60 protein-coding genes and 2 tRNA genes (2 of these 62 cut by a window edge) are annotated in these 55,556 nt (G+C 63.7%); 21 read left to right on the forward strand and 41 right to left on the reverse strand.

Features of this window, described 5'->3' with window-relative positions; translation table 11 throughout:
- Positions 1–645, forward strand: the 3' portion of a protein-coding gene (ypfJ, locus tag G557_RS0104215) for a KPN_02809 family neutral zinc metallopeptidase (RefSeq protein WP_028245064.1). The gene continues 246 nt to the left of window position 1, outside the view; the window shows 645 of its 891 coding nt (coding positions 247–891); its start codon lies off the left edge, out of view; it ends in the stop codon at positions 643–645.
- 16 nt (positions 646–661) lie between these two features.
- Here the strand turns inward: ypfJ and mutM are convergent, their stop codons facing one another.
- The 8 genes from mutM to G557_RS0104255 all read right to left on the reverse strand — a co-directional run bounded on the left by mutM (position 662) and on the right by G557_RS0104255 (position 9,486).
- Positions 662–1,567, reverse strand: coding sequence for a bifunctional DNA-formamidopyrimidine glycosylase/DNA-(apurinic or apyrimidinic site) lyase (gene mutM / locus G557_RS0104220; RefSeq protein WP_028245065.1), 906 nt, complete (start codon positions 1,565–1,567; stop codon positions 662–664).
- Positions 1,560–2,399, reverse strand: a complete 840-nt coding sequence (rnc, locus tag G557_RS11670; RefSeq protein ID WP_084626993.1) for a ribonuclease III — start codon at positions 2,397–2,399, stop codon at positions 1,560–1,562. Before rnc ends, mutM begins: the two co-directional genes overlap by 8 nt.
- A 29-nt stretch (positions 2,400–2,428) precedes the next feature.
- Positions 2,429–2,632 (reverse strand): 50S ribosomal protein L32, encoded by a 204-nt coding sequence (rpmF, locus tag G557_RS0104230; RefSeq protein ID WP_028245066.1) that lies wholly within the window; start codon positions 2,630–2,632, stop codon positions 2,429–2,431.
- Positions 2,633–2,638: 6 nt separating this feature from the next.
- The gene (locus tag G557_RS0104235; protein ID WP_028245067.1) at positions 2,639–3,199 is read right to left on the reverse strand and encodes a YceD family protein; all 561 of its coding nucleotides are present in this window, start codon (positions 3,197–3,199) and stop codon (positions 2,639–2,641) included.
- A 47-nt stretch (positions 3,200–3,246) separates the two neighbouring features.
- Positions 3,247–5,292: an acetate--CoA ligase gene (gene acs, locus G557_RS0104240; protein WP_084626994.1), complete on the reverse strand. Its 2,046-nt coding sequence runs from the start codon at positions 5,290–5,292 to the stop codon at positions 3,247–3,249.
- A 241-nt stretch (positions 5,293–5,533) separates the two neighbouring features.
- The gene (dinB, locus tag G557_RS11675; protein ID WP_036961113.1) at positions 5,534–6,775 is read right to left on the reverse strand and encodes a DNA polymerase IV; all 1,242 of its coding nucleotides are present in this window, start codon (positions 6,773–6,775) and stop codon (positions 5,534–5,536) included.
- A complete protein-coding gene (coaD, locus tag G557_RS0104250; RefSeq protein ID WP_028245069.1) occupies positions 6,772–7,266 on the reverse strand; it encodes a pantetheine-phosphate adenylyltransferase in 495 nt (164 codons plus the stop codon). The genes dinB and coaD overlap by 4 nt, the downstream gene beginning before the upstream one ends.
- Positions 7,267–7,296: 30 nt before the next feature.
- The gene (locus G557_RS0104255) at positions 7,297–9,486 is read right to left on the reverse strand and encodes an ATP-dependent DNA helicase RecG (RefSeq protein WP_028245070.1); all 2,190 of its coding nucleotides are present in this window, start codon (positions 9,484–9,486) and stop codon (positions 7,297–7,299) included.
- Positions 9,487–9,564: 78 nt separating this feature from the next.
- Between G557_RS0104255 and G557_RS0104260 the strand changes: the two genes are divergently transcribed.
- Together G557_RS0104260 and G557_RS0104265 are read left to right on the forward strand one after the other, a co-directional pair.
- Positions 9,565–10,140: an RsmD family RNA methyltransferase gene (locus tag G557_RS0104260; protein WP_028245071.1), complete on the forward strand. Its 576-nt coding sequence runs from the start codon at positions 9,565–9,567 to the stop codon at positions 10,138–10,140.
- The gene (locus G557_RS0104265) at positions 10,137–10,658 is read left to right on the forward strand and encodes a DUF3515 domain-containing protein (protein ID WP_084626995.1); all 522 of its coding nucleotides are present in this window, start codon (positions 10,137–10,139) and stop codon (positions 10,656–10,658) included. The genes G557_RS0104260 and G557_RS0104265 overlap by 4 nt, the downstream gene beginning before the upstream one ends.
- 27 nt (positions 10,659–10,685) lie before the next feature.
- Here G557_RS0104265 and G557_RS0104270 read toward each other — a convergent pair whose 3' ends face one another.
- The 6 genes from G557_RS0104270 to G557_RS0104295 form a co-directional block, all read right to left on the reverse strand.
- Complete coding sequence (locus G557_RS0104270) at positions 10,686–11,780, reverse strand: D-alanine--D-alanine ligase family protein (protein WP_028245073.1); 1,095 nt, start codon at positions 11,778–11,780, stop codon at positions 10,686–10,688.
- Positions 11,781–11,791: 11 nt separating this feature from the next.
- A complete protein-coding gene (locus tag G557_RS11680) occupies positions 11,792–12,805 on the reverse strand; it encodes an NAD(P)H-dependent glycerol-3-phosphate dehydrogenase (protein WP_051224509.1) in 1,014 nt (337 codons plus the stop codon).
- Positions 12,802–13,560, reverse strand: a complete 759-nt coding sequence (locus tag G557_RS0104280) for a lysophospholipid acyltransferase family protein (protein WP_245542765.1) — start codon at positions 13,558–13,560, stop codon at positions 12,802–12,804. Before G557_RS0104280 ends, G557_RS11680 begins: the two co-directional genes overlap by 4 nt.
- Positions 13,527–14,126 (reverse strand): 3-isopropylmalate dehydratase small subunit, encoded by a 600-nt coding sequence (gene leuD / locus G557_RS0104285; RefSeq protein WP_028245075.1) that lies wholly within the window; start codon positions 14,124–14,126, stop codon positions 13,527–13,529. The genes G557_RS0104280 and leuD overlap by 34 nt, the downstream gene beginning before the upstream one ends.
- Before the next feature lie 3 nt (positions 14,127–14,129).
- Positions 14,130–15,662 (reverse strand): 3-isopropylmalate dehydratase large subunit, encoded by a 1,533-nt coding sequence (gene leuC, locus G557_RS0104290; RefSeq protein ID WP_084626996.1) that lies wholly within the window; start codon positions 15,660–15,662, stop codon positions 14,130–14,132.
- 129 nt (positions 15,663–15,791) lie between these two features.
- Positions 15,792–16,811 (reverse strand): TerC/Alx family metal homeostasis membrane protein, encoded by a 1,020-nt coding sequence (locus tag G557_RS0104295; protein WP_051224515.1) that lies wholly within the window; start codon positions 16,809–16,811, stop codon positions 15,792–15,794.
- A gap of 279 nt (positions 16,812–17,090) precedes the next feature.
- On the opposite strand from G557_RS0104295, the gene poxB reads away from it, so the two are divergent.
- On the forward strand, positions 17,091–18,815 hold the full coding sequence (gene poxB, locus G557_RS0104300) for a ubiquinone-dependent pyruvate dehydrogenase (protein WP_028245078.1): 1,725 nt from the start codon (positions 17,091–17,093) through the stop codon (positions 18,813–18,815).
- Between the two features lie 197 nt (positions 18,816–19,012).
- Here poxB and G557_RS11685 read toward each other — a convergent pair whose 3' ends face one another.
- The 3 genes from G557_RS11685 to G557_RS0104315 all read right to left on the reverse strand — a co-directional run bounded on the left by G557_RS11685 (position 19,013) and on the right by G557_RS0104315 (position 22,299).
- Positions 19,013–20,359: a cation:dicarboxylate symporter family transporter gene (locus G557_RS11685; RefSeq protein WP_084626997.1), complete on the reverse strand. Its 1,347-nt coding sequence runs from the start codon at positions 20,357–20,359 to the stop codon at positions 19,013–19,015.
- Positions 20,360–20,493: 134 nt separating this feature from the next.
- Positions 20,494–21,972 carry a cardiolipin synthase gene (cls, locus tag G557_RS0104310; RefSeq protein WP_028245079.1) on the reverse strand — a complete coding sequence of 493 codons (1,479 nt, stop codon included), beginning with the start codon at positions 21,970–21,972 and terminating at the stop codon, positions 20,494–20,496.
- 21 nt (positions 21,973–21,993) lie between these two features.
- The gene (locus tag G557_RS0104315; RefSeq protein WP_028245080.1) at positions 21,994–22,299 is read right to left on the reverse strand and encodes a chorismate mutase; all 306 of its coding nucleotides are present in this window, start codon (positions 22,297–22,299) and stop codon (positions 21,994–21,996) included.
- A 111-nt stretch (positions 22,300–22,410) separates the two neighbouring features.
- On the opposite strand from G557_RS0104315, the gene G557_RS13290 reads away from it, so the two are divergent.
- On the forward strand, positions 22,411–22,878 hold the full coding sequence (locus tag G557_RS13290) for a Rho termination factor N-terminal domain-containing protein (protein ID WP_051224519.1): 468 nt from the start codon (positions 22,411–22,413) through the stop codon (positions 22,876–22,878).
- Between the two features lie 16 nt (positions 22,879–22,894).
- Here the strand turns inward: G557_RS13290 and G557_RS0104325 are convergent, their stop codons facing one another.
- The 3 genes from G557_RS0104325 to G557_RS0104335 all read right to left on the reverse strand — a co-directional run bounded on the left by G557_RS0104325 (position 22,895) and on the right by G557_RS0104335 (position 25,609).
- The gene (locus G557_RS0104325) at positions 22,895–23,560 is read right to left on the reverse strand and encodes a methionine ABC transporter permease (RefSeq protein ID WP_036961120.1); all 666 of its coding nucleotides are present in this window, start codon (positions 23,558–23,560) and stop codon (positions 22,895–22,897) included.
- Entirely contained in the window at positions 23,560–24,594 is a 1,035-nt protein-coding gene (locus G557_RS0104330; RefSeq protein ID WP_028245082.1) for a methionine ABC transporter ATP-binding protein, read from the reverse strand. The genes G557_RS0104325 and G557_RS0104330 overlap by 1 nt, the downstream gene beginning before the upstream one ends.
- A 115-nt stretch (positions 24,595–24,709) precedes the next feature.
- The gene (locus tag G557_RS0104335) at positions 24,710–25,609 is read right to left on the reverse strand and encodes a MetQ/NlpA family ABC transporter substrate-binding protein (protein ID WP_028245083.1); all 900 of its coding nucleotides are present in this window, start codon (positions 25,607–25,609) and stop codon (positions 24,710–24,712) included.
- A gap of 200 nt (positions 25,610–25,809) precedes the next feature.
- Here G557_RS0104335 and G557_RS0104340 point away from each other — a divergent pair, with 200 nt between their 5' ends.
- From G557_RS0104340 to G557_RS0104350, 3 genes are read left to right on the forward strand one after another with little or no spacing between them, the layout of a single operon-like run.
- Positions 25,810–27,099: an aminotransferase class V-fold PLP-dependent enzyme gene (locus G557_RS0104340; RefSeq protein ID WP_028245084.1), complete on the forward strand. Its 1,290-nt coding sequence runs from the start codon at positions 25,810–25,812 to the stop codon at positions 27,097–27,099.
- On the forward strand, positions 27,096–27,548 hold the full coding sequence (gene sufU / locus G557_RS0104345) for a Fe-S cluster assembly sulfur transfer protein SufU (protein ID WP_028245085.1): 453 nt from the start codon (positions 27,096–27,098) through the stop codon (positions 27,546–27,548). The genes G557_RS0104340 and sufU overlap by 4 nt, the downstream gene beginning before the upstream one ends.
- A 46-nt stretch (positions 27,549–27,594) precedes the next feature.
- Positions 27,595–28,248: a TRIC cation channel family protein gene (locus G557_RS0104350; protein ID WP_036961123.1), complete on the forward strand. Its 654-nt coding sequence runs from the start codon at positions 27,595–27,597 to the stop codon at positions 28,246–28,248.
- A 67-nt stretch (positions 28,249–28,315) separates the two neighbouring features.
- Here G557_RS0104350 and G557_RS0104355 read toward each other — a convergent pair whose 3' ends face one another.
- The 5 genes from G557_RS0104355 to G557_RS11700 form a co-directional block, all read right to left on the reverse strand.
- A complete protein-coding gene (locus G557_RS0104355; RefSeq protein ID WP_036961126.1) occupies positions 28,316–28,684 on the reverse strand; it encodes an FKBP-type peptidyl-prolyl cis-trans isomerase in 369 nt (122 codons plus the stop codon).
- A 30-nt stretch (positions 28,685–28,714) separates the two neighbouring features.
- Positions 28,715–29,614 carry an EamA family transporter RarD gene (gene rarD / locus G557_RS11695; RefSeq protein ID WP_051224522.1) on the reverse strand — a complete coding sequence of 300 codons (900 nt, stop codon included), beginning with the start codon at positions 29,612–29,614 and terminating at the stop codon, positions 28,715–28,717.
- A gap of 80 nt (positions 29,615–29,694) precedes the next feature.
- A tRNA-Glu gene (locus G557_RS0104365) sits at positions 29,695–29,767 on the reverse strand.
- 74 nt (positions 29,768–29,841) lie between these two features.
- A complete protein-coding gene (locus G557_RS0104370; RefSeq protein ID WP_028245088.1) occupies positions 29,842–30,120 on the reverse strand; it encodes a metal-sensitive transcriptional regulator in 279 nt (92 codons plus the stop codon).
- Between the two features lie 59 nt (positions 30,121–30,179).
- Positions 30,180–31,049 (reverse strand): glycosyltransferase family 2 protein, encoded by an 870-nt coding sequence (locus tag G557_RS11700; RefSeq protein WP_156877071.1) that lies wholly within the window; start codon positions 31,047–31,049, stop codon positions 30,180–30,182.
- A 203-nt stretch (positions 31,050–31,252) separates the two neighbouring features.
- Between G557_RS11700 and G557_RS0104380 the strand changes: the two genes are divergently transcribed.
- The 6 genes from G557_RS0104380 to G557_RS0104405 all read left to right on the forward strand — a co-directional run bounded on the left by G557_RS0104380 (position 31,253) and on the right by G557_RS0104405 (position 36,985).
- On the forward strand, positions 31,253–31,990 hold the full coding sequence (locus G557_RS0104380; RefSeq protein WP_051224525.1) for a VIT1/CCC1 transporter family protein: 738 nt from the start codon (positions 31,253–31,255) through the stop codon (positions 31,988–31,990).
- Positions 31,991–32,072: 82 nt separating this feature from the next.
- Positions 32,073–33,131, forward strand: a complete 1,059-nt coding sequence (locus G557_RS0104385; RefSeq protein WP_051224528.1) for an iron-siderophore ABC transporter substrate-binding protein — start codon at positions 32,073–32,075, stop codon at positions 33,129–33,131.
- Complete coding sequence (locus tag G557_RS11705) at positions 33,128–34,138, forward strand: FecCD family ABC transporter permease (protein ID WP_245542766.1); 1,011 nt, start codon at positions 33,128–33,130, stop codon at positions 34,136–34,138. The genes G557_RS0104385 and G557_RS11705 overlap by 4 nt, the downstream gene beginning before the upstream one ends.
- The gene (locus G557_RS0104395; RefSeq protein WP_051224533.1) at positions 34,128–35,165 is read left to right on the forward strand and encodes a FecCD family ABC transporter permease; all 1,038 of its coding nucleotides are present in this window, start codon (positions 34,128–34,130) and stop codon (positions 35,163–35,165) included. Before G557_RS11705 ends, G557_RS0104395 begins: the two co-directional genes overlap by 11 nt.
- The gene (locus tag G557_RS11710; RefSeq protein ID WP_051224535.1) at positions 35,162–35,965 is read left to right on the forward strand and encodes an ABC transporter ATP-binding protein; all 804 of its coding nucleotides are present in this window, start codon (positions 35,162–35,164) and stop codon (positions 35,963–35,965) included. Before G557_RS0104395 ends, G557_RS11710 begins: the two co-directional genes overlap by 4 nt.
- 33 nt (positions 35,966–35,998) lie before the next feature.
- Entirely contained in the window at positions 35,999–36,985 is a 987-nt protein-coding gene (locus G557_RS0104405; protein WP_084626998.1) for a siderophore-interacting protein, read from the forward strand.
- Here the strand turns inward: G557_RS0104405 and G557_RS0104410 are convergent.
- A complete protein-coding gene (locus G557_RS0104410) occupies positions 36,948–37,889 on the reverse strand; it encodes a hypothetical protein (RefSeq protein WP_051224538.1) in 942 nt (313 codons plus the stop codon). The genes G557_RS0104405 and G557_RS0104410 overlap by 38 nt on opposite strands.
- A gap of 115 nt (positions 37,890–38,004) precedes the next feature.
- On the opposite strand from G557_RS0104410, the gene G557_RS0104415 reads away from it, so the two are divergent.
- Together G557_RS0104415 and G557_RS0104420 are read left to right on the forward strand one after the other, a co-directional pair.
- Positions 38,005–38,076 (forward strand) — tRNA-Gln (locus tag G557_RS0104415).
- Between the two features lie 399 nt (positions 38,077–38,475).
- Positions 38,476–39,132 carry a TPM domain-containing protein gene (locus tag G557_RS0104420; protein ID WP_028245094.1) on the forward strand — a complete coding sequence of 219 codons (657 nt, stop codon included), beginning with the start codon at positions 38,476–38,478 and terminating at the stop codon, positions 39,130–39,132.
- Here G557_RS0104420 and G557_RS11715 read toward each other — a convergent pair.
- The 4 genes from G557_RS11715 to G557_RS0104440 all read right to left on the reverse strand — a co-directional run bounded on the left by G557_RS11715 (position 39,062) and on the right by G557_RS0104440 (position 41,574).
- Positions 39,062–39,598 (reverse strand): HPP family protein, encoded by a 537-nt coding sequence (locus G557_RS11715; protein ID WP_051224541.1) that lies wholly within the window; start codon positions 39,596–39,598, stop codon positions 39,062–39,064. The genes G557_RS0104420 and G557_RS11715 overlap by 71 nt on opposite strands.
- 144 nt (positions 39,599–39,742) lie before the next feature.
- On the reverse strand, positions 39,743–40,174 hold the full coding sequence (locus G557_RS0104430; protein WP_028245095.1) for a homoserine O-acetyltransferase/O-succinyltransferase family protein: 432 nt from the start codon (positions 40,172–40,174) through the stop codon (positions 39,743–39,745).
- A gap of 73 nt (positions 40,175–40,247) precedes the next feature.
- Complete coding sequence (locus G557_RS14295; RefSeq protein WP_245542767.1) at positions 40,248–40,472, reverse strand: PLP-dependent transferase; 225 nt, start codon at positions 40,470–40,472, stop codon at positions 40,248–40,250.
- A gap of 67 nt (positions 40,473–40,539) precedes the next feature.
- Complete coding sequence (locus G557_RS0104440) at positions 40,540–41,574, reverse strand: hypothetical protein (protein ID WP_028245097.1); 1,035 nt, start codon at positions 41,572–41,574, stop codon at positions 40,540–40,542.
- Positions 41,575–41,751: 177 nt separating this feature from the next.
- On the opposite strand from G557_RS0104440, the gene G557_RS0104445 reads away from it, so the two are divergent.
- Positions 41,752–42,054, forward strand: a complete 303-nt coding sequence (locus G557_RS0104445; protein WP_028245098.1) for a hypothetical protein — start codon at positions 41,752–41,754, stop codon at positions 42,052–42,054.
- Positions 42,051–42,404, forward strand: a complete 354-nt coding sequence (locus G557_RS0104450; protein ID WP_028245099.1) for a metallopeptidase family protein — start codon at positions 42,051–42,053, stop codon at positions 42,402–42,404. The genes G557_RS0104445 and G557_RS0104450 overlap by 4 nt, the downstream gene beginning before the upstream one ends.
- A gap of 81 nt (positions 42,405–42,485) precedes the next feature.
- Here the strand turns inward: G557_RS0104450 and G557_RS0104455 are convergent, their stop codons facing one another.
- Positions 42,486–43,361 carry a 3-hydroxyacyl-CoA dehydrogenase gene (locus G557_RS0104455; protein WP_028245100.1) on the reverse strand — a complete coding sequence of 292 codons (876 nt, stop codon included), beginning with the start codon at positions 43,359–43,361 and terminating at the stop codon, positions 42,486–42,488.
- A gap of 118 nt (positions 43,362–43,479) precedes the next feature.
- Positions 43,480–43,932 (reverse strand): Lrp/AsnC family transcriptional regulator, encoded by a 453-nt coding sequence (locus tag G557_RS0104460; protein ID WP_028245101.1) that lies wholly within the window; start codon positions 43,930–43,932, stop codon positions 43,480–43,482.
- Positions 43,933–44,054: 122 nt separating this feature from the next.
- On the opposite strand from G557_RS0104460, the gene G557_RS0104465 reads away from it, so the two are divergent.
- Positions 44,055–44,732, forward strand: coding sequence for a LysE family translocator (locus G557_RS0104465; RefSeq protein ID WP_028245102.1), 678 nt, complete (start codon positions 44,055–44,057; stop codon positions 44,730–44,732).
- Between the two features lie 28 nt (positions 44,733–44,760).
- Here G557_RS0104465 and hpf read toward each other — a convergent pair whose 3' ends face one another.
- The 3 genes from hpf to gltX form a co-directional block, all read right to left on the reverse strand.
- Positions 44,761–45,393, reverse strand: coding sequence for a ribosome hibernation-promoting factor, HPF/YfiA family (gene hpf, locus G557_RS0104470; RefSeq protein WP_028245103.1), 633 nt, complete (start codon positions 45,391–45,393; stop codon positions 44,761–44,763).
- 95 nt (positions 45,394–45,488) lie between these two features.
- A complete protein-coding gene (locus tag G557_RS0104475; protein WP_245542768.1) occupies positions 45,489–46,463 on the reverse strand; it encodes an NAD(P)/FAD-dependent oxidoreductase in 975 nt (324 codons plus the stop codon).
- Positions 46,460–47,995: a glutamate--tRNA ligase gene (gltX, locus tag G557_RS0104480; RefSeq protein ID WP_028245105.1), complete on the reverse strand. Its 1,536-nt coding sequence runs from the start codon at positions 47,993–47,995 to the stop codon at positions 46,460–46,462. The genes G557_RS0104475 and gltX overlap by 4 nt, the downstream gene beginning before the upstream one ends.
- Positions 47,996–48,124: 129 nt before the next feature.
- Between gltX and G557_RS0104485 the strand changes: the two genes are divergently transcribed.
- Together G557_RS0104485 and G557_RS11720 are read left to right on the forward strand one after the other, a co-directional pair.
- A complete protein-coding gene (locus G557_RS0104485; protein ID WP_028245106.1) occupies positions 48,125–49,906 on the forward strand; it encodes a cation:proton antiporter in 1,782 nt (593 codons plus the stop codon).
- Positions 49,903–50,310 (forward strand): type II toxin-antitoxin system PemK/MazF family toxin, encoded by a 408-nt coding sequence (locus tag G557_RS11720; protein ID WP_051224544.1) that lies wholly within the window; start codon positions 49,903–49,905, stop codon positions 50,308–50,310. Before G557_RS0104485 ends, G557_RS11720 begins: the two co-directional genes overlap by 4 nt.
- Here G557_RS11720 and G557_RS0104495 read toward each other — a convergent pair whose 3' ends face one another.
- From G557_RS0104495 to recA, 6 genes are all read right to left on the reverse strand, one after another.
- Positions 50,311–51,324, reverse strand: a complete 1,014-nt coding sequence (locus G557_RS0104495) for an aldo/keto reductase family protein (RefSeq protein WP_028245107.1) — start codon at positions 51,322–51,324, stop codon at positions 50,311–50,313.
- Positions 51,325–51,391: 67 nt separating this feature from the next.
- The gene (dapF, locus tag G557_RS0104500; protein ID WP_028245108.1) at positions 51,392–52,270 is read right to left on the reverse strand and encodes a diaminopimelate epimerase; all 879 of its coding nucleotides are present in this window, start codon (positions 52,268–52,270) and stop codon (positions 51,392–51,394) included.
- Complete coding sequence (miaA, locus tag G557_RS11725) at positions 52,267–53,217, reverse strand: tRNA (adenosine(37)-N6)-dimethylallyltransferase MiaA (RefSeq protein WP_051224547.1); 951 nt, start codon at positions 53,215–53,217, stop codon at positions 52,267–52,269. The genes dapF and miaA overlap by 4 nt, the downstream gene beginning before the upstream one ends.
- Positions 53,214–54,737, reverse strand: a complete 1,524-nt coding sequence (gene miaB, locus G557_RS0104510; protein WP_036961131.1) for a tRNA (N6-isopentenyl adenosine(37)-C2)-methylthiotransferase MiaB — start codon at positions 54,735–54,737, stop codon at positions 53,214–53,216. Before miaB ends, miaA begins: the two co-directional genes overlap by 4 nt.
- Positions 54,738–54,783: 46 nt before the next feature.
- Positions 54,784–55,362, reverse strand: coding sequence for a regulatory protein RecX (locus tag G557_RS0104515; RefSeq protein ID WP_028245110.1), 579 nt, complete (start codon positions 55,360–55,362; stop codon positions 54,784–54,786).
- Positions 55,362–55,556: the final stretch of a recombinase RecA gene (recA, locus tag G557_RS0104520; RefSeq protein WP_028245111.1), read on the reverse strand. The gene runs 864 nt beyond the window's last position; the window shows 195 of its 1,059 coding nt (coding positions 865–1,059); the start codon falls outside the window, past its right edge — the gene reads right to left on this strand; it ends in the stop codon at positions 55,362–55,364. The genes G557_RS0104515 and recA overlap by 1 nt, the downstream gene beginning before the upstream one ends.

The following is a 55,556-nucleotide window of genomic DNA, read 5'->3' on the forward strand; positions in this document are numbered from 1 at the left end:
AGCGACGACGAATGCCGCATGCAGGGCGCAGCGAAGTCGCTCAACGTCTACTGGAGCGGTCAGCTCAGCGACTATGCCAAACCCGGTTTCGTGCTGGTCGACGGCGAGACGAGCACTCCGTGCGGCACTGCGTCAAACGCGGTCGGCCCGTTCTACTGCCCGTCTGATCAGACGATCTACATCGACACCTCGTTCTGGCAGGTGCTGCGCCGCGACTTCGACGCAACCGCGGGCCCGCTGGCCCAGATGTACGTGCTGGCGCATGAGTGGGGGCACCATGTGCAGAACGAGACTGGTGCGTTCGCTGCACACCAGAGCCGCGAGACCGGCGCTGCCAGCGACTCTGTGAGGCTCGAGCTGCAGGCCGACTGCTATGCCGGGGCGTGGGTGGCTGCTGCCAGCACCACCACCGATGAGAACGGTGTGGCCCTGCTGCAGCAGCCGACCACAGATCAGATCACCGACGCACTCAACGCCGCCTCCGCGGTGGGCGACGATCATATTCAGCAGCAATCTGGGGTGACCACGAACTCAGAATCATGGACGCACGGCTCCAGCGCCCAGCGCCAGAAGTGGTTCAACGCCGGTTATGCCGGTGGTCCGCAGCGCTGCGACACGTTCAGTGTGTCGGCCGGGCAACTCTGAGCTTGGCGCGCGGCGCTCACCGCCGCCGCTGACAACGCGGGCAGAAGTGCGACGACCTGTTCATGAACGACACCCGACGAATCGGGCCGCCGCAGCGCGGGCACGGCTGCCCCTGCCGGCCATAGGCGTTCAGCTCGATCGCAAAATAGCCTGACTCCCCGTTGACATGACGGTACTGGTCGTCGAAGCTCGTGCCGCCCACCGCAACCGCTCGGTGCAGCACGGCGACCACCGCATCCACCAGGCTGCGCGCGCGACGCTGACTGAGCGTATCGGCCCCCTGTTCTGGGTGTACTCGGGCGGCCCACAGCGATTCATCGGCATAGATATTGCCGATGCCGCTGATCACGGTCTGATCGAGCAGCACGCGTTTGACCGCAGAGCGATGCGAACGGATGGCGCGGGCCGCGTCATCGGCGTCAAAGGCAGGTTCCAGCGGGTCTGGGGCGATATGCCCGGCCTGTGTTGGCACCTGGCGACGAGACTTCGCTGCCCTGCTTGATGCAGCGAAGGGGTCGTCGATCAGCGGGTCGATGGCGAGCGAGCCGAACAGGCGCTGATCGTGAAAGCTCAGCGTCTGCGGGCTGGACGTGTCTGCGAACGTCAGTCGCACGCGTTCGTGACGCAGCGGCGGCGCGTCTGCAGCCAGATCGTGCGCCAGCAGCTGCCCACTCATGCCCAGATGTGCCAGCAGCGCGGCGGATGTGGTCAGGTCACCGTGCAGCGGCAGCCAGAGGAATTTGCCCCGCCGATCTGGCTCGCCAAGCTCGAGACCGGTCAGGGTGCGTGTGAAGTCTTCGGCTCCGCCGTTGTGTCGGCTGACTGATCGCTCGTCGAACACGTGCACCATGGCAATGCGCCGGTGGGCGAACAACGACTCGACGCCGAGGCGCACGGCCTCGACTTCGGGCAGTTCAGGCATGCGTGCCGATTTGCGCCTTGATGCTCTGTGCATCAGCCACTTCGGCCGCGGCAAGCTCGGTGTCGACAACAGCTGCCACCGACGAGGCGCGCTGCACCGGAATCTCGGTGGTGCAGGTGGTGTCGTGCTTGGTCGCCAGCTCGGGGTCGTTGATCAGTCGCCAAGCGCTGAATGCAGCCGCCATCTCGGCGTGCTTCTTGCTCGTGCCTTCGCCGGTGCCCAGCACTTCGCCGCCACAGGTGACGCTTGCGGCCCAACGGCGATCGTGGTCAGGGCCGGTCGAGGTCACCGAATAGACCGGAGCACCGAGACCTTTGGCACTGGCCGCCTCTTGCAGCGTGGTCTTGGGGTCAAGCTGGGCAGCGAGGGTGCTCACGCGTGGCAGCAGGGGCGAGAGCAGCGACAGCACGAACGGGCGCGCTGCGGCAAGCCCGCCGGTGAGATAGGTCGCGCCGATCAGCGACTCGACCATGTCTGCCAGCAGCGATGCCTTGTGGTGACCGCCGGTGCGAGCCTCGCCCTTGCCGAGCAGCAGAAAACGACCGATACCGCGGTCTTCGGCCACATATGAGAGCGCGTCGGTGCTGACCAACGCCGCACGACGACGCGAGAGCTCGCCCTCAGGGAGGTCGGGAAATGAATGGAAGAGGAGGTCGGTGACCACCAGGCCGAGCACGGAGTCTCCGAGGAACTCGAGGCGCTCGTTGGTGGGCAGACCGCCGTGCTCGAATGCGTATGAGCGATGCGTCAGGGCACGACTCAGGTACGGTTCGTCGATGCGAACCGCCAAGCGTTCGAGCAGATCTTCTGCGACTGAGGCATCCACTCTCATGGGCGTCTCAGAATGTTGCGCGCCCGTGATCAGGCGTCAGCGACTTTGCGGCCCTTGTACTCGTAGTATAGAGCCGTGCCAGCTGAGTCTTCGACCACCTTGGCGCGATGCGGCAGGCTGTAGACGACCTTGCCGTTCTCAACGGTCTTGACCAGGGTAGGCACTTCGGCCTTCCACTGTGAACGACGTGAGCGGGTGTTGCTGCGTGAGAGCTTGCGCTTGGGTACTGCCATGATCGATCATTCCTTCTCTGAATCTGCGCGCGATGCCGCGTCGTCATCGTCGTGAGACAGCTGCGCGAGGGCTGCCCACCGCGGATCAACACCGTCTGAACGCTCTGGCCCAATCGGCTCACCTAAAGAGAACACCTCGGCAGCAGGCTCGTCGCCAACCGGAGTGAACGGAAGGCTGAGAACAATGGCGTCGCGGATGCTCTGACTGAGATCGACGTGCTCATTGCGCAAAATCTGGATCTCATCGTCGGTGGCATCACCGCGCTCGAAAGCTGCTTCCGAATCAGGATACGCGAAAAGCTCCTGAAATTCGACTTCATCACGCCACTGCAGCGGCTCGAGTGTGCGCGCAGACTCACCGACGACCTCGAACGAGGCCTCAGCGCTGACCAAGATGCCCTCGTGTACCGATTCGAATCGCGCCTGCACCTCGATGGGCGAGCCCTCAGGCACACGAGCGAGACCAAGGGCGAGATCTGCCTCTGCCGGCAGGGTCACCGCCACGGTGCGCTGCTGCCCGGGGCGCCCCACGAGGTCGTGCACATTGATGAGATAGGGATTGGCCATAGCAGTGAGTCTAGACGAAATCGATGACGGAGCCTCGCCGGTGCCGCCTACCCCGGCTTCACCGTGCTGGCCTGCTCGATCTGAGCCGTGATCGCGGTGATGACACCGCCGTCAGCCAGTGTCGTGGTGTCGCCCACCGGGCGCCGCTCAGCCAGATCGCGCAGCACTCGACGAATGATCTTGCCCGATCGCGTCTTGGGCAGCTCGGCCACGATGTAGACGCGCCGGGGTCGGGCGATCGCGCCAATGAGGTCGGCCACGTGCCGCCGCAGCACCGCCTCAGCCTCGGATTTCGAGACCAGATGCTGATTGCGTTTGAGCACCACGAACGCGATCACCGCCTGGCCCGTGGTCTCGTCAGCGATACCCACCGCGCCCGCCTCGGCCACCGCATGGTGATCGACCAGAGCCGACTCGATCTCGGTGGTCGACAGCCGGTGCCCCGACACGTTCATCACGTCATCGACTCGACCGAGCAGCCAGATGTCGCCGTCTTCGTCGAAGCGCGCTCCGTCACCGGCAAAGTAGCGATCGCCGAACGTCTCCCAGTACGTGTCGACAAAGCGCTTCGGGTCTTTCCAAATGCCACGCAGCATCGACGGCCACGGTTCATTGACCACGAGCAGACCGCCGCTGCCGGGGTCGACCGGAGTGCCCGCATCGTCGACGATGTCGAGCGCGACACCTGGGATCGCCCGCTGTGCGCTGCCCGGCTTCGTCGAGGTGACCCCGGGCAGCGGTGCGGCGAGAATGGCCCCAGTCTCGGTTTGCCACCACGTATCGACGATCGGCGCGCGAGACGAACCGACCACCTCGTGGTACCACAGCCACGCCTCGGGGTTGATCGCCTCGCCGACGCTGCCGAGCAGGCGCAGACTGCTGAGGTCATGGGCGAGCACGGTCTCACGCCCCACTTTCATGAACGACCGGATGGCCGTGGGCGCGGTGTAGAGCACAGTCACCTTGTAGCGCTCTACGATCTGCCACCACCTGCCCCAGTCTGGTGTGTCTGGGGTGCCCTCATAGATCACCTGCGTCACTCCGTTGATCAACGGCGCGTAGGCGACGTAGCTGTGCCCGGTGATCCAACCGACGTCAGCGGTGCACCAATACACATCGGTCTCGGGTTTGGCATCGAAGATGGCACGATGCGTATACGAGGTCTGGGTGAGATACCCGCCGGTGGTGTGCAGAATGCCCTTGGGTCGGCCCGTCGTGCCCGAAGTGTAGAGAATGAACAGTGGGTGCTCTGCCGGAAACCCCTGCGCCTCATGCTCGGCAGATGCCTGGGGCACGGCCTCGTGCCACCAGATGTCACGCCCCGACTGCCAGTCAACCTCGTTGCCACCACGCCGCACCACGAGCACATGCTCGACCGTCGTGCCCGCAGCGAGGGCCTGGTCAACCACCGGCTTCAGCGGCGAGATCTTGCCCCGCCGCCAAGACCCGTCGGCAGTGACCACTAGCTTGGCTTCCGCATCCTCGATGCGCGCCCGCAGACTGTCGGCACTGAACCCGCCGAAGACCACCGAGTGCACTGCCCCGATACGCGCCACTGCCAGCAGCGTGGCGATCGTCTCGGGGATCATCGGCAGATACACCGCCACGCGGTCGCCGGCCTCGACACCGAGGTCGGTGAGCACGTTGGCCAAGCGGCTCACTTCGTCGAGCAGCTCGGCATACGTGATGCTGCGGCGGTCGCCGGGCTCCCCCTCCCACAGCAGTGCGACGTGGTCGCCGTTGCCGGCCAGCACGTGCCGGTCGAGGGCATTGAACGACGCGTTGATCTCACCGTCGGCAAACCACTTGGCGAACGGAGGCTCACTCCAGTCGAGCACCTCGGTGAACTCTCGATGCCAGTGCAGCTGCCGGGCTTGGTCGGCCCAGAACCCGAGTCGGTCGCGGCTTGCCTGCACATACGCCTCAGCGCCGACATTGGCCTGCGCGGCGAAGTCCGCCGGTGGCGCGAAGCGCTGTTCGTCGTCGCCGTGATGCGACTCGATGATGCCGTGGCCGTCGGCAAGCAGGCGCAGGTTGATCTGCGCGGTCGCCGGCGCGGCGCCGGCAGCCCGGGTGGTGATGCTGTCGTTCATGATCCGCTCTCCTCGTTGAGTGCACGAGTGACCGATCCGCAGCCGGAGAGACACCTCCCCCACCCCGCATCGACCACTCCATCGTGGTCATTGTCGGCCAGCGTATCGCAGCCAGCACACCCCCACTGACCACTTGAGCTGCCGCGAAACAGAAGTCTGCGCGGCAAATCAGCCCCGAACCGGCATTTTCAGCCCACGGCCGCGCAAGAAGTGCGAAACTTCTACGCCAGCAGGCGCGCGTTCATTCGGCGGCGGAGTCTGTTGAGTGCGGTTTGGGCGGGGCCACCAGCCGCGCGGGACGAACCGCACCGGTGCCGAAGCGCCGGGCTGCGGCATCCACCGCCTGATCGGCCACTTGCCAGGCCTCGTCATCTGACCACAACGACGCCTCGGCCTGCCCAACAACCAATTGCTCGAGCCGAACCCCAACGAGGCGAATGTATGCCTCGCTCATGCCAGACTGCTCGAACAGCCGCCACGCCGTCTCGAACACGGTGCGCCCGGTGTTGGTGGCGTCGGGCAGCGTCTGCGAGCGGGTGACGGTGCGAAAGGATGCGTCGCGCACTTTGATCGCCACGGTGCGCCCCAGCACGCCATGGCTGCGAGCCCGGGAGGCCGTCTGCTCAGCCAGCCCGAGCAGGGCGGCGCGCAGCTGATCGGGGTCGCTGACATCTTCGGTGAAGGTGCGCTCGTGGCCGATCGACTTCTCGGTGCGTTCGGGCACTACCGCCGAACGGTCGCGACCGCGGGCGAGGTCGTGCAGCCGGTGCGCCTGCGCCGGCCCGATGGCGCGCACGAGCGTGGCTTCAGGCACCGTCTCGAGATCGCGCACCTCGACCAGGCCCAAGCCGCGCAAGCGCTCGACCGTCTTGCTGCCCACGCCGGGCAGTGCGCCAACGGGCAGCGGACGCAGAAATTCGAGGGTGCGACCCGCCGGCACGATGAGCAGCCCGTCGGGTTTGGCCATGCCTGAGGCCAGCTTGGCAACGAACTTGGCAGCTGCCACCCCGACTGAGCAGTGCAGCCCGGTCTCGGTGAAGACCTCAGTGCGAATGCGCTCGGCAATGCGCCCAGGCATGCCGAACAGCCGAGTCGCGCCAGAGACGTCGAGAAAGGCCTCGTCGACGCTGACCTGTTCGACCAACGGCGTGAACTGATGCAGCACGGCCATCACCCGCTGTGAGTAGTCGCGGTAGCGCTCGTGGTGGGGCGGCAGCAGCACGGCCTGCGGACACAGCCGGCGCGCCTGCCCGATCGGCATGGCCGAGTGCACGCCGAACCGGCGGGCTTCGTAGGATGCGGTGGTCACGATTGAGCGCGGGGCATCGTGGGCGACGATCACCGGCAGCCCTACCAGCTCGGGATGGTCAAGCAGCTCGACGCTGGCGAAGAATGCATCCATGTCGAGATGCAGGATGGTCGCGGTGCCGTCGTCGACTGACAGGTCGGAGACCTGGCGATGGGAGCCGTCTTGGCGACTCACGAGCGGGTGGTGCCCCGGTTCTCGTACCAGCGAGCGACCGCCTGGGGCACGTACGGGGTGACATCGCCGCCGAAGCCGGCGAGGGTGCGCACCAATGAGCTCGAGACGTGTGAGTGCTCGGGCTCGGGCAGCACGAAGACCGTCTCGACGCCGGCCAGATTGCGATTGACGATTGCCATCGGGGTCTCGTAGCTGACGTCGAGGTCGCCGCGGATGCCCTTGACCAGCACGTCGGCGCCATGCGAGGTGGCGTAGTCGACCAGCAGCCCCTCAGAGAGTGTGTCGACCCGCACGTGGGTGAGCCCAGCGTCGTCGAGCGACTCGCGCAGCAGGGCTACGCGTTCGTCGAGGCTGAAAGCGGGCTGTTTGCTGGGGTTGTGCACCACGAGCCCGATCAGCTCGTCAAAGATGCGGCTGGCCTTGGCGAACACGTCGATGTGCCCAAGGGTGACCGGGTCGAACGAGCCCGGGCAGACGGCGATGGAAGTCATGCGAACAGCCTAGCGCCCACCACCGACACGTTACGACGCACTGAGGTAATGCTCGCTCGCGGCATTCAGTGCACGATCGAGCGCACGTTCAAGGGCCGCACTGATCGGCCGTCCGGCGGCGAGCTGAGCCTCAGCGAGTTCACGAGCCCGAGCGATGATGCGCCCGTCACGAGTGACCCGCAGTGCTTTGAGCTGTGAGCGGGCGCCCGATTGCGATGCTCCCAAGACATCGCCTTCGCGGCGCAGCATGAGATCGAGCTCGGCCAGTTCGAACCCGTCGGTGGTCGCAGCAACGGCGTCGATGCGCGCGCGCGTCGGCGTGCCCTCCTCGGCTTTGGTCACGAACAGCGCCACCGAAGGATGCTCGCCGCGCCCCACCCGCCCACGCAGCTGATGCAGCTGTGCAACACCGAAGCGGTCGGCGTCGAGCACGGCGATCAGACTCGCGTTGGGCACGTTGACCCCCACCTCGATCACTGTGGTCGCCACCAGCACGTCAAGCCGCCGTTCGGCGAAGTCGCGCATCACCTGCTCTCGCTCGTCGGCCTTCATGCGGCCATGCAGCGCCGCCACGCGCAGGTGCGCGGTGCCGGGCATGCTGCCCAGCAGTTCGACCACACGCTCCACACTCCATTCGGGCAGCAGACCGCCCTCGTCGCTGGCTGCGGTGACCTCGGCCTGATCGATCAGCGGCGTGACCACATATGCCTGACGCCCGCGCTGCACCTCTTCGACGATGCGCTGCCAGACCCGCACCAGCCACGCCGGATGCTCAGCCAGCGGCACCACAAAGCTCGCGATGGGCTGTCGGCCGGCTGGCAGCTCGTGCAGCGACGAGATATCGAGATCGCCGAACACACTCATGGCGACCGTGCGCGGAATCGGCGTTGCCGTGAGCATCAGCACATGCGGCTGTTCGATGCCTTTGGCCTTGAGCGCCTCGCGCTGTTCGACACCGAAACGATGCTGTTCGTCGACCACGACCAGCCCGAGATGCTCAAACTGCGTTTTGTCGCTGAGCAGCGCGTGAGTGCCCACAATCAGTCGCGACTGCCCCGAGGCGACCGCCAGCGCGGCGTGGCGACGCTCGGCCGCGGGCAGACTGCCGGTGATCAGCGTCGGCAGCACCCGCTGCCAGAGGTCAGGCCCCAAGAGCGAGTGCAGACTCGCGAGATGCTGAGCCGCCAGCACCTCAGTGGGCGCGATCAGTGCAGCCTGGCCGCCGGCGTCAGCCACCTGCAGCATGGCGCGCACCGCCACCAGGGTCTTTCCTGAGCCCACCTCGCCCTGCAGCAGGCGATTCATCGGCACCTCGCCGGCGAGCTCGCGGGCGATTACTTCGCCCACCTCGATCTGCCCGGCAGTGCGCGCATAGGGAAGACCCGCGTCGAACGCCGCGACCAGCCCGTCGGCGACCAGCGGAAACGCCTGCGCCCGCTGCAGACGCAGCACCTCGCGAGCGCGCAACAGCGCAACCTGCAGCACGTAGGCCTCTTCGAAGCGCACGGTGCGCTGCCCCTGTTCGCGCTGTTGATCGTCAGTGGGCCGGTGCACTGCCTCGAGTGCCGCGCGGTGATCGAGCAGCTGTTCGGCTTCTCGCACCTCGGCCGGCAGCAGCTCGGGCACCGCGGCGAGACCGTCGAGCACGATCGCAATCGCCTGGGCGATGCGCCAGCTCGGCAGGGATGCCGTGGCCGGGTAGATCGGCAATGGTCGCGTGGCCCATTCTTCGGCCGCAGCTGCAGCGGCCTCTGGCGCATCAGAGGCGTCTGCCGGGCGGAAGAGCTCGTAATCGGGATGCGCCAGCTGCAGCGAGCCGCGGTATTCGGTGATTTTGCCCGAGAACACTCCTCGCACTCCGGGGAGCAGCTCGGCGGCACGCCAGGGCTGGTTGAAGAAGGTCAGTGTGAGGGTGCCATGCCCGTCGGTGATGCGCACTTCGGTGATGCGGCCGCGGCGGGCGCGCATATCACGCTCCCGCACCTCGACGACCTCGGCGACGATGGTCACCGGCACGCCGAAGGTCAGCGAGGCAATGGGAGTTAGCTGTCCGCGGTGCGCATAGCGCCTCGGATAGTGCTGCAATAGGTCGTCGATGGTGTGCAGCCCGAATGCGCGTTCGAGCGCTTTGCCGGTCTTGGCGCCGAGCACACGCTCAAGTGCCTGGTCGAGTGCCGACCCAGCACCCGCGACGGGCTCGGTGCGACGGGTCTCAGGCATGGCTCCAGTGTACGAGCCGACACCGACATCCCGTCTGCCGTCACCCGCTGACCCTGCGCACAGTGCGAGACTGGAGGCATGACCCGACTGATCGCCGGCGACGCCGGAGGCCTCACGCTGCACACACCTGACTCGCGCACTCGACCAACCACCGGGCGCACCAGAGAGGCGTTGTTCTCACGCCTCGACGCCCGACTCGACTTCACCGATCTGCGTGTACTCGACCTGTTCGCAGGTTCCGCCGCTCTCGGGCTCGAGGCGATCTCGCGCGGTGCCGAGCAGCTGGTGGCGGTCGAGAAGGGCCGCACCGCCGCATCCATCGCCGCACGCAATGCCCGGGAGGTCGCCCGCGCCATGCCTCACCGCACCGTCCACATTGACGTCGTGCCTCAACGGGTCGAGACCTGGCTTGCCCAAGCACCGCGCGACCACTTCGACCTGGTGTTCATCGACCCGCCATATGATCTCGACAACGCCGCACTGACACAGGTGCTCGTCGACCTGCTGCCCGCCCTGGCCACAGCAGCCGACGTGGTGATCGAGCGCTCGATGCGCAGTGGCACGTTTGCCTGGCCCGATGGCTACCGCGAAGTGGCCGCACGCCGCTACGGCGAGACGATGCTGTGGTTCGCTGAAGGTAGGCTTGAGGCATGAGTCTGTCGTACCCCGATGAGTCGTCTGCTGCGGTCTGCGATCGCCCGGTTCACGCCCTCCGCACCCGTCGACTTCGATCAGCGGCACTGACCGCCCTGCTGGTCGGGCTCACGGCTCCGCTGCTCTCGGGCTGCTCGGGCACCGTGTCGATGACCGCTGCTCCCGACGCCGACGACCCCGCCTGCGCAGAGATCACCGTGCGCCTGCCCGAAACGCTCTCAGAGCTGCCCAAGCGCAAGACCAATGCCCAGGCCACCGGGGCATGGGGTGACCCTGCTGCTGTGGTGCTGCGCTGCGGTGTGCGGGTGCCCGAGGTGTCTGACAGCACCTGCGTGACCGTCGGCGACATCGACTGGCTGGTCGACGACACTGACGCCCCGACCTATCGCTTCACCACCTACGGCCGCACGCCTGCCACTGAGGTGCTCATCAACTCTGAGTCGGCCTCGGGCAACGCCGCGTTGGCAGAGCTGGCCAACATCGTCGCACGAATCCCCGCCGACAAGCGCTGCCAGTGACGCTTCGCGGTGACGGCGTGCGACGGTTCAGCCGCGCGCGGCGGTCGCTTGCTCGAGCAGGTCGGTGATCAGGTCGCGGTAGCCCACCCCCGAAGCCTCCCACAGCATGGGAAACATCGAGATCGGCGTGAAACCCGGAATGGTATTCACCTCGTTGACCACCACCCCGTCGGCGGTCAGAAACACGTCGACCCGAGCCAGCCCACGGCAGTCGAGCGCTTCGAAGGCCGCTTTGGCCACTCGCCGCAGCTCAACCAGCTCGGTGTCGGTAACCTGCGCCGGGCACACGGTGTGTGCCGGGCTGTCGGGGAGGTACTTGGCGTCGAAATCATAGAAGCCATCACCGTCGACCACGATCTCGCCGGCGACCTGCGACACGCGGGTGCCCGAGCCGTCTCGTGAGCCGAGCACGGCCAGCTCAATCTCGCGACCGACGAGGCCTGCCTCGACCAGCGCTTTGTCGTCTTCGGCAAAGGCCACGTCGAACGCCTGCGCGAGCTCGGCGGCGTCGGTCACTTTCGATACCCCCACGCTCGATCCCGCGCGGGCGGGTTTCACAAACACTGGATGCCCGAGTGCGGCGATGCGCTCGCGCACCTCGTCTGGCGCGCTGCGCCACTGCTCAAGGGTGACTGTCTGATAGCGGCCCACCTCAAGCCCCGCGGCTTGCAGCACGATCTTGGTGTACTGCTTGTCGGTGCCCACTGCCGAGGCCAGCACGCCGGAGCCCACATAAGGAATGTCAGCCAGTTCGAACAGCCCCTGCACTGTACCGTCTTCGCCGTATGGGCCGTGCAGCAGCGGCAGCACGACGTCGATGACCGCGAGATCGCGCAGCGCGCCGTCGCCATTCGTCGCCCGGAGGGTGCGGTCACCAACCTCGCTCGGCCAGATGACCTCAGTGTCGCTGTCGGCGAGCTCGGGCAGCCGGCCGTCGCTCAGTGTGAACTGTGCAGCATCGTCTGGCTGGGCCACGAATCGACCGTTCGCCGTAATACCGATCGGCACCACCTCATAGCGGTCGCGGTCGATGGCGGCCAGCACTCCCCCGGCTGTCGCAACACTGATGGCGTGTTCGCTTGAGCGACCGCCGAAGACCACAGCCACGACTTGCTTCGACATCTGAGTACTCCTCATCGGTAGCGAGGTGCGCCGGGTGCGACCTCATCATTGCGCGGGGTGATATGCGGGGTCAGATCGGCCGGGCGCAGGCTCCCGTCAAGAACGTTTGACACTTGGGTCACGATGGGCATGTCGACCCCGTGCTCAAAAGCCAGGTCGAGCACCGGTCGAACTGAGCTGAGACCTTCAGCGGTCTGCTCCATACGCTCGACGACCTCGGTCAGTGGGTGCCCTTCGCCGAGCAGCCGACCGGCGGTGTGGTTACGCGACAGTGGTGACTCACAGGTGGCGATCAGATCGCCCAAGCCGGCCAGACCCATGAGGGTCTCGGGCTGACCACCGAGTGCCACCGCGAATCGTGAAATCTCATCAAGACCGCGGGTGATGATCGAAGCTTTGGTGTTCTCGCCGTAACCTGCTCCAGTCACGATGCCGACGGCCACCGCGATCAGGTTTTTGAGCACGCCACCGTACTCGGTACCCACCACGTCGTTATTGGCGAACCCTGAGAAGTATCGGTTGGTCACCAGCTGGGCGACCTGTTCGGCCACGACTGGGTCGCTGGAGGCGACCGCCGCCGCCGCGGGCTGCTCCAGCGCAATCTCATGAGCGATGTTTGGGCCAGAGAGCACCGCGAGCGCATCCGCATCCCAATCAATCTCACTGATGATCACTTGACTCATGCGCAGCATACTGCCCCGCTCAAGCCCTTTGATCAGGCTGACCAGCACGGTTTCTGGTTGCAGGTACCGGGCAAGTCTGGCCACCGTCGCGCGCAGATGCTGTGACGGCACAGAGAGAAACACGTGTGAGGCCCCCGCCAGCTGCGCCTCATCGGTGCTGGCAGTCAGTCGCGCGGGCAGCTCGATGTCGGGCAGATACTGTGCATTGACGTGCGTCCCGTTGATCTGCTGGGCCACCTCGGCACGCCGGGCAAGCAGCGTGACGTCATTGCCGGCATCAGCCAGCACTTTTGCGAACGTAGTGCCCCAGTTTCCGGCACCGACCACGACTGTGCGCGTCACTGAGCCCCCTGTGTCGCGTCGGTGGAGGTCTCGGGCTTCGGGCCGCGCAGCGTCTCGAGCTGAGTCGTGATGGCCGACATCACCTCGTTGGTGGCGGTCTGGATGTCAGCAGCATCGTGCAGCCCCGTGAAGCGTTCGGCAGCGATGGGCTCGCCCACCTGCACCGTGAAATGCCGTCGCGGGAAGATGCTGAGCCCCTTGCCATAACGGGGCAGAATCTCTTGTGCGCCCCAGTGCGCGATCGGCACGATCGGTACCCCAGCCTCGGCAGCCAGGCGCACGGCACCCGACTTGCCTTTCATGGGCCACAGCTCGTCGTCGCGAGTGAGGGTGCCCTCTGGGTAGATCTGCACGCATTGGCCCTCATCGAGCCAGTGCCGCGCATCGCCCACCGCTGCCCCTCCTCGGCCGCCCCGGTCGACCGGAATCTGACCGGAGGTGCGCAGCACCCAGCCGACGACCGGGATGGTGAACAGCGACGCCTTCGCCATGAAGTGCGGCATGCGCCCAGTGGCCCAGACAAAGCGAATCAGAAAGATGGGGTCGAGCTTGGTGATGTGGTTCGACACCAGGATGTATGGCCCCTTGGGCAGCCGGTCAAGGCCGCGAAACTCACACCGGGCCAGAATTTTGGTCAGCGGCACGATCAGCAGCGCCACGACATACGCGATGAACGGATACTCGCGGCGCCTCGATCGCCGCAGTTCACGGGTGCGGGCGCTCACTGGCGCACCGGCAGAGTCTTCGGACGCCAAGCTGCACGATGCTGCTCGAACTCGTCGATGGCCGCTTCGTCGCGCAGGGTCAGCGCGATATCGTCAAGCCCTTCGAGCAGCCGCCAGCGCACGTAGTCGTCGATCTCGAAATCGAAGTGCTCATCGCCGACGGTCACGGTTCGGCTGACCAGATCGACAGTGATCTCGCGCCCGGGCTGTTCGTCGATCAGCTGCCAGATGCGCTCGATGTCAGGCTCGGCCACCACTGCGGCGAGCAGCCCCTGTTTGCCCGCGTTGCCACGGAAGATATCACCGAAGCGCGGCGAGAGCACCACCCGAAAGCCGAAGTCGTGAAGCGCCCACACCGCGTGCTCACGCGACGACCCGGTGCCGAAGTCATTACCTGCGACCAGGATGCGCGCATCAGCAAAATGCGGGTCGTTGAGTACGAACTCGGGATCTTGCATCCAGCGGTGAAACAGCGCGTCTTCGTAGCCGGTTTTGGTCACGCGTTTGAGATAGACGGCCGGCAGAATCTGGTCAGTGTCGACGTTGGAGCGCTTCAGCGGCGCAGCCACCGCGGTCAGCGTGGTGAACTTCTCCATGTCTCAGTGACCTCCTGCGGTCGTGGCGGTGAAGGCGCTGGCGTGTGCCAGTTCGTCGGCGCTGATGCCCAGATCAGACGGCGATGACAGCGTACCGCGAACGGCGGTCGCTGCGGCGACAGCGGGCGACACGAGGTGGGTGCGCCCGCCTTTGCCCTGCCGGCCCTCGAAGTTGCGATTCGACGTGGATGCGCAGCGTTCGCCGGGATGCAGCTGGTCAGGGTTCATGCCCAAGCACATCGAACAGCCGGCGAACCGCCACTCGGCGCCGAACTCGGTGAACACACGATCGAGCCCCTCGGCCTCGGCCTGCAATCTCACCTTGGCAGAACCCGGCACGATCATGACACGCACGTCTTCGGCTTTGCGGCGACCGGCCAGAATGGATGCGGCGGTGCGGAGATCTTCGATGCGCCCGTTGGTGCACGAGCCGATGAACACGGTGTCGACGTGGATGTCACGCAGCGGCGTGCCCGGAGCGAGATCCATGTATTCGAGTGCTCGACGTGCCTCGGCCTGCTCGTTCTCTTCGACGAACTGCTCGGGATCGGGCACACGTGCGCTGAGCGGCGCCCCCTGCGCGGGTGTTGTGCCCCAAGTGACGAAGGGCTCCAATGCATCGGCATCGATGAACACTTCGCGGTCGAACACCGCTCCCTCGTCGGTGGGCAGCGTCTTCCAGTACTCGAGCGCCTCCTGCCAGGCCTCGCCCTGGGGAGCATGTGCACGACCCTTCACGTAGTCAAAGGTGGTCTGGTCTGGGGCGACCAGACCGGCACGAGCACCGGCCTCAATCGACATGTTGCAGATGGTCATTCGCCCCTCCATTGAGAGCGCACGAATGGCCGACCCGCGATACTCGAGGATATGCCCCTGCCCGCCGCCAGTGCCGATCTCAGCGATGACGGCAAGGATGATGTCTTTGGCGGTGACCCCGGGGCGCAGCGTGCCCTCAACATTGATCGCCATGGTCTTGAACGGTTTCAGTGGCAGAGTCTGCGTGGCCAGCACATGCTCAACCTCACTGGTGCCGATGCCCAGGCCGATCGCGCCGAATGCGCCGTGGGTCGAAGTGTGCGAATCACCGCAGACGACGGTGATGCCCGGCATCGTCAGCCCCAGCTGTGGGCCGACCACGTGCACGATGCCCTGCTGTGCGTCGCCCAGCGAATGCAGTCGAATACCAAACTCTTTGGCATTGGCCCGCAGCGTGTCGATCTGCAGCCGACTCACCGGATCGGCGATGGGCCGATCGATGGCGATCGTGGGAGTGTTGTGGTCTTCGGTGGCGATGGTCTGATCAGGGCGGCGCACCGGACGGCCAGCCTGGCGCAGACCGTCGAAGGCCTGCGGACTGGTCACCTCATGCAGCAGGTGCAAGTCGATGTAGACCAGATCGGGGGCACCGTTCTCACCTTTTTTGACGACGTGGGCATCCCAGATCTTCTCGGCGAGTGTGCGCGGTCGCTCAATTTGGTTGCTGGGTGTGGATGTGCTGCTGGTTCGGCTCGCCTCGTCTGGCGTGCGTGCTGACATGAGATCTCCGTATGCTCTCTTCTTCACAACAGACCACGACGACGCTCCGCGACGAGGAGGTCTGTTCAGAGCTCAGACTCGCCGCGGCTCGAAAGAAGGAGTCGCACGAACTGCATGCGTGCGATTTTATCAGATCTCTCGGGCACCGGGGCGGGAGCGGTGCTCCGGGTCGGCCTTGTCATCGGCTCGCACTTTCAGCAGGCTCGCCACCGTCGCCACGCCCATGGAGGCCAGGATCACGATCAGCGAGGTGACCGTGCTGATCTCCGGAGCCCACTCGATGTTCTGGCCGCCGTTGATGAAGGGCAGCTCGTTGACATGCATGGCGTGAAACACCAGCTTCACACCAATGAAGCCCAAGATGAAGGCGATGCCGTACTTCAGATATTCCAACTTCTCGAGCAGGCCGCCGAGCAGGAAGTACAGCTGACGCAGCCCCATCAGTGCGAACACGTTGGTGGCAAAGACCAAGAAGGCGTTCTGCGTGATGCCGAAGATGGCCGGAATGGAGTCGAACGCGAACAGCAGATCGGTCGTGCCGATGGCGAGGAAGACGATCAACATCGGTGTCCAGTAGCGCTGCCCGTCAATGGTAGTGCGCAGCTTCGACCCGTCGAACTCGTCAGTCAGGTGCACCCGCCGGCGCAGCAGCCGAATCATCAGGTTGTCGTTCTGGCCTTCAGAGTCGTCTTCTTTGCCAAAGGCCTGCTTGATCGCGGTGTAAACGAGATAGGCGCCGAACAGGTAAAACACCGCGCTCCAGCGCTCGATGATCTGCGCACCCAAGAGAATGAAGATGCCGCGCAGCACGAGAGCCACCACGATGCCCACCATGAGCACCTCTTGTTGGTACTTCTTCGGCACCTGGAACCGAGCCATGATGATCACGAACACGAAGAGGTTGTCGATGCTCAGCGAATACTCCGTGAGCCAACCGGTCAGAAACTCACTGCCGTGCTGAGCGTCACCGATCACAAACAGCGTGCCGGCGAAGATGAGTGCAAGCAGCACGTAGAACCCCACCCACAAGCTCGACTCGCGCATCGACGGCACATGCGGGCGTTTAACGACCAGCAGCAGATCGGCGATCAAAATGATCAGCATGATGATGGTGGCGCCGATTTCAAAGGCGACAGGCAATGGCTGCATGCGAAGGTCCTCTCGTGGGTCGGACGAAAGTCTCTCCCGCGCATGAGCCCGATCAGGCTGCGCCCTCGAGCCGGCTGAGCAAGAGCCCAGCGTACTGACGACTTCGAGGAAGGATGGGATACTCCCCTTCGCTGAGCACCAGACTAACACGCGCCAGCAGACACGCCCGACTGGCCAATCCACGTATACTTGCCGCCCAAGCGGGTGAGTCCGCCGAAGGAGCCGTCCTCTCCCCCGAGCACGGAGACGCAGAATGCGTCACCTGATACAGGAGGCAATATGTCTACCATCGCCCAAACCATTGTGAGCACGCTCAAGGCCAACGGCGTCAAACGCGTCTTCGGTGTCGCCGGAGACTCACTGAACGGCTTCACCGACGCGCTCCGGCGCGACGGCGACATTGCCTGGCAGCAGGTGCGTCACGAGGAGTCGGCCGCATTCGCTGCCAGTGCCGAAGCGGCACTCACCGGAGAGCTGGCCGTCTGCGCCGGCAGCTGCGGCCCCGGTAACCTGCATCTGATCAACGGCCTGTTCGACGCTCAGCGCTCCCGAGTGCCCGTGCTCTCCATCGCCGCCCACATCCCGAGCCAAGAGATCGGCTCTGGCTACTTTCAAGAGACCCATCCACAAGACCTGTTCCGAGAGGCCAGCGTCTACACCGAACTCGTCTCGAGCCCCGATCAGATGCCCCGCCTGCTCGAAATCGCGATCAGGCAGGCGGTTGAGAAGCAGGGTGTTGCCGTGCTGGTGATCTCCGGTGATGTCGCACTGTCTGACGCTGTCGATGAGCGCATCACGCAGATCACTCGAGCCCAGCCGGTGATCACTCCTTCAGCGGCCGAGCTGCGCCGCGCCGCGGAGCTGCTCAACGGCGCTGAGAAGGTGACCATTCTCGGCGGAGCTGGCGTGCAGGGCGCCCATGACGAGCTCGTCGAGCTGGCCGATACGCTTGCTGCGCCGACCGTTCACGCGCTGCGTGGCAAAGAGTTCATTGAGTACGACAACCCGTTCGATGTTGGTATGACCGGCCTGCTCGGCTTCGCCTCGGGGTATCGTGCCATCGAGGCAGCCGACGTACTGCTCATGCTCGGCACCGACTTTCCGTACCAGCAGTTCTATCCGAAGGATGCGAAAATCATCCAGGTCGATATTCGTGGTGAGCATTTGGGCCGTCGCACGCCGCTCGACCTCGGTCTGGTGGGCGACGTGGGCGACACCATCCGTGCGCTGCTGCCCATGCTCAACCGCAAATCCAAGCGCGCTCATCTCGACGACGCCCTCGAGCACTACCGCAAAACCCGACGCAAACTCGACGACCTCGCCACCGAAGACGGCGACCGCACCCCCGTGCATCCGCAATACGTCGCAAAGGTGGTTGACGAGCTTGCCTCCGACGATGCGGTGTTCATCCCTGACGTCGGCTCACCGGTGGTTTGGGCGGCACGATACCTCACCATGAATGGGCGGCGACGTCTGATCGGCTCCTTCACTCACGGCAGCATGGCGAACGCCGTGCCACAGGCCATCGGCGCACAGGTGGCCTTCCCCGATCGCCAGATCATCACGTTCTCTGGTGACGGCGGCCTGAGCATGCTGCTGGGCGACCTGCTCACGCTGACGCAGTCGAAGCTGCCCGTGAAAATCATCGTCTTCAACAACTCGTCGCTGAACTTCGTCGAACTCGAGATGAAAGCCGCTGGATTCGTCAACTTCGGCACCGACCTCGAAAACCCGAACCTGGCAGCCCTCGCCGAAGGCGCTGGTATCTTCGGGCAGCGCGTTGAACGCCCATCACAACTGCGAGCCGCGGTAAAGGCCGCCCTCGATCACGACGGACCAGCACTGGTCGAGGTCATCACCGCTCGTCAGGAGCTCAGCATGCCCCCGACGGTCAAGGCCGAACAGGTCAAGGGGTTCGCCCTCTACGCCATTCGCACCGTGCTCTCGGGCCGCGGCGACGAACTGCTCGACCTGACCCGCACAAACTGGCGGCAGCTGTTCTGAGTTTATCGGGCTCGGGCGTGCCGCCCGCCCGAGCCACGGCGGGTCGCACCGCCCACGCGGTAGCCGGCACGACCGCCAACACCAAACGGGCTCGGGCGTGCCGCCCGCCCGAGCCACGGCGAGTCGCACCGCCCACGCGGTAGCCGGCACGACCGCCAACACCAAACGGGCTCGGGCGCACCGCCCACGCGGTAGGGTCAGTGCCCGCCCTCGAAGTTGGCCTCGTCGAAGGGGTCTTGTCCGCTGAGCACACGATTGACCTGCTCGCGGTCGATCTGTTTTGTCCAGGTGCCGATCACCAAGGTGGCAATCGCGTTGCCGGCGAAGTTGGTCAACGCACGCGCCTCAGACATGAAGCGGTCGATGCCGACCACAATGCTGGTTCCCTCCACGAGGTCGGGACGAGCCGCCTGCAGACCACCGGCCAGCGTTGCCAGGCCCGCGCCCGAGACACCCGCGGCGCCCTTTGACGCGATCATCATGAACAGCAGCAGACCGATCTGCTCTGAGATCGACATCGGCTTGCCCATCGCATCAGCGATGAACAGCGCTGACATCGTCAGATAGATGGCCGTGCCATCGAGGTTGAACGAGTATCCGGTGGGCACAGTGATGCCAACGACGGGCTTGCTCACACCGATGTGCTCCATCTTGCCGATCAGACGCGGCAGGGCGCTCTCCGACGAGCTGGTGGCCAGAATCAGCAGGAACTCTTTGCCCAAGTACTTCAGGAATGAGAACACGTTGATGCGCGTCACCGCGTAGAGCACGAGACCGAGCACCACGAACACGAACAACGCACAGGTGATGTAGAAGCCCACCATCACCGAGACCAGACTGCCCAGACCAGACCAGCCGGTCGCACCGATCAATGCAGCCAAACCGCCGAAGGCACCGATGGGGGCCACCCACATGACCATGGTCAAGATGCGGAACACGAGTTTCTGCAAGTACTCCACCGCCCGAAGAATCGGCTTGCCCGTCTCGCCGAGCCCCTGCAGCGCAAAACCGGTGAGCAAGGCCACGAACAGGCCAGGCAGCACCTCGCCAGAAGTGAAGGGCTCGAAGAGGCTGGACGGGATGATACCCAAGATGAAGTCGGTGATCGACCCACTCTCACTGGTTGACGTGGACGTGCTGCTCGATCCGCTGTCAATCAGCGCCTGCACGTCAAGGCCAGTGCCAGGCTTGATGATGTTGCCCACGACGAGGCCGATGATCAGGGCCACCAGCGACATCACGATGAAGTAGCCGAGCGCCAACCCGCCGATGCGACCGACCGTCGCGGCTTTGGCAATCGAGCCGACACCGATCACGATCGTGCAGAAAATGATCGGCACGATCATCATCTTGATCAATGCGACGAATCCGGTGGCCAAGGGCTTCATCAGCTTGGCGATATCTGGATCGACCAGACCGAAGACGATGCCGAGCACCGCTGCGACGATCACGGCCACATAGAGCCACTTCGTCTTCGACTTCTTCGGCGCGTTGGGGGTGTCAGCGGTTTGAGGGACGGGGGTTGACTCAGGAAGATCACTCATCTTCGGATAACTCGCACTTCTTCATTGAAGGTGGCATGCGGGGCGTGGTCAGCGCGCCGGGCATGATACTGAACGAAACGATGCTACACCCGTACGCGCGCTGTGGTCTGACCAACAGCCCCCGACACACCGCGCTATTGCAGGGCCGAAGTCAGTCGACAGACGTTGTCGACCATGGTTTGGTACCACCGCCGCTGACTCCACTCGTCAAGTGTCAGCTGTGTGCTGCAGCGCCGATAGTCGGCCGCGATGGCCTCGAGCCGCTGTGCAATCGGCTCACCGTAGAGCAGCACAGTGACCTCCATGTTCAGCATGAACGATCGCATGTCCATATTGCTCGACCCCAGCGCACTGACCGTGCCGTCGACCACCACATATTTGGTGTGCAGCAGATCAGGCGGATGGTACCGCCAAATGCGCACGCCCATGCTCAGCAACTGCTCATAATACGAGCACTGCGCGTGGTAGACGAGCATCTGGTCGCCCCACTCTGAGACGTACAGGTCGACGATGACATTGCGGGATGTCGCATTGGCCAGCGCGTAGAGCATCGCCTCGTTCGGCACAAAGTAGGGGCTGACAATCTGCACGTGGTGTTCGGCCTGGTACAGCAGAGAGAGGAACATCTGCATGTTCGTTTCACGCGAATACCCCGGCCCACTGGGCACCACTTGGCTGAGCGTCGGCCCGCGCAGCTCGTGGCGATCGCGGGCGAAACGTTCGGGCAGTGACTCCCCCAACACCTCTTCGTCGCACTCGATGAACCAATCGGTGGCGAACACCGCGTCAAGCTCGGCGACCACCGGGCCGTCGAACCGTGTCCAGATATCGATCCAGCGCATCCCTCGGCGCAGCGCACGGCGCTTGTGGTAGCTGGGGTGAATGACATTGAGCGACCCGGTGAACCCGACCTCGCCGTCGATCGTGAGGATCTTGCGGTGGTTTCGCAGGTCAGGCCTTTGGAAGCGCCCCTTCAGTGGCTCCAACGGCAGCATGTAGGCCCAATGCACACCCAGCGAGTCGAGCACGCGCCGGGTCTTGGCAAAGCCCGGCACCCGCCGCGACGCCCAGAAGTCGATGAGCACCCGCACCGTCACGCCGCGAGCAGCCGCTCGCTGCAGCGCGGCGAAGAACTCTGCGGTCGACTCGTCGTAGGCGAGGATGTAGAACTCCACGTGAACCCGATCACGGGCTGCATCGATGGCCTCGACCATCTGTGCCAATGCTTGCTCGGTATCTTGCTCGATATGCACGTCGTTGCCTCCGACCAGCGGCAGCCCGGCCATACCCTGATTCAGGTCGACCACCTCGCCGAACCAGGCGGGAGCATCATGCAGCCCGATCTCGATGTGCTGGGTGGGAGCCTTGCCTCGGATGCGCAGAGCTGCCGCGCGCTCCTTGCGTCGACGCTGCCGCGGCAGATGGTTCGAACCAATCAGCAGAAAGAGCAGAAAGCCGAAGATCGGAATGATGGTGGCTGTCAACAGCCAGGCGGTACCCGACGCTGGGGTGCGGTTACGTGGAATCACGAGCAGGGCAACCACACGGAGCACGAGATCGAAAGCGATCACCGCCCCCGAGAGAATGATCGCCAACGACGAGAGGTCGTTCATCGCCGCACGCTCAGCACGCCGTCATCGGTTGCGCTGGGCCGAGGCCTCGACATGATGGTGAATGACCTCGGCGATGATGAAGTTCAAGAACTTCTCGGCGAATTCAGGGTCGAGGTTCGACTCGACTGCCAGAGCCTTGAGCCTGGCGATCTGGTCGCGTTCTCGATTCGGGTCGGTGGCCGGCAGCCCGAGATCAGCTTTAAGGATGCCCACTTCTTTGGTGCACTTGAACCGCTCGGCCAGGATATGCACGAGCGCAGCGTCGAAATTGTCGATGCTTTCACGAAGGTCGTGGAGACGTTCTGGGATCTCGGTCGGTGCAGCCATGCGCCCCAGTCTAAGCGACACGCATGCGAAGCTGTGGCTTTCAGGCACTTTCGTTCACTTCGGCTTGCTAGCATCAGCACAGACCGACACATCTCGAGAGGGAGAGCACAGATGGGCAAGCAGAACAAAGCGGAGAAAGCAGCTGCTGCAGCATTGGAGAAGGCCGAAAAGGCCATCGCCGAGGCCAAGAAGCTCGCTGCAAAAGCCGATAAAGATGCACGCAAGCACGCTCGTCGCCTGCAAACCACGCTCGAGAAGCTGGCACAGCGCGCCCAAGAGCGACTGGCAGAGCGCAACACCGTGACGACCCCGCCAGTCAAGACGCCGAAGGCGCCGGCTGCTGCAGGCAAGGCGAAGAAGGCCCAGTCGACGACCAAATCTGAGACCAAGCCGAAGGCTGCGGCCAAGCCAGCCACCGCATCCGAGCCGAAGAAGGCTGCAAAGCCTGCCGCCCAACAACCGGCCGGCGACGACCTCAGCGCGCTGACGGTGCCTGCTCTGCGTGCTCGTGCCAAGGCGGCCGGCCTCACCGGCTACTCACGACTCACCAAGCAGCAGCTGATCGACGCGCTGCGCTAGCGGCTGCGGGCCTCTCTCAGCGCCGCAGCCGACGCCGTGAGAGGCCGTTGCCGAGCCCCTGCACCACCTGCACGATCACCACGATGACCAACACTGTCGTCCAGGTAATCACCCAGTTGAACTGGCGGTAGCCATACTGAATGGCGTAGTCGCCGAGCCCGCCCGCACCGAGCACGCCGGCAATTGCCGACATGTCTATGATCGCCACAAAGGCGAAGGTGTAGCCGAGAATCAGTGACCCCAAGGCCTCGGGAATCAACACTGACCAGATGATGCGCGGCAGACTCGCGCCCATGGCTCGTGCTGCCTCGATCACGCCGGGGTTGACTGACAGCAGGTTCTGTTCGACCAGTCGTGCGATACCAAACGAGGCTGCGATGACCATCGCGAAGGTCGCCGCTTTGATGCCGATGCCGATGCCGACCACCGCACGAGCCAGCGGCTGCACTGCCGCGATGAAGATCACGAACGGAATAGGTCGGAAGAAGTTCACCACCACATTGATGATCTCGAAGACGACGCGATTCTGCAGCAGATTGCCTCGTCTGGTCAGATACAGCGCCATACCGAGGATGAACCCGAACACCCCACCGAGCGCCAGCGCGATGGTGACCATGTAAAAGGTCTCGCCAGTTGCCTCAATCAGCTGTGGAACCACCCGGCTCCAATCGACGTCCTGCATCAGCGCACCTCGTCAATGTCGTCGCCCACCAATTCGGCGAACACCTGATCGACCGCTTGGTCTGGGCCAGTGACTTCATAGAGCAGGTAGCCGAAACCTCTGCCCCGAACCGTTGAGACACCGCCATAGACCAGCTCGATGATCGCATCGGGTCTGCGTGCGACCGCCTGCTCGATACGAGATTGCACATCGTTGGTTTCGAGCACGCGTGCGCTCAGCAGACGGCCGGGGTGCCGCGAGCGCAGCTCATCGAACTCGCCATCGCCGGGTACTTGCCGCACCAGCGTGTGCAAGAACCGCTTGGTGACCTCGGACTGCGGGTTCGAGAAGGTCTCGTAGACCGGTCCCTGCTCGACGATGACACCGTTCTCCATCACGACCACGTGATCGGCGAGCGCACGCACCACGTCCATCTCGTGGGTGATGATGAGGATGGTGACCCCGAGGTCGCGATTGACTCGCCGCAACACGGCAAGCACTTCTTCGGTCGTCTCAGGGTCAAGTGCGCTGGTTGCCTCGTCGGCGAGCAGTATGCGTGGCGAGGTCGCCAGAGCCCGTGCAATGCCGACCCGCTGCTTCTGGCCGCCCGAGAGCTGCTCGGGGTAGTTCTTTGCCCGATCGGAGAGGCCGACGAACTCCAGCAGCTCGGTGACCCGCCGCACTCGTTCAGCCTTCGGCACACCGGCTATGCGCAGGGGAAACTCCACATTTTTGAACACGGTTTTTGACTCGAGCAGATTGAACTGCTGAAAAATCATGCCGATGTCACGACGAGCGGCACGCAGTTGCCGCTCTCGCAGTGCAGTGATCTCTCGACCGTCGACCACGATGCGACCACTGGTCGCCGGCTCAAGCGCATTGACCAGTCGCACCAGCGTGCTCTTGCCCGCGCCAGAGTACCCGATGATGGCCGTCACGCTACCTTCGGCGATCTCAAGTGAAGCATCGTCGACAGCCACGACGGTTCTTCCCCGCTGGCCGCGACCAGGTACAGGGTAGGTCTTCGTGACTCCGTCAAGTGTGATCAGCGCCATGTTCGTCCGTTCGTCATCGTGTGCGCCTTCGGTGGTCGGCACCACAGCGAAGGGCCCGGCTGGGAGGCCTGCTCCCCACCGAGCCCTTCGTGCATGGTACCGCGTTGTCTTCAGATCAAGCCGAGGCTTTGAGCGCCTCGGTCGTGGTCTTCAGCAGATCTTGCAGATCGCTGGCCGACTCCACAACTGGAATCGCGGTATTGCCTGAGGACTCCTGCAGCCCCTGCTGCACCTCAGCGTTGTCTTGGAAGATCTTGACGAGCTTCAGATAGGTCTCGTTGTCTTTGTCTTCGGCGCGCGAGACGAAGATGTTGATGTAGGGCTGAGCCGTGGCAGCGCTCGGGTCGTCTTTGGCGATGGGGTCGCCGCCGTCAGGGAACGCATTCTTGACATAGTCGTTGTTGATCACAGAACCAGCGACGTCATCGAGACCGTTGGCCGTCTGATCAGCCGAGACCTCGGTGACCTTCACCTTCGAGGCGCCTTCGTCGATGTCATCGAGCGTAGAAGTGGGCGTGCCGCCATCAGTCAGCGTGATCAGCCCAGCGCTCTGCAGCACGCCGAGCGCACGCGCACGGTTGGTGTCATCGTTGGGCACGAGGATGGTCGAGCCCTCTGGAATATCGTCGACGCTCGAGTGCTTCTTCGAGTACAGGCCCAGCGGGTAAATGGCCGTCGAGCCGATCGGGGTCAAGTCACCGTTGGCGCTCTCGTTGTACTTCGCCAGGTAGATGACGTGTTGAAACTCGTTCAGATCGAGTTCGCCCTCGGCCAGCGCCGGGTTCGGCTGCGTGTAATCGGTGAAGCCGACGATGTCGACGTAGATGCCTTCGGCCTTGGCCGCATCTTCAAAGGCGATCCACTGCGCGTCAGACTCGCCGACGACACCGATCTTCACGGGGTTGCCTTCGCTGCCCTTCGCCGAGTCTGTCGCGGTCGTGCAGCCGCCGAGCAGTGCACCGACAAGTGGTACGGCCACAGCCAGGCCAAGGATTTTCTTACTGGTGATTCTCATTGGGGGCAACGCCTTTCGTTGTGCATGTTCAGCATGCAAGTGCAGGATCCAGTGTCGAACACGCGTGTACCCCAAGACAAATCTTTCGTAACACAGATGACATATCGGGCATCATCCCCCACCTCCACCTGCGTGGGTCGACTGTCCCAATTCGCCAGTTGGCGCCTATCCTTGGGAGAGTTCACCGACGAAGGAAGCACATGACGCAGCAAGCCGTTCTGACCGCCGTGGAGATCGCGCAGATCCGCAACGACTTCCCCATTCTCGAGCAGCAGGTCAACGGCCACGAGCTCGTCTATCTCGACTCAGGCGCCACCAGTCAGAAGCCCATCAGTGTGCTCGACGCTGTGCAGGAGTACAACGAGATGCGCAACGCCGCCGTGCATCGCGGAGCCCACACACTCGCTGCCGGCGCCACCGAGCTGTTTGAGCAGGCGCGTCAGAAAGTCGCCGCCTTCGTGGGCGCCGATGACAGTGAGATCGCCTGGACCAAAAACGCTACTGAAGCGATCAACGCCGTTGCGTACGGGTTCATTAACGCGAGCGCCGGTCGAGGCGGCGAGGCCGCTCGCCAATTTGCTCTGCAACCTGGCGATGAGATCGTGACCACCGAGATGGAACATCACGCGAATCTCGTGCCGTGGCAAGAGGTTGCCGCACACACCGGCGCGACGCTGCGGCACATCCCGCTGACCGATGAGGGCACGCTCGATCTTGAGGCAGCACAAGCGATCATCGGCGAACGCACCCGTGTAGTGGCCTTCACACACGTGTCAAACGTGCTGGGCACGATCAACCCGGTCGACGAGCTGGTTGCTCTGGCCCGCGGCGTCGGCGCGTACACCGTGCTCGATGCCTGCCAGTCGGCACCTCATCTCCCCCTTGACCTGCATGCGCTCGATGTCGACTTCGCAGCCTTCAGCGGGCACAAGATGCTGGCACCCACCGGCATCGGGGCGCTCTATGGCCGAGCCGAGCTGCTCGACGCACTGCCGCCATTCATTACCGGCGGCTCGATGATCACCACGGTAACGCTCGACCACACCGAGTTCATGCCTGCCCCCACCAAGTTCGAGGCGGGCACTCAGCCGGTCGCTCAGGTGGTGGGCTTCGGTGCGGCAGTCGATTACCTCTCGCATATCGGCCTGGATCGCGTGGCCGCCTGGGAGCATGAGCTCGGCCAGAGGCTGGCGGCCGGCGTTGCTGACATCGCCGGCGTTCGACTGTTGGGGCCGGCACCGGGCACTGCGCGAGCCGGCATGGTGTCATTCGATGTGGCTGGTGTGCACGCCCACGATGTCGGCCAGGTGCTCGATGACCGTGGCATCGCGGTGCGCGTGGGTCATCACTGCGCCCAACCACTGCATCGCCGCTACGGAGTGACAGCATCCACCCGCGCGAGCAGCTACCTGTATACGACCGCTGAAGAAGTCGATGAGTTCCTCGATGCGCTCTCTGGCGTGCGGGCATACTTCGGGGTGGGCCGATGAGCGCCCTCCACCAGCTGTATCAAACCGTCATCATCGAACAGGCGCGTGAGCGTCAGGGCGGTGGTGAATATGCCGGTCATACATGGAACGGGCACTCGCACCAGGTGAATCCCACCTGCGGCGACGAGATCACGCTTGGCGTCGAGCTCGATGACTCCGGGCGCATTGCGCGAGTGGGCTGGGAAGGCGACGGTTGCTCGATTTCCATGGCCAGTGCATCCCTGCTCACTGAGCTGGCCCAAGGCCTGACTGTCGACGAGGCCCTCGAACGGGTGGCTGAGTTTCGTGAGGTGATGCATTCACGCGGTCGCCTCGAACCCGACGAGGAGCGTTTCGGTGACGCCGTTGCGCTAGGCGGCGTCAGCCGCTACGTCATGCGCGTCAAATGCGCCATGCTCAGCTGGGTGGCGCTTGAAGACTCGCTGCGTCGTAGTGCCGCCGACCGTTGACCTGCCCCGTGCACGCTTCCCCCAGAGACTCTGAGGAGAGACTTCAATGACCGCTGACGAGATCATCAACATCGTCTATCTCGTGGGCATCAGCTCATTCGCGGTGAGCGGCGTGATCGCCGCAGCCCGTGCCGAGCTCGACTTCTTCGGTGCGCTGTTGGTTGGGCTGCTGTGCGCTGTCGGGGGCGGCACGCTGCGCGAGACGCTGCTGGGCAACACCCCGGTCTACTGGATGCACAATCGCGTGATCCTGCCTACGGTGCTGACGGTCGCGGTGATCGCCTTCATACTCGTTCGCTACCTGGTGATTCCGCGGTGGCTGCTCGAACTCACCGACATCGCCGGTTTGGCGATCGTCACTGTGATTGGGGCGAAGGCGGCCATCGCCGCGCAAGCCACTGCCCCCGCGGTGTGGGTGCTCGCAGTGCTCACCGGTGTCACCGGTGAGATCATTCGCGATCTGCTGGTGAACCAGTCGCCGCCGACTTTGCTGGTGCGCGAAATCTATGCTGCTGCCTCGTTCGTGGGTGCCGTTGTGTACTGGGGCCATCATCGGCTCGGGGGCGACGACCTCTCAGGCACGATCATTGCGGTGACGGTGATCGCCGTGATCCGTGTGCTGGCGATCTGGCGCGGCTGGCACCTGCCGAAGGCTCGACTGCGTCTGCAACCGCACTCGAGCCTCGCAGACGAGCTCTGAGCGCCGCCAGACGACGATGGGCCCGACCTTAACAGTCGAGCCCATCGTTTCTGCAGGTTTTCTCGAATCAGCTCACACCGAGCAGGTCGATCACGAAGATCAGGGTCTGGCCGCTCAGAGGATGCCCGGTGCCGGCTGGCCCGTAGGCCAGATGTGGCGGCACGGTCAGCTTGCGTCGACCGCCGACCTTCATGCCGGGAATACCCACCTGCCAGCCCTTGATCAGGTTCTTCAGCGGGAAGTTGATCGACTCGCCGCGGCTCCAAGATGAGTCGAACTCTTCGCCCGACTCGAAGCCGACGCCCAAGTAGTGCACGTCAACGGTGGAGTTCGCGGTCGCCTCGGCGCCGTCACCGATGACGATGTCTTCAATCTCGAGGCTCTCCGGAGCTGGACCGGTCGGGAATTCGATCTCTGGTTTGGTCAGTTCAGTCATGGCAGCGAGCCTATCTCACACTGGTCATGCTCAGTGGGCAGGCTCGCCCGGCAGCGATCGACGAGTCGCGGAAATGCCCAGCAACACCAATGCCACGGCGATGAGACCGTAGACAGCGATGTCGGCCGGAGTCGGGCGCTCACCAAGAAGCAGTGCGGCCACGAAGAGCAGCATCGGCTCCAGATAGCTCAGCAGTCCAAACACGGTGAGCGACAGCTGCGTGCTGGCGAGGATGTATGCCATCATCGCCACCCCGCTCAGCACACCCAGAACGAGCAGACTCCACCAGACGCCGCTGCCGACCTGCGACAGTACAGCGCCGACTTGTGGAGTGATCAGCACGAACACGGCGAGAGGTGAGGCCACAATCATTTCAAGCCAGAACATGGTGACATCATCGAGCCGCCAAGCTCGACGCATGGCGAAATAGACGGGGTAGACAAAGCCGATCATGGCCGTCACCCACGAAATTCCTCCGCTGAACACCACCTGCAGCCCGACCGCGACGAAGGCACAGACCACTGCGCCGAGCTGCCAGATATTTATCTGGTCGTGAAAGATCACTCGCCCCACCAACACCATCATCAGCGGCATCAGAAAGTAGCCCAGAGAGACGTCAAGGGCATGACCATGCATGGCACCCCAAATGAACACCCACAGCTGGGACGTCACTATGCCCGAGCAGAACAGCAGCACGAGCAGCCCAGCGACGGGATGCGCCCTGAAGCGACGCAGTAACGCAACCAGGTCATCCCACCGCCGGGTAAAGGTAAAAAACACCGCCATCAGCACGATGATGCAGACGATGCGCCATGAAGTGACCTGTTCGGCGGTGAGCGGAGCCAGAGCAGCAGTGAGAAGTGTCGTGAGCCCGAACATGACCGAGGCCGAGACTGAGGCGATGACCCCGACTCTCGCATTTCGGCGCATCAGGGCTCCTTCTGCGGCATAAGGAACTGTGCAGGCAGATATGCGAAAACCCCCGAAACAACCGAGGGTTTTCAGTGTTGTGACCCCAGCGGGATTTGAACCCGCGTTACCGCCGTGAGAGGGCGATGTCCTAGGCCGCTAGACGATGGGGCCGAAAAGCAACCAGATAAGTATTACACAACCTCGGGGCACAAGGCCAATCGAGCCAGACCGGCGTGTCGTTCGTTCTATTCTGCGCGCCCTTTCAGGCCATACAAGTGCACCAGCTCTTCGATGGCACGCTCGCGCTCGTCACCGCCTGCGGCGAGTTGATGTGGCACATGGGTGCGCAGATGGTTTTCAACGAGCAGACCATTGAGCGACGCAAGCGAGCGCTGCACCGCCAGCGACTGCGTGATGATGTCGACGCAGTACTCCTCTTGCTCGATCTGGCGCTCGATGCCGCGCAGCTGCCCCTCGAGGATGCGCACACGATGCAGTGCCCGCTTTTTAATGTCGTCGATCATGCTCACATGATACCCCCGTGGGGTGTGTACGCAGCAGAATCAGTAGACGCCTGATGTCTTCAGTGGCGAGGCATCACCGGCACACGCGGCAGATCGTAGTGCTGGGGCTTGGCTCGGAGATTGCGGATCTGTCGCAGCCCGTGCAGCGACGGATAGATCAGGTAGAGCACCGTTGACGGAATACGGTCGAGGCGACGGTTGAGGCTGTGTGCCCGGTAGGTGCGACGGAACCGCTTGACGTAGTCGTTGTAATCGCTGAAGGCAGTGTCCATGCGTCGAGCTGAGATGCCGCAGATCATGTCAGGCGCGTACCCAACAAACAGGTCATGCTCGGCAAGATGAATCGACAAATCGATGTCTTCGTGCATGCGGTCGTTTTCGTCTTGGCAGACTTCGCCCGCAATCTCATGCCAAGCCTCAGCACGCAAGGCCATATTGCTGCCAAACACGAAGCGATACTCTTTATTGGCTCGCATCAGCAGCTTGCGCAGCTTGTCGTCGATGCGCAGACCGAAGCGCCGAAATGGCATGTCGTAATACATGACTGGCCCGGTCAACGCCATGATGTGCTGGTCACGGAAAGCAGTGGCCACGTGGCGAGTCCAGTCAGGCGTGAGCATAGAGTCGGCGTCGATGCGCCCAATCACATCACCAGTAGCTGCATTGAACCCGGCGTCGCGCGTGGGAATCAGGCCCTGCCGGGCATTCTGCTCGATCAGGCGCAGATGTGCGTCAGGGTGCTCAGCCTGAATTTGATGCACGATGGCAACGGTGTCATCGGTGCTCTTGTTGTTGACGACGATGATCTCGTGTAGTGCAACGCTCTGATTGAGCGCAGACTCAACGCAAGCTCGAATGCGCTCTGATTCGTTGTAGGCGGGAATGACAAGAGAGACGCTGGGGAGCACGCCGGTAACCGGTTCGGTCACTGCAGGATCCTTTCGTTCATGACTCCCACACTAGCGCTCTGTGCACGGTGCACAAGTATGTGCACAGCGTGGCGACCTGCGTGAACGGCGTGCCGATACTCGGCCAACGGGCTCGCGCGTCCTTGCAATACGCCGCTCCGCACTGGGCTTTTCGGCTATACGAAGAGATGCGAAGCCCCGCGGACACACACTAGCGTGGTCGAGTGAGCGCTCCCCAAGACCCCGAAGACATCGCCCGAATCGACCCGCACGAGTACGATCACACGCACTCGAACGTCAGCGGCGGCTGGCTGCGCGCTTCGGTCTTCGGCGCAATGGATGGCCTGGTCTCGAACATCGGTCTGGTCACCGGTATCGGCGCAGCGGGCGCATCTTCTCGAGTCGTACTGCTCACCGGCGTGTCGGGCCTGCTGGCTGGCGCATTCTCGATGGCACTCGGCGAATTCACCTCTGTGCGCAGCCAGAACGAACAGCTCGACAAAGAGGTCGCCACGGAGCAGCAGGCACAACAGCGCAATCCCATCGGAGAGCAAGCCGAGCTGGCTCGCGAATTCGAGGCCATGGGCATGACCACAACCACGGCACGCACCGCGGCCGCCGAAATCCACAGCAACTCGACGCGCACCGTGCATATTCACCTCATGCAAGAGCTCGGCATCGACCCAGACGAACGCCCTTCACCGATCGCCGCGGCACTGCTCTCGTTCCTCTTCTTCTCGATGGGCGCGATTGTGCCGATCATCCCGTATCTGCTGGGCGTGGGCTCTCTGCTCACCGGCTTGGCGGCCGGTTGCGTTGGGCTGCTGCTGGCAGGTGGCCTCGCCGCCAAGGTGTCGGGTCGCATCTGGTGGCGCGGCGCGCTGCGGCAGCTGCTGCTCGGGCTGATTGCGGTCGGCGTGACCTATATCGTCGGTGCAGCCATCGGGGTCGAAGCTTCTTGACGACACTCTGTATCCTCTTGCATTGATTGGTGAGGCATACCAAACTAACGGTTGTCCTTTTTTCACCATCAGGAGTCTCTTTATGACAACCACTCTGACCCGCCGACTGCGCCGCGGAGCACTCAGCCTCGCCGCGCTCACTGCCACCATCGCTCTTACCGCCTGCAGCAGCACCTCGTCGACGACCAACGCCTCAGGATCAGCCGAAGGCGTCACCGACACCTTCCCGATCACCATCGAGCATGCCTACGGCAGCACCACCATTGAGTCGGCTCCCACCCGCGTGGCCACCACCGGCTGGACCAACGAAGACGTCGTACTTGCCCTCGGCGTCGTGCCGGTCGGCATGCCCAAGATCGTTGACGGCGACACCGACGGTGACGGCCTGCAGCCGTGGGTCAAGGCCAAACTCGAAGAGCTGGGCGCCACCGGAGACAACGCGCCGGCTCTCTACGACGAGACCGACGGCATCGACGCCGAGGCCATCGCCAACACCGAGCCTGAACTGATCATCGGCGCACAGTCTGGGCTCACCGAAGAGGATTACACCACGCTGAGCAAGATCGCCCCGACGGTGCCCTACACCAACCTGGCCTGGGGAGCCCAGTGGCGTGATCTGACCACCACGATCGCCAAGTCGCTCGGCCGCAGCGCGCAGGGCGAACAGCTGATCACAGACACCGAGGCACGTATTGCCGAGGCCTCTGCAGCCCATCCCGAACTCGCCGGCAAGTCAGCCGCATTCGTCTGGGTTGACCCGACCAATCTGTCGACGGTGAGCGTCTACACCTCCATCGACTCGCGCCCGGCCTATCTGCAAGATCTCGGTCTCAGCGAAGCGCAGTCGGTCGCTGACCTCAGCGCCGGCACCGAGTCGTTTTACGTCGACCTCTCGTCAGAGCAGATCGACAAACTCGCCGATGTCGATGTGCTGGTGACCTATGGCGATGACGGCACCATTGCTGCACTGCAGGCAGACCCTCTGCTCTCGAAGCTGCCGGCCGTTGCCAATGGTGCCATTGCGGTGATTCCGATGGACAGCCTGCTCTACTCGGCTGCCTCACCCTCGGTACTCTCGATCGACGCCCAGGTCGACAACTACGCTCAGCTGCTCGGTGACGCCGCCGCAAAAGTGAAGTGAAGCCTTCGCTGAGAGCGCTGGCGCTCGTCGGCGCCATTGCTGCGCTGCTCGCCGTCTGCATACTCTCCGTGGCCGTCGGGTCACGAGAGGTGCCACTCGGCGATGTGGTGCAGGCGCTGCTCGACCCCGACCGGCATGACCTGGCCAGTGAGGCGGTGCGCCTGCGCGTACCGCGCACTGTGCTCGGCCTGCTGGTCGGGGCCGCGCTGGCACTCTCCGGCGTGCTGATGCAGGGGCTGACCCGCAATCCACTGGCCGACCCGGGGCTGCTCGGCATCAGCTCCGGGGCAGCCTTCGCCATCGTGCTCGGCATGGTGATTCTCACCATCGACTCACCGGCACAGTTCATCTGGTTCGCGCTCGTCGGCTCGGTCGCCACTGGTGTGATCGTGTGGCTGATCGGCACCCGAAATGGTCGCATCGGCGATCCACTGCGCCTGGCTCTGGCCGGTGCGATCATCGCCTCCCTACTGTCTTCTGCCATTCAGGGGCTGCTGCTGCCTCGAGCGCAGACGCTCTCACAGTTTCGCTATTGGATGGCCGGCGGCCTCGATGGCGCTCGCTTCGAGCAGATGCTACCGGTGCTGCCGTTCTTCGCCGTAGGCATGATCATCGCACTGAGCAGCGGACGCACGTTGAACATGCTGGCGCTCGGCGACGATCTGGCTGCAGGTCTCGGGGGCAGCGTCAACCGCTCGCGCGCGATCGTGGCGACCGGTGCGCTGGTGCTGGCTGCCGCATCCACCGCACTGGCCGGCCCGATTGGTTTCGTCGGCCTCGTGGTGCCACACGCGGTGCGAGCTGTGGTCGGGGTCAACCACAACCGGGTGCTCAGCTGGTCGCTGGTGGCAGGCCCCCTGCTGCTCGTCGGTTCTGATGTGCTCGGCCGCGTGATCACTCGCCCGGCCGACGTGCAGGTCGGCATCGTCACCGCAGTGATCGGCGCACCCGTGTTTATCGCCCTCGTGCTGCGCCAACGTCGCGCTGGAGGTCGTCATGACCACTGAACCACTGCATCTCGAAATCACTCACCGCGCGCTTGCACGGCGCCGCCGGGTGACCTGGACGATCATCGTGCTCGCGCTCGCTTTGGTGGCCCTCTATGTCGTGTCATTGTGCGTGGGTGACCGAACCTACAGCATCGGTCAAGTGCTGCAGGTGATCGCCGGCCAGCAGGTGCCTGGGGCGAGCTTCACCGTCGGCGAGCTGCGTCTGCCGCGGGCGACTACTGCGGTGCTCACCGGGTTCGCCTTTGGCGTGGCCGGGGTGTGCTTTCAGACCCTGCTGCGCAACCAGCTGGCCAGCCCTGACATCATCGGCATCACCGCCGGTGCCAACACGTCGGCTGTGGCAGGCATCATCGTCTTCGGTCTGAGCGGTCAGGTACTTTCGGCATTCTCGGTCGCGGGAGGCTTGATCACCGCCCTGCTCATCGCTGCGTTGGCCTGGGGTCGCGGCGGCGCCTCGGGCAGACTCATTCTGATCGGTATCGCCGTCAGCGCGATGTTCGACGCCGTCACCATGTGGCTGTTGGTCAACGCCAACCAGTGGGAGGTGCAGAACGCCTCGCGGTGGATGACCGGCAGTCTGAACAACGCCTCGTGGGAGACGCTTACTCCTCTGGCAATCGCTCTGCTGGTCACCGCGCCGACACTGGCCGTGCTCGCTTCGCGGCTGCAGACCCTGCGGTTGGGCGATGAGACTGCTGCCGCTCTCGGCATACATGTGATGCGCACTCGCATCAGCGTCATGGTGGTTGCGGTGCTGCTGCTCGCGCTGGCCACTGCTACCACCGGGCCGATCGCTTTCGTGTCGTTTCTGGCCGGCCCCATTGCCATGTGGATGCTCGGCCCCTCGCACTCACCGGTGTTCGCCTCGGGCTTGGTCGGTGCGGTGCTCGTGCTCGCGTCAGACTTCATCGCAACGCATCTGCTGCCCCACACCTATCCCGTCGGAGTGGTGACCGGCGCACTCGGCGGCGTGCTGCTGATCGTGCTGCTGATCCGCTCGAATCGCAAGGAGACTCACGAATGACCGGCTCTGATCACCAGCTCTCGGCTCAGCGGCTCGGGGTGAGCTATGGCGACCACCAAGTGATCTCCGAGCTCGACCTCGTAGTGCCTGATCATCAGGTGGGTGCGATCATCGGCCCCAACGGCTGCGGCAAGTCCACGCTACTGCGCACGCTGGCCCGCCTGGTTCGCCCGAGTGCCGGCCAGGTGGTACTCGACGGTCAGGCCATCCACCAGATGCCCACCAGAGAGGTCGCCCGCACATTGGGGCTGCTCCCCCAGTCTCCACTGGCACCCGAGGGCATCCTGGTCGAAGATCTGGTGAGCCGCGGGCGCGCACCACACCGTTCGGCGTTCACACCGTGGCGCACCGAAGATCATGCGGCCGTGGCCGAGGCTCTGGAGCTGACGCACACGGCAGAACTCGCCGAACGTGCCGTTGATCAGCTCTCGGGCGGTCAGCGGCAGCGCGTCTGGATTGCCATGGCTCTGGCACAGAATACCGATCTGCTGCTGCTGGACGAGCCGACGACGTATCTCGACCTGCATCACCAAATCGAGGTGCTCGACCTGCTGACCGACCTGAATCGCACGCGCGGCACCACCATCGTGATGGTGCTGCACGACATCAACTTGGCCAGCCGCTACGCCGACTGGCTGGCTGCGATGAACGACGGCGCGCTGATCGCCCAGGGCACCCCCGGCGACGTGGTGAGCGAACAGCTCATGCACGACGTGTTCGACCTGCCTGCCCAAGTGATCAGCGACCCGGTGAGCGAGACCCCGCTGGTCGTGCCGATCGGCAGGCACCTGCGCCGCTGACGCGCAGAGTCCACCCCAACAAATGAGGACATTATGAGCACCCCCGACACCACTGCCCTGCCCGATGACTCTGCGATTGCGATCGGTATCGGCGGTTTTCGACCGTACCGCCTCACGGTGGCTCGCAACGAGCGTCTGACACCTCACTTCACCCGGCTCACCTTGACCGGCCCTGACTTGGTCGTGTTCGGCACCGATCGACTCGACCAGCGCATCAAGCTCGTTCTGCAGCTACCTGACGGCCGCTGGCACGATCTGGGGCTCGACGATCCCGAGGCCATTCACACCGGCGCCTGGTACGAACGCTGGCGGGCCCTTGAGCCCGACCAGCAGCACCCGATTCGCACCTATACCGTGCGCAGCATCTACCCAGCGGCCAGAGAGCTCGTGGTCGATGTGGTCCTGCACGAGCCGGCCGGTCCGGCCGGACGTTTCGGCGCTGAAGCGCAGCCGGGTGACGAGATCATTGTGGTGGGCCCTGACGCCCGCTCAGAGCATTCCGCCATCGGCATAGACTTTCACCGTGGCACGGCTCGCGACCTACTGCTGGCTGGCGATGAGACCGCAGCCCCGGCGATCTGCGCCATCCTCGAACAGCTCGCCGAGATCGGCGGCCAATGGCGCATCCATGCCTTCGTCGAGGTGCCGACCAGCGCTGATGCCCTCACCGTTGACGCCCCAGCCGGCACCGCGCTGCACTGGCTCCCCCGCGGCGACCGCGCCCACGGCGAAGCGCTCATCGAGGCGGTGACCGCCTTCACTGCGGCCGACTCGGAGTTTGTGGCACTCGGTGCACTGCCAGCAGAGCGCGAGCCGCAGCAGCTTGAAGACGTCGACATCGACCACGACCTGTTGTGGGAGGCGCCTGAGCAGGTCGTCGGCGGAGCGTTCTACGCCTGGATCGCCGGCGAGTCGGGTGTGGTCAAGCAGTTGCGTAGACACCTCGTGCGCGACCACGGGGTCGATCGCGGTCGCGTCGCCTTCATGGGGTACTGGCGGCAGGGTCGCGCCGAGAACTGAGCCGCGCCACCTCGATCGTCTGCAGCAACCGGCGCCGCAGCACATCGGCTCGCGCGGCGAACTCGCGCTGCCGACTGGCAAACTCGTGACGCCCGGCCGCCGTCTCGATGGGCACCGCCGGCAGGCCGAAATCACTCACGTCATATGGCGACGCCTGCATATCGAGGGTGCGAATCTCACGCGCAAGCTCGAAGGTGTCGAGCAGCAGTTCGCCGGGCACCAGCGGCCCGAGCTTGACCGCCCACTTGTACAGATCCATGTTCGCGTGCAGACACCCCGACTGCTCGAGATCGACCTGCGTGGCACGCTCCGGCTGCAGAGTATTCAGCGGTCTGGCTTCTGGGGTGAAGAATCGAAACGCGTCAAAATGCGAGCAGATGATGGTGCCCTGTTCAACGACTTCGTTGGTGCCGCGCTGGCCCAATCGCAGGGGCAGCTGGGTATGCCGCTGCTCACCTTCGTGCATGTCATAGACCATAGCCCATTCGTGCAGGCAGTTGCAGCCGATCCGCGCCGGCCGCTCAAGCGTGCGGCGAAGCAGCGTCTCGATGAATCCCACCGCTGAGGCACGGGCGTCGAGAAACGCCGCAGCATCGACGCGCACATCGGTGGATGCCCGGTCTGGGCCTGCGGCCCAACCCGCGTACCAGCGCCAGGCGGCGCGGGGCTCGGCCGCGGCATCCTGAAGAATCACGCCCGCACCCGGATGCCAGCGTCGCAGCAGGCTCGGACGATACGAGTAATACGTGAACAGAAAGTCTTCGATCTCATCAGACTCGCCTGTGGCGCGGCGAGCGCGCCACCCTGCGGTCAGAGCATCGGCCCGTTGCTGATGAGCCGCCTCGCGCGCCTGCCACTGCTGTCGTGCGAGCACAATGGGCTGAGGTTGCTGGTCGAGGGGCATGCCCTCCACTGTAACGAGATCAGGCATGCGCACGCGACACGCACAGTTTGAGGTTTGCGCCCGAATGTCCTAAAGTGAGATGTCGGTTCGAGGCACAGCCTCGGATCGAAACCCTTGGGGTATGGTGTAATTGGCAACACAACGGTTTCTGGTACCGTCATTCTTGGTTCGAGTCCAGGTACCCCAGCACTAGCAGGCGACTTCTCTTCATTTCGAAGACTCCTACTCATTCAAATCTCGTCGCTTCAGCAGATCTTGCCTGACCAACTGCCTTGAGCACACAGATGTCGTGAGGTGTCGTTCTCCGTCTCGCTGAACCGCATTTGGTGACACTTCGTGCACCTTCTCCATTCACAAGGTGCCCGCAGGATGCCCCGATTAGACTTGCAGCATCGCGTCATGTCCTGATCGTGAAGGGTTGGGTCTGAGAGGAGATGTCTGTGCGCTCGCCCCATCTCACCGTGTCTTGGTCGCTGCGAATCGGGCGGGTGATGGCCATTCTTGCCACAGTTGCGGTATTACTCGGTGCACTGCCCCATGTCGGCGGCACACTCCCGAACAGCCGCCGACGTTCGGCAGCTCGAACGTGGCCGATTCCGCTGATGTACTGAGCGAGGCTGAGACGCAAGAAGTCCAGCAAACTCTGACCGGGCTGGCTCAACAGCACGGCATCCATCTGCTCGTCGCATACGTGAGCACGTTCGAGTCACCCTCTGACCGCACTGCCTGGACAAAAAAGACCGCCACTCTCAACCAGCTCGGTGACAACGACGGCGTGCTCGGCATCGCCGTCGATCAGCGCCTCTACGACCTGAATGTGGCCGATGACTTCCCAGTTTCCGCCAGTGACCTGACGAAGATTGAGCAGCAGGTCACCTCGAAGCTCGCCGGTGACGATTGGGCTGGGGCTGCGCTCGCTCTCGCCGACGGGGTGTCTGCCGAGGCCGAGCCGAACATCGCCGCTCAGACCAAGGTCGTCGAGAAGCTCAAGAGCGGGCTCGAGGGCATGAAAGAGAAGCTCGTGCAGCTCAAGTCGAAGCGCGACGAACTGGTTGCCCGACAGAAGTCTGCGGCTGCACAGTCACAGGTGCACGACGCGCTCAAGGCCAAGAACTCACTGTTGCTGATCTCTCGGTGCGCGTCGCTTGTGGCACGAGACCCACTTCTGGCGCTCACCGAGAGTTTTCAGTCTGCGCGTCGGGTCTCGGATCTCGATACACCGAGCGCATCAGGTATCGACTGAGCGCACCACTCGCGACGATAATCAGTGTTCCGAGCGCAATCTGCCCCATCAAGGGCAGCCACCCCGCGTCAGAGAGCAGAATCGCGATCGGGTCGCCGCCAGCCGGCGGGTGAGTTACTCGCAATATCGCCATCACTGCCAGTGAAAGCGCCACAGCCAACCCCAGACTCCACCATGTCGTGGGCATGACCGCACGCACCGCCACGCCGATCAGGGCCGACAGCAGGTGTCCACCGATGACGTTGATCGGTTGCGAAACGGGTGCCTGCGGCATCAGAAACACCAGAATGCACGACGATCCAAAGGCAGCCTCAAGCGCGGGCATCCCGCTGACCTGGTTCAGCAGAGCAAGCAGCCCAATGGTCACACCGGCGCCGAGCGCCGCGTAGACGACCGTGCGCCACGGCAGTCTGCCCTGCTCGCGATGCGTCAGGCGACGCCACCATGACCACTTACTGTTGCCCACGCACTCTCCTCTGCCGCCGAGGGCATTATGCCGGGCAGCAGTGTGCTCAGCCGCGAAAGTTCACGACCCTCACTCTGAACGATAGTCTGCGCTGGCTGCGCCGCACGCTCACTCGACTCGCTGCAGCCAGTCGTACGGGGTCGCCTAGTACATGCCGAGATCAAGCCAGTTGGCGAACAACAGCTGCGAATGCGCTCGCCAGGTGATCTCGACGTCGCTCACATCGGTGCCGGTATAGCGCGAGTGCGGCGCGCGAAAGTGGTCATCGAACCCGCGCACCAAGGGGTTCGAACGATCGTCGATGGTGCGGTAAAACCGGTCGAGGTTGTCTTTCGACACATTGCGAGACCCGTGCGACGCCGTCTGCAGAAACTCGACGTCGAGCTGCAACGGAGTGTTGCCCAGCAGCCGAAGCAAATGCACCTCGGTCGCGTGTTTGAGAGGCATGAGGTTCAGCATCAGCAGGCGCAGCGCACGAATGTCCTGCCGAAGCGCACGATCGCGACCGATCACAAAGATGTTCTCGGCAGACAGTTCATCAATCGCGGGCAGCCCCGCCGGCACGCGGATCGGCATATGTCTTCCTCCTCAGACCGTGAGACCCCGCCACAACCGAGTAGGCCGCGGCGGGGTCAGTCGATCGCACGTCTCAGTCAGTCACAGCACGGTCGAGCGCCTGCGCCAAGTCGGCGATCAGGTCGTCGGGATCTTCGATGCCAACCGAGAGACGAATTGTCTCGGGGCCGAAGCCGGCCGTCCGCTGCTCGTCTGCGGTGTGCTGCTGGTGTGTGGTGGAGGCGGGGTGAATGACCAGCGATTTCGCGTCGGCCACATTCGCCAACAGCGAGAAGATCTCGAGGCTCTGCAAGAACAACCAGGCATTGAACGGCGAGAGGGATGCACCAGTGTCGCGCAACAGCCCCGCGCGCGGGATGCCATGCTCACCCCGCGACGGCCAGCCCTGCCGACTCGGGTGCCTGTAGCGCCTGCAGCACGAGACGGCGACAGCGGTCGAACACCTGTGCGTTGCGATCGGCGATCTGACCGACATAATGGCGAGCGGCGAGCTTCAGGTTGAGCGCCTGGCGACGAGTGACCCAGCGACTCTGGATGCGCTGCACCGGCAGCGTACGCAGATAGTGTGCGCCAACGAGGCCCGGCCACGACACCGTGCGCCGTGCCGAGCGACGCGGGTCGGTGCGCATGGCTCTGGAGTTCTGCAGGTCTTCAATGCCATCGAGCATCACGATGCGGCGGCGGTCATACCGTTCCACACTCTGCCAGGCATGCGAGGCCTTGATCTGCACGCCGATCGCCTGACGTGCGGCGGTGTCGATCACCAGCATGTCGGCATTGGCCTCACCCGCGAACCGCTCGAACTGGGGCGGTGCCGGCAGCACCAACACATGGGCGTCACTGCGCGTGGCCTCTAACAAAGCGATGCACGCGTCGATCTCGGTGAGCATGCCGGTGTGCCAGGCCCGAAAGCGATGCTGCTCCTCGTCTTCTCCGGCGATATCGCCCAGCGTCATCTCACGCACCTGGGCAAACAGCATGACGTCGGTGGAGAGCTCGAATCGCGCCTGATCGACCAGCGCACGCAGAGCCGCCTGATCGAGGTCGCCATAGAAGAGCTGGCGCCACAGCCCCAGGCTGCGCGTGTTCAGTCGATGAAAGCTGAACGCGGTCAGATCGTGCAGCATCGCGTCATCAGCCTCGTCATCACCATGCGCGTCAGACGCAGCGAGCAGCTCGGCAGACACCCGTTGATACCACTGCAGATACGTGACGCAGTGAGTGGCGAATTCTTCGGGTTGTGGGGCGATGCCGTCGCGCATCCAATCGTGCAGCAGCCTGCCCCACACCATGCCCTGCTGTTCGGCCTCAGCAGCCAGTGCACTGGTGAATCCGGTACTGAGGCGCTCGTGCTCGGGGCAGTCGCGCTGATACCTCGCGACGTAACGGCTGATCTCCATGCTGCCTCCTCATGCCTTGCCGACACTCGTAGTCTGGCACCGCGCAGCTGTAGAGAGGTTGTGAGACAACCGTGCGTTGGATGCACACTTTTGTCGTCTCGTCAGACCGCCTTGGTAGACTCCCTGCACTGCTGCGCCGGATCCCCCGTCACAGTCTCGAACGCAGAAGGAGCTGACATGGCCCGCATCGTGATCAACGGACACGCCACCAACACCACATGGGAGATCGCCTCCACGCTCTACGTGGCAGTGCGGCAGGCGATCCGCAAGGGCCGCACCGAGAGCCTCGTGCTCGAAGGTGCCACCGACAGCGGCGAACTCATCGTGACTTCGCAGATCATCACCGCCAACACCGATGTCTACGTCGAGTTCTCCAAAGACGAGCTGCCTGCCGAGCAGGCTGAGAGCTACACCACCAACATCGAGGAGTTCGTGGCACGCAACCTGCCCGAAGACCTGCCCACCGGAGAGGCGGAGTGAGCGTCGAACTTGACGCTCAGGCGTTCGCCGAACTCGTCGACGATGTCTTCGACACCATTCCTCAGCACGTGCTTGACGAGCTTGACAACGTGGTCTTCGTCATCGAAGACCGGTGCGCCGACGGTTCGACCGATCTGCTCGGCGAATACGACGGCCTGGCACTGACCGAGCGCACCGACTACGGTCTCGGTGACCTGCCTGACCGCATCGTGCTGTATCGCATCGCACTGCTCGAGCACTGTGCCGACCTCGACGAGCTGCGCCACGAGGTGCATGTGACCCTGCTGCACGAGATCGGGCATTATTTCGGGCTCGAAGAGCACCGCTTACACGAACTCGGCTGGGGCTGAGCGGGGCGCTGCCAATAATTCGGCAGGATGCCCCCACTGCAGACCCAGCCGAGTGCTGGTTGAGCGCGGGTGCGCGTCGAGTTACTTCTTGGTCGGGTAGGTGTAGAAGCCCTCGCCCGTGGCAACACCGAGTTTGCCCTGGTCGATGTAGTTGGTCTTCAGGAACTCAGCAGCGCGAGCGTGCTGCTCACTGCCGGCGTCACCCGCAGCCTTGCTGATGTTGTAGGCAGTGGTCAGCCCGACAATGTCGAAGATGCGGAACGGCCCGGCAGGTGCGCCCGTGCCAATGGTCCAGGTTTTGTCGACAGTCTCGGGGTCGGTGTAGCCGTCGACCACCAAGAACAGCGCGGCGTCGAGCAGCGGCACCAGCAGCGAGTTCAGCACATAGCCGGCCTTCTCTTTCTTGAGCACGATCGGCACTTGGCCGATCTGCTCGGCGAATTCGATGACCTGCTGAGTGATCTCAGGGCTGGTGGCCGGGGTGCCCTGAATCTCTGCGGTGTTGTGAATCCAGATTTCATTGGCGAAGTGCAGCGAGAGGAAGCGGTCGGGGCGGCCGGTGTAGTCAACCAAGGCGCTCGGCAGCAGCGTTGAGGAGTTGGTGGCGAAGATGGTCTTCTCGGGAGCCAGTTTGGCCAGCTGCTCGTAAGTGCTCTGCTTGATGTCGAGGCGCTCGGGCACGGCCTCGATCACGATGTCGGCGTCGGCCACGGCAGCGGCCAGATCTGAGCTGGTGGTGATGTTGGCCAGAGCGGCCTGCACCTTTGCGTCGTCAGCGCCGGGCAGCTGGGCTTTGTAGACCTCGGCGAGGTGCGCAAAGCGCTCTTTCGCCTTCTCGAGGATCTCGTCGCTGATGTCGTAGGCGGTCACTGAAAAGCCGTGATAGGCGGTCTGGAAGATGATCTGCGAACCGAGCACACCGGTGCCGAGGACGGTCACGTTCTTGAGAGTGGTCATGAAGTTGGTCTCCTGTCTTTCTTATGAATGAGACACTCTCAGTCTATGGTCTTCAGGCTGTGTCAAAGCCGTGATTGCGCTCTCTGTGAACTGCCATTTCGCAATGTGTCTCAGCGTGTCACACCGGCAGTGGCCGATCGCTCACCACGTTGCGCATCACCAGCGTCGAGCGCAGGCGTTCGACCCCCGGAATGCCGGTCAGACGTTCGTCGAATAGCCGCTGATAGTCCTCCAGCGATCGAGTCACCACCTTGACCAGATAGTCAGGTTCGCCGAACAGCCGCTGCGCCTGCACCACCTCGGGAATGTCTGCCAGTTGCTGCTCGACCGTGGCGAACGTGCTGCTGTCGCTGCGCGAGATGGTCACGAACAGCAGCGCCTCGAAGCCGAGCCCGGCCTTCTTCGCATTGATCACCGCATGGTAGCCCTCGATCACCCCGCTGGCCTCCAACGCGCGCACCCTGCGGTGACACGGCGACAGGCTCAATTGCACTCGTTCGGCCAGCTCGGTGATGGATTGTCGACCATCTCGCTGTAGCTCAGCAAGAATCTTCTTATCAATGGCATCCATAGCGAGAAATCTACCAAACAAGCCCAGCATTCAGCAGGTTTTTAGCAACACTGCTGGAGCATCCGTCAATACCATTGCTCGCAGAGCGCCACACACCTGGCGCTGCTCGTCGAGAGGACCGAATGGATACCGCTGCACTGCCCGCGTTCTTCGCGGTGAGCCTCGTGGTGGTGATCACCCCGGGCGCCGACTGGGCCTACATTCTGTCGCACGCCACATCGCTGCGCGAGGCCCTGGCAGCCATCGGTGGGTTGCTCGTGGGCTACCTCGGCCATACTCTGCTGGCAGCGGCAGGACTGACGTTGGCGGTGGCGATGATCCCGGGGATGCTCAGCGCGCTCACCGTCGTCGGGGCCGGCTACCTGTGTTGGCTGGGCGTGCAGACTCTGCGACATCCGGCAACCGCACATCTTGCTGCCCGGGCGGCCGGCGCCGGGCTGGCCACGGTGACTGCCCCCATCGATCTGCGGTCGATCAGGCCTGCCCCGGCCCGCGCGATCATGTTGCGCGGCGCAGGAGTCAGCGGACTGAACCCCAAAGTGGTGCTGCTGTTTCTGGCGCTCATGCCCCAATTCGTCAGTGCTGACGCCACGTGGCCGTTGAGCGCACAGATTGCCGCCTTAGGAGCCATGCACGTGCTGGCCACCGTGACGTTCTACTGCGCGCTGGCAGTGATTGCCGTGCGCGTTCTGGGAGCACGCCCGCAACTGTTTCACACCGTGTCGCTGGTGTCAGGCGTGCTCATGCTGCTGCTCGGCAGCGGCCTGCTGGTCGAACAGGTGGTCAGCGCACTGGGCTGAATCGCCACGCTGACCACCTGCCGAGGGATCAGTCGTCTTCGGGGTCGCCCAGCCGAATCACGCCGTAGTTCCAGCCTTTGCGGCGGTAGACCACACTGGCCTTGCCGGTCTCGACATCTTCAAAGAGGTAGAAGTCGTGACCAACCAGCTCCATCTGGTCGACCGCTTCTTCGGCAGTGATTCGCTCGGCCGGCACCTCTTTGTGGCGAACCACTACAGGCGAGATCACTTCACCATGTTCGGCCTGATCGGCGGCCAGCTGCGCCGGCGTGGGAGTGCCGGCCAGTTCGGCCTCATCGGCCACCGGCAGGTCTGCGGTAGCCGCAGCGATGTCAGCCAGGGATGGCGCCGGACGCCCCTTCGCCGGCTTACGACGGTCTTTGGAACGTCGCAGGCGCTCGGTGAGTTTGCCCAAGGCGAGGTCGAAGGCGCTGAAGCGGTCACCGCCCTCAGACTCGGCACGCACCACAGGGCCGGGCGCCACAACGGTCAGCTCGACGCGCTCGCCCAAGCTGGGCTTCTTGTCGCTGACGTTCGTAACTTTGACTTCGAAGGTCTGTGCGCGATCAGAGAGTTGGGCGATCTTGTCGGCTTTCTGCTCGACATACGTCTCGAATCGGTCTGAGCGCTTGAGTCCGCGTGCCTGAATGCTGATCTGCATGGCAGCCCTCCTTCGTGTCGTCGGTCGAGCCGAGACCGGCACGACCGGTGGTAAGTGACTTCATCCTACGCGACCACGCGGCACCCGTGCGTCGATCAGAATCTGGCGAAGATGAGATCGTTATTCAGACCGATGGCCGCACGCGACCCTTCGCCTGCCGCAATGATCAGCTGTGACGGCGTGATGCCGCGGATGTCACCGGCAGCGTAAACGCCTGGCACGCTGGAGCGTCCGTATTCGTCGGTCTTCACTCCACCGAGATCGCCGGCCGTCGGCACCAAGTCGAGCACCACCTGCGGCAGGCTCCACTCGGGCTGCACGAACCCGCCAGTGGCTTCGATGACGGTGCCGTCGCTCAACTCGACTGCACTCAACCGCCCCTGTTCGCCGTGCAGGTGGGCGATCGGTGTGTCGATCACTTCGATATCACGCTTGGCCAGCGAGGCCCGAGCCCCGCCGTCGGCCACGCCCGAACCGTTCGTGAGCACCACTTCGCGTTCAGCCCACTGGGAGGCACGTTTGGCAGTATTGATCAGCTCGGGGTTCTCGCCGATGACCACCAGCGACTGCTCGCGTCGCTCCCAGCCGTCGCAGTGCACGCAGCTGAACACTGTCGAGCCATAGTAGGTCAGCAGATCGGGCACTTCGGGCAGACGCTCGAGCACACCGGTCGCCAGCAACACCTTTCGTGCCCGCACCTGGCCGCTCGGCCCACCGCGAACACCGCGAACAGTCGCCACAAAGTCGCCGTCTTCACCGGTGATCGCGTCGACCTCACCCCAACGGAACTCGACGTCTGGGTACTGCTCGAGATCTTGGCGACCGAGTTCGCGCAGCTGCATTGGCGGCGTGCCGTCGCGGGTGATGAACCCATGCGACATGTAGGTGGCACGGTTGCGCGGACGGTTGCCGTCAACGATGACGACTCGGCGCCTGGCTCTGGCGAGCACGAGTGCGGCGCTCAGCCCCGCTGGCCCACCTCCGACGATGATGCAGTCGACCTCGGTCACGTGCCCGCCCTCTCTTTCGCGCTCAGTGGTCAGCGTCGTTGCTGAACCCGGTTGACTCACGCCTCGGCAGTCTCGGCCAAGTGCGCAGCCAGCACTGGTTCGAATCGGTCGAACCGGCTGAGTGTCTCGGCCCTGCCGAGCAGTTCGAGCGACTCGAACAGCGGCGGCGACACTCGCCGGCCAGACACCAGGGTGCGAATGGGGCCGAAGGCCAGGCGTGGCTTGACGCCGAGCTCGTCGACCAGAGCCGTCTGCAGCGCCTGGTGGATGTCGTCAGTGGTCCAGTGGGCCTCATCGAGCGCCTCAAGGGCAGCACGAGCCGCACCGACCACCGACGCGGGGTCACCCTTGAGCTGTTTGAGCGCATCCTCGTCGTAGCTGAGTTGATCAGCGGTGACGAAGAAGAAGCGCAGCATGTCGACCGACTCGCCGAGCAGATTGATGCGCGGCTGCACCAGCGGCACTGCGGCATGCAGGATGTGCTGCTCGCGATCGGTCAGCGGGTCGCCGACCAGCCCGGCCTGCTGCACGAACGCGGTCAGCCGGCGCTCATAGTCATCGGCATCGAGCGCGCGCAGGTGATCGGCGTTGATGGCTGTGGCTTTTTTGACGTCGAAGCGAGCCGGGTTCGGGTTCACGTCGGCGACGTCGAAGTGTTCGACCAGTTCAGCCGGTGAGAACACGTCACGATCGGGGCCGATCGACCAGCCGAGCAGTGCCAGATAGTTGACCAGGCCTTCGGGAATGAACCCGTGCTCACGATGCAGAAAGAGATTCGACTCGGGGTCGCGCTTTGACAGCTTCTTGTTGCCTTCGCCCATCACGAAGGGCAGGTGCCCGAAGTGCGGGATGAAGTCGGTGACGCCGATCTTGATCAGTGCATGGTAGAGCGCGATCTGGCGCGGGGTCGACGAGAGCAGATCTTCACCGCGCAGCACGTGAGTGATGCCCATCAGCGCATCGTCGACCGGGTTGACCAAGGTGTAGAGCGGGTCGCCATTGGGGCGCACCACCACGAAGTCGGTGAACGACCCCGCCGGAAAACTGATCTCGCCGCGCACGAGGTCGACGAACGACAGATCAGTGTCGGGCACACGCAGACGCAGTGCCGGCTTGCGACCTTCGGCGCGGAAGGCTGCGCGCTGTTCGTCGGTCAAGTCGCGCTCGAAGTTGTCGTAGCCCTGCTTGGGGTTGCGGCCGGCGGCGACGTTGCGCGCCTCCATTTCGTCGGGTGTGACGAAGCTCTCGTAGACATAGCCGGCAGCCTTGAGCCGCTCAATCACATCGAGATAGATATCGCGACGCTGTGACTGTCGGTACGGCCCATTTGGGCCACCGACGTCGATGCCCTCATCCCAGTCGAGGTGCAGCCAGCGCAACGCCTCAACGATCTGCGCGTAGCTCTCTTCGCTGTCTCGCTCGGCATCGGTGTCTTCGATGCGGAACACGAACGTGCCGCCGACATGGCGGGCATACGCCCAGTTGAACAGTGCCGTGCGAGCCATACCAACGTGCGGAGTGCCCGTTGGAGAGGGACAGAAGCGCACTTTGATGTCAGAGCCGGTCGCGGTGGTGAAGAGATCAGCGGTCATGATGCATCATCCTACCCCGGGCAGGCGACAGCAGCGGGAGGCCCGCGCGGCTCGTTCATCGACATCTCACAGCTGCGTCAGAGGGTCGAGGATACAATAGAGGCCAAACCTACGTGACCCGAGGCCCTCATGAACAATCTCGTGCTCTTCAGCCTGCTCACGCTCGCTGTGCTCATCACCGCTCTCGCCCGCCGGCGAGGTTGGTCGGCCCCCTTGGTCGTCGTCGTGATCAGCTCGATCGCATCGTTCCTGCCGTTCGTGCCACAATTCGACATCGATGCCGAGCTCGTGCTCACCCTGGTGCTGCCTCCGCTGCTGTATTCATCAGCGCTGAACATCTCGGTGATCAGCTTCCGACGCAATCTGCGAGACATCAGCCTGTTGGGCATCGTGTTGGTGCTGGTGACCGCAGCGGTGGTCGGCTTTGTCGCCTTCCACACCATTCCCGACATGACTTGGGCTGCGGCGCTGCTCCTCGGAGCGATCATCGCCCCGCCAGATGCAGTATCGGCGACTTCAGTGGGGCGTCAGCTCAAGTTACCCAGACGGCTCATGACCGTGATGCTCGGCGAAAGCCTGATCAACGATGCCACCTCGCTGACGCTGATGAAGGTGGCACTGACCATTGCCGGAGGCGTCACGCTCACTGTGGGCGACGATCTGTTCATCTTCGTCAAGGCTGTGGGCATCGGTGTAGGGCTTGGTTTGGTCATCGGCGTGTTCTACAACTGGGGTCGGCGCTGGCTCAACGACCCGGTCATCGAATCGCTGCTCGGACTGCTGCTGCCGTTCTTCGCATACGTGGGCGCCGAGCACTTCGGCGGCTCCGGTGTGCTCGCGGTGGTCACTGCTGGCCTGTTCATCGGCTACCACTCCCCGACCGCCAGCTATCGCACCCGCCTGCAAGACGAGCCACTCTGGCGTGCCCTCGACGTGCTGCTCGAGAGCTTGGTGTTTGCGCTGATCGGTCTACAGCTGCACGCCACCATCGAGAATCTCACCGCGAGCTCACGAGGCATCGTGCCCAGTCTGGTCGCGGCCGGGCTCATTCTTCTCACGACCATACTGGTACGCCCGGCCTTCATCTTCGCGGTCTACGGCAGTGAGGCATTGCTGGCTCGCGGCCGTCGACGCCGCGAAGAAGCGCGTGAGGTGGCGGCAGCACAAGAAGAGACCGTGGTGTCGTCAGACGCAAAGCCTGGCTTGCTCACCCGTTCGATTCAGGTGATCACCCCAGAGAACAGCGCCAGTCGCCGCCTTGCAGTGCACGCCAAGAGCACGGTGCGTGCGTTCGGCCCGCCAAAAACCCCACTCAACTGGCGCGAGCTCACTGTGCTCTCTTGGTCGGGCATGCGCGGCGTGGTCACCTTGGCCGCATCTCTGAGTGTGCCGGCCACTTTGGTCGACGGTGATGCCTTCCCAGCGCACGACATGGTGCTGCTGGTGGCCTTTGTGGTGACAGTCGGTACGCTGCTCATTCAGGGCCTTACCCTGCCCGCGCTCATCCGCACCCTGAAGGTCGAAGACCCCACGCAAGACCGCCGAGATCGTCTGGCTCGCCAGCGGCTGCTGCGCAGCAGCCTGACCGAGGCCACCTCGTTCGTCAAACGCCGCGAGGGCACTTGGCGCAAGAAATACGGAGACGAAACCGTCGATCGCGCAGTGAGCAGCATCGAGTCACGCCTCAACCGCATTGAGCGCCAACTCGACTCGGCCGAGCACCAAGAGGTCAATTCACTGACCACCAAGCACATCACCGAGCTGCGTCGCCAGGTGCTCGCCACCAGGCGCCAGATCCTGTTGCGCGAACGCAACCAGGGCACCATCGACGAAGAGGTGATGCGCGAGGTGATGCGCGGCCTCGACGCTGAAGAGCTCGCGCTCGATCAGTCGATCGTGGGCGCCCGTTGACCGAGCGCGGCTGCGTCGCCGTCTCGTTCAACGAGCTGAGACACTGCGACGATGCTGACGGCATCCATGCGGTGACGGGGTTTGCTCCCGGCGACGTCATCTGGAGCTGGGTGCCCTTCGATGGCGCCGGCGGCAAAGACCGCCCTTGCGTGGTGCTGGCCAGCGACGGCGAGCGCGATGCGCTGATCGTGGCGTATCTCACCAGCAGCGACCACTCTGACGACGGCGACCATGTCTTTTTGGGCTACGGAGCCTGGGCCTCGGACAGTCGCGCCAGCTGGGCACGTGCCAGCCGAGTGTTTCGCGTGCGCACCATCGACATTCGCGACAGCGGAGTGTCGCTCGATCGTGCGCAGCTGAAGGCGCTGCGCTGGGCAGTCGGCCTGCACCAGCGCAGCCGCTGATCAACTGGGGCGCTGCTGCGGGGCGTTCTCGAGCGTCTTTGCCGGGTCGGTCTCGGCGAAGGGCAGAATCACCTCGTCGATGGCCTGCAGCACATCAGCCGACAGCTTGACGCCGAAGGCCTTGGTGTTCTGCGTCACCTGCTCGGGGCGCGAGGCACCAATGATCGCCCCGGCGATGTTGTCGTTGTTGAGCACCCAGGCCAGCGACAGCTGTGCAATGGTCAGGCCGTGGTCGTCAGCGATCGGCTGCAGCCGTTGCACCGCCTCGAGCAGATCGTCGCGCAGGTATTTCTCGATCGTGCGCGCTCCCCCGTGTTCGTCGGTGGCTCGGCTGCCCGCGGGCACCGGCTGCCCCGGCAGATACTTGCCAGTGAGCACGCCCTGTGCCAGTGGCGACCAGACGATCTGCGAGATGCCGAGGTCTTCGGAGGCGGGAATGACCTCACCTTCGATGACCCGCCACAGCAGGGAGTACTGCGGCTGGTTCGAAATGATGCGGAAGCCCGCCTGCAGAGCGAGCTCCTGCCCCGCGCGCAGCTGGTCGGCGCTCCACTCGGAGACACCGATGTACAGGGCCTTGCCTGCGCTCACCACGTCGGCGAAAGCCTGAATCGTCTCTTCGAGCGGGGTCTCGGTGTCATACCGGTGCGCTTGGTACAGGTCGACGTAGTCTGTGTCGAGGCGGCTCAGCGAACCATCGATCGATTCAAGAATGTGCTTGCGGCTGAGTCCGGAGTCGTTGTGCCCCTTGGGACCGGTGGGCCAGTACACCTTGGTGAAGATCTCGAGCGACTCGCGGCGCTGGCCGCGCAGTGCCTCACCGAGCACGGCTTCGGCCTTGGTGTTGGCATAGACATCTGCCGTATCGAACGACGAGATGCCGGCGTCGAGTGCAGCATGCACGGATGCGATGGCCGCGTCGTTCTCAATCTGCGAGCCGTGAGTGAGCCAGTTGCCGAAGATCAGCTCGGAGATCTTGAGGCCAGAGTTGCCGAGGTAGCGGAATTCAGTCATGCGCGCCACGATAGCGCAAGTGTCGTGCTGATGACAGAGTGTTTCGCTGACGGTCGCGGGCAAGCGCTCAGTCGATCTCGATCGTGCCGCTGAACGACAGTTCAGCAGGGCCAGCCAACCCCACATGCTCGCCGTCTTCGGCCGCGAACATTCGCACGGTCAATACTCCGCCCGGCACTCGCACGCGCCAGATGTCGGGCGCCTCCTGCCCCGTCCAATGGCGCGTGGCCAGGGCCGCAGCGACAGTGCCTGTACCGCAGGAGAGGGTCTCGCCCACACCGCGCTCAAACACTCGCATGCTGATGTGGCCAACACCGTCGACAATGAAGGGATCGTCTGGCACTACGAACTCGACGTTGGCTCCTGCTGCCGGTGGCGGATCGAGCACCGGAGGTCGAGCCAACACCAGCTCGTCAAGCTGCTCGCGATCTGGCAGCAGCACCACGACATGCGGATTGCCAACATCAATGCCCAAGCCGGGACGAGGTGCGCCTCCCTGTTCGTCTGCCACGGTGATCTCGCCGGGCACCAGCCTCCATCGGCCGATGTCGACCTGAAAACCGGTGCCGTTGGCCTGCACATCTTTGATGCCTGCTCGTGTGGCGACTGGCAGCGTCGAACCTGCGGGAATCTCGGCGAGCCCGCGCTCGGTGAGATACCGGCTGAACACACGCACGCCGTTGCCGCACATCTCGGCAAGACTGCCGTCGCCGTTGCGATAGTCCATGAACCACTCGGCATCGGGTTCTTCAGTCAGCAACGCCTCAGCCTCGGCCACCGCACGGGTGCGCACTACCCGGATCAGGCCGTCGGCGCCGACCCCGAAATGGCGATCACAGAGCTTGGCCACTTGCGCTTCAGAGAGGTCGAGACGCCCGTCTGGGTCTTCGACGAGCACGAAGTCGTTCCCGGTGCCCTGCGCCTTAGTGAAGGTGATCTCGGTCATGCCTGCCTCGAACTCTCATGAGCGGATATGGTGCTGCTCTCAACGATAGCGTTGACCACCCGGCTCACGTTGTGCGGATCGCTACTGGTCAGCATGGTCGCATCGCCATGATGACGAAACCAGGTGCGCTGCTTCTTGGTGAGTCGAACTGTCGCCTGCACCGTGGCGTCGATGGCCTGTTGCTCGGTCAGCTCTCCATCGATCTGCGCGATCGCCTGCGGGTAGCCAGTAGCCCGGAGTGCGGTCGGGGCCTGCCGAAGACCTACGGTCAGCAGAGCACGCACCTCGTCGACAAACCCGGCCTGCCACATAGCCCTCGTGCGTTGGGCAATGCGCTCGTCAAGCTCTGGCTTCGGACACTCTAAAAGAAACAGGTGATGATCACGCCAGAGCGAGCGTTGTGTGCGAAACGAACTAAACGGTAGCCCGGTGAGCTCACACACCTCAAGGGCACGCACCACTCGCCGCACATTGCGTCGGTCGATGCGTGCGGCAGCGGCTGGATCGAGCTGCTGCAGCCGCAGGTACACCGATTCGACGCCATGTGCTTCGACCTGTTGTTCGATGGCGGCCCGTATCTGTGGGTCGGTGCCCGGCATCACCTGATCAGTCAGCAGTGCGTCGAGATAGAAGCCGGATCCGCCGACGACAATGACGTCAGCACCCCGGTGCAACAGGTCGTCGATCAGCGGACGCGCCGCCGCGCGGTAGCCTGCAACCGTTGACTCCTGCGTGATGTCGAGCACGTCAAGCAGATGATGCGGCACACCGCGCCGCTCAGCGAACGTGATCTTGGCGGTGCCAATGTTCATGCCGCGATAAAGCTGCATCGCGTCGGCATTGACGATGTGGGCCTCACGGCCGCTCTCGATCACAGCACAGGCAACATCGACGGCCAGATCACTCTTGCCCGTCGCAGTCGCCCCGGCAATGACGGTCAGGCTCATCGGGCCTGTGGCGGTCGACCGATGGGAGGCATACCGAGTGAGACTTTGGGCGCACCCGTCTCGCAGGCTTCGGCCTGTGCACTCTGCCAGACATCGCCAGAGGCGGTGCGCTCGACGACATAGCCGATGGGTGAGTCGGCGATCAGGTGATAGGGCGCCGCATCGGTCACCGTGACCGTCACAAGGTCGCCCGGTCGAGGCGTATCGAACGTGGTGTCGGCTGGCATGCTGAAGTGCACCAGCCTGTTGTCGCGCGCCCGGCCGGTCAGTCTGTGAGTCGACTCGTCTTTGCGCCCCTCGCTCGGCGCTACCAGCACCTCGACCGAGCGCCCCACGATGCGTTGGTTCTCTTCGAGCGCAATCTGGTTCTGCAGCTCAAGCAGACGTTCGTAGCGCTGCTGCACCACGGCCTTGGGCACTTGGTCGTCGTATTCTGCCGCAGGAGTGCCTGGCCGCGGTGAGTATTGAAAGGTGAAGGCATTCGCGAAACGCGCCTGTCGCACTACCTCGAGGGTCTGCTCGAAGTCTTCTTCGGTTTCGCCGGGAAACCCGACAATGATGTCGGTGCTAATCGCGGCGTCGGGCATGCGTTCGCGCACGCTGTCAAGGATGCGCAAGAACTTCGCGCTGCGATACGAGCGTCGCATGGCGCGCAGCACCCGGTCTGAGCCGGATTGCAGTGGCATGTGCAACTGCGGCATCACCGTCGGGGTGTCGGCCATCGCCGCGATGACATCGTCGGTGAACATCGCCGGATGCGGACTGGTGAAACGCAACCGCCGCAGACCTTCGATCTCACCGGCCGTACGAACCAGCTTGCCGAAGGCTTGGCGGTCGCCAAAACCCACCCCGTAAGAGTTGACGTTCTGACCGAGCAGTGTGACCTCGATGACGCCCTGGGCCACCAGCGCCTGTACCTCGGCGAGCACATCGCCAGGGCGCCGATCTTCTTCGCGGCCTCGCAGCGAAGGCACAATGCAGAACGTACACGTGTTGTTGCAGCCGACCGAAATCGAGACCCAACCCGACGAATGTGATTCGCGCTTCGACGGCAGCGTCGACGGAAAGACCTCAAGCGAGTCGAGGATTTCGACTTCAGCCTGATGATTGTGTCTTGCGCGTTCGAGCAGCACGGGCAGCGCGCCCATGTTGTGCGTGCCGAACACCACGTCGACCCACGGGGCCCGCTCGATGATGGTGCCCTGGTCTTTTTGCGCTAAGCAGCCGCCCACTGCGATCTGCATACCCTCATGGCGCTTTTTGACGGTCGCAAGGTGCCCGAGGTTGCCGTAGAGACGGTTGTCGGCGTTTTCACGCACTGCGCAGGTATTCAGTACCACGACATCGGGTTCGACGCCGTCAGCTTCGACGTACCCGGCAGCCTCGAGCGATCCGCGGAGATGCTCAGAATCGTGCACGTTCATTTGACAGCCGAAGGTGCGCACTTCGTAGGTGCGGGGATGCCCGTCAGCGCCTAGCGGGGCGGGTACTGCGGCAGCGGGGGTCTCAATGGCACTCATGATGTCGCCCATTCTATCGAGAGTGCCCCAACACAACCGACCAGCACTAGCCCAACCGGGGTTCGCTGTGCAACACCCTGCGCAACGTCTGTTCGATGGTTGCGGAGTCGAAGCCTTTGCGTTGCAGCGTGGCGCTGATGCGCTGACGCTGCACCAATGGAGACTGAGTGCCCAGACTGCGCAGCCGCTTGCGTGCCAGAGCTTCGGCTTGGGCTACCTGCGCGGCACCAGCCGATGGGTCTGCCAGCACGTGTTCGATGGTGTCACGATCGATACCGCGCGACTCAAGCTCACGACGGATCGCCACAGCACCCTGAGATTTTCGCTTGAGCTGTGTGGCCACCAGCTGCTGCGCGAGAGACTGATCATCGATATCGCCTGAGGCAACCGCCTCACCGATGACCTGATCGATGATCGCTTCGTCGATCTCGTGCGCACGCAGCGCACCGCGGAGCTCATGTTCGGTGCGATCACGTCGACTCAGCAGCTTCTGCAACTGTGCTTGAGCTTCGAGAAGACCCGAGTCTGTTTCGAGCTCACGCTGCAGATCAGCAGCGTCAGGGCGAGACTTCTCGCCCTGACGCCCTGCGCGAAAAGCGGCGAAGTCAACTACCTCGGAAGTCATCAGGCTTCTTTCGCGAGACGCTTCTGATCGAGAGAGGCGACCTGGTCTTCGTCACCGTCAGCAGACACGCCGATGCCCAGCGCCTTCTTGATGCGCGACTCGATATCGGTGGCGATGTCGGCGTGGTCTTTGAGGAATTGGCGGGCGTTCTCTTTGCCCTGCCCCAGCTGCTCGCCTTCGTACGTGTACCACGC

This window comes from Pseudoclavibacter soli DSM 23366, assembly GCF_000423505.1.
Classification (GTDB): Bacteria; Actinomycetota; Actinomycetes; order Actinomycetales; family Microbacteriaceae; genus Pseudoclavibacter_A; species Pseudoclavibacter_A soli.

Coding starts and splice junctions, on each gene's coding strand:
- G557_RS0104315 (WP_028245080.1), bottom strand. CDS start 22,299: ATGGCTGCACCGACCGAGATCCCAGAACGTCTCCACGACCTTCGTGAA.
- miaB (WP_036961131.1), bottom strand. CDS start 54,737: ATGAGTGCCATTGAGACCCCCGCTGCCGCAGTACCCGCCCCGCTAGGC.
- cls (WP_028245079.1), bottom strand. CDS start 21,972: ATGAACGACCTCTCGTCGTTGGCGATCATTCTCTCGGGGGCGGTGATC.
- rarD (WP_051224522.1), bottom strand. CDS start 29,614: ATGCGCCGAAATGCGAGAGTCGGGGTCATCGCCTCAGTCTCGGCCTCG.
- sufU (WP_028245085.1), top strand. CDS start 27,096: ATGAGCGCCCTCCACCAGCTGTATCAAACCGTCATCATCGAACAGGCG.
- G557_RS0104350 (WP_036961123.1), top strand. CDS start 27,595: ATGACCGCTGACGAGATCATCAACATCGTCTATCTCGTGGGCATCAGC.
- G557_RS0104270 (WP_028245073.1), bottom strand. CDS start 11,780: ATGTCGAAGCAAGTCGTGGCTGTGGTCTTCGGCGGTCGCTCAAGCGAA.
- G557_RS0104495 (WP_028245107.1), bottom strand. CDS start 51,324: ATGACTGAATTCCGCTACCTCGGCAACTCTGGCCTCAAGATCTCCGAG.
- G557_RS0104455 (WP_028245100.1), bottom strand. CDS start 43,361: ATGACCACTCTCAAGAACGTGACCGTCCTCGGCACCGGTGTGCTCGGT.
- G557_RS0104330 (WP_028245082.1), bottom strand. CDS start 24,594: ATGGCGCTGATCACACTTGACGGAGTCACGAAGACCTACCCTGTACCT.
- mutM (WP_028245065.1), bottom strand. CDS start 1,567: ATGCCTGAACTGCCCGAAGTCGAGGCCGTGCGCCTCGGCGTCGAGTCG.
- miaA (WP_051224547.1), bottom strand. CDS start 53,217: ATGAGCCTGACCGTCATTGCCGGGGCGACTGCGACGGGCAAGAGTGAT.
- G557_RS0104260 (WP_028245071.1), top strand. CDS start 9,565: ATGACCCGACTGATCGCCGGCGACGCCGGAGGCCTCACGCTGCACACA.
- gltX (WP_028245105.1), bottom strand. CDS start 47,995: ATGACCGCTGATCTCTTCACCACCGCGACCGGCTCTGACATCAAAGTG.
- poxB (WP_028245078.1), top strand. CDS start 17,091: ATGTCTACCATCGCCCAAACCATTGTGAGCACGCTCAAGGCCAACGGC.
- G557_RS0104485 (WP_028245106.1), top strand. CDS start 48,125: ATGAACAATCTCGTGCTCTTCAGCCTGCTCACGCTCGCTGTGCTCATC.
- G557_RS0104295 (WP_051224515.1), bottom strand. CDS start 16,811: ATGCAGCCATTGCCTGTCGCCTTTGAAATCGGCGCCACCATCATCATG.
- coaD (WP_028245069.1), bottom strand. CDS start 7,266: ATGACTTCCATCGCCGTCTGCCCGGGCTCGTTCGACCCGGTCACCCTT.
- G557_RS11685 (WP_084626997.1), bottom strand. CDS start 20,359: ATGAGTGATCTTCCTGAGTCAACCCCCGTCCCTCAAACCGCTGACACC.
- G557_RS0104340 (WP_028245084.1), top strand. CDS start 25,810: ATGACGCAGCAAGCCGTTCTGACCGCCGTGGAGATCGCGCAGATCCGC.
- G557_RS0104395 (WP_051224533.1), top strand. CDS start 34,128: ATGACCACTGAACCACTGCATCTCGAAATCACTCACCGCGCGCTTGCA.
- G557_RS0104370 (WP_028245088.1), bottom strand. CDS start 30,120: ATGATCGACGACATTAAAAAGCGGGCACTGCATCGTGTGCGCATCCTC.
- G557_RS0104265 (WP_084626995.1), top strand. CDS start 10,137: ATGAGTCTGTCGTACCCCGATGAGTCGTCTGCTGCGGTCTGCGATCGC.
- rnc (WP_084626993.1), bottom strand. CDS start 2,399: ATGAGAGTGGATGCCTCAGTCGCAGAAGATCTGCTCGAACGCTTGGCG.
- G557_RS0104445 (WP_028245098.1), top strand. CDS start 41,752: ATGGCCCGCATCGTGATCAACGGACACGCCACCAACACCACATGGGAG.
- G557_RS0104235 (WP_028245067.1), bottom strand. CDS start 3,199: ATGGCCAATCCCTATCTCATCAATGTGCACGACCTCGTGGGGCGCCCC.
- hpf (WP_028245103.1), bottom strand. CDS start 45,393: ATGCAGATCAGCATTCAGGCACGCGGACTCAAGCGCTCAGACCGATTC.
- rpmF (WP_028245066.1), bottom strand. CDS start 2,632: ATGGCAGTACCCAAGCGCAAGCTCTCACGCAGCAACACCCGCTCACGT.
- G557_RS0104430 (WP_028245095.1), bottom strand. CDS start 40,174: ATGCCGATCCGCGTGCCGGCGGGGCTGCCCGCGATTGATGAACTGTCT.
- G557_RS0104410 (WP_051224538.1), bottom strand. CDS start 37,889: ATGCCCCTCGACCAGCAACCTCAGCCCATTGTGCTCGCACGACAGCAG.
- G557_RS0104255 (WP_028245070.1), bottom strand. CDS start 9,486: ATGCCTGAGACCCGTCGCACCGAGCCCGTCGCGGGTGCTGGGTCGGCA.
- dapF (WP_028245108.1), bottom strand. CDS start 52,270: ATGACCGAGATCACCTTCACTAAGGCGCAGGGCACCGGGAACGACTTC.
- acs (WP_084626994.1), bottom strand. CDS start 5,292: ATGAACGACAGCATCACCACCCGGGCTGCCGGCGCCGCGCCGGCGACC.
- G557_RS0104515 (WP_028245110.1), bottom strand. CDS start 55,362: ATGACTTCCGAGGTAGTTGACTTCGCCGCTTTTCGCGCAGGGCGTCAG.
- G557_RS0104325 (WP_036961120.1), bottom strand. CDS start 23,560: ATGCAGGACGTCGATTGGAGCCGGGTGGTTCCACAGCTGATTGAGGCA.
- leuD (WP_028245075.1), bottom strand. CDS start 14,126: ATGGAGAAGTTCACCACGCTGACCGCGGTGGCTGCGCCGCTGAAGCGC.
- G557_RS0104465 (WP_028245102.1), top strand. CDS start 44,055: ATGGATACCGCTGCACTGCCCGCGTTCTTCGCGGTGAGCCTCGTGGTG.
- G557_RS0104385 (WP_051224528.1), top strand. CDS start 32,073: ATGACAACCACTCTGACCCGCCGACTGCGCCGCGGAGCACTCAGCCTC.
- G557_RS11710 (WP_051224535.1), top strand. CDS start 35,162: ATGACCGGCTCTGATCACCAGCTCTCGGCTCAGCGGCTCGGGGTGAGC.
- leuC (WP_084626996.1), bottom strand. CDS start 15,662: ATGTCAGCACGCACGCCAGACGAGGCGAGCCGAACCAGCAGCACATCC.
- G557_RS0104335 (WP_028245083.1), bottom strand. CDS start 25,609: ATGAGAATCACCAGTAAGAAAATCCTTGGCCTGGCTGTGGCCGTACCA.
- G557_RS0104440 (WP_028245097.1), bottom strand. CDS start 41,574: ATGGAGATCAGCCGTTACGTCGCGAGGTATCAGCGCGACTGCCCCGAG.
- G557_RS0104405 (WP_084626998.1), top strand. CDS start 35,999: ATGAGCACCCCCGACACCACTGCCCTGCCCGATGACTCTGCGATTGCG.
- G557_RS0104355 (WP_036961126.1), bottom strand. CDS start 28,684: ATGACTGAACTGACCAAACCAGAGATCGAATTCCCGACCGGTCCAGCT.
- G557_RS0104460 (WP_028245101.1), bottom strand. CDS start 43,932: ATGGATGCCATTGATAAGAAGATTCTTGCTGAGCTACAGCGAGATGGT.
- G557_RS13290 (WP_051224519.1), top strand. CDS start 22,411: ATGGGCAAGCAGAACAAAGCGGAGAAAGCAGCTGCTGCAGCATTGGAG.